The following is a 41,043-nucleotide window of genomic DNA, read 5'->3' on the forward strand; positions in this document are numbered from 1 at the left end:
CCTCTTCGAGCGCGGCCCGGCGGTCGGCGCCTCGCTGCGGGCGTGGGCGCACGTCCGCGTCTTCTCGCCGTGGCGCTACAACGTGGATGCCGCCGCCCGCACGCTGCTGGAGGCGACGGGCTGGACCGCGCCGGACGACGAGGCGCTGCCCACCGGGGGCGGGATCGTGCGCGACTACCTGGAGCCGCTGGCCGCGCATCCCGGCATCGCGCCGCACCTCCGCCTCGGTGCCGAGGTGCTGGGCATCACCCGGTCCGGCCTCGACAAGCTGACGACGTCCGGCCGCGCCGATGCCCCGCTCGTGGTGAGCTGGCGCGACCGCGACGGAACCGAGCACCGGACCGCGGCGCACGCGGTGATCGACGCTTCCGGCACCTGGTTCACCCCGAACCCGATGGGCGTCGACGGGCTGCCGGTCCCCGGCGAGCGAGCCGCGGCGGACCGCATCGCCTACGGCATCCCCGACGTGCTGGGCGCGGAGCGCGAGACCTACGCCGGCGTGGCGACGCTGGTGGTCGGCTCCGGGCACTCGGCGATGAACGCCGTGCTCGACCTGCTGACCCTGCGGGAACAGGCGCCGGGCACGCGCGTGCTGTGGGCCCTGCGCCGGAACCAGATGGCACGGCTTCTCGGCGGCGGCCTGAACGACCAGCTGCCGGCGCGCGGAGCCCTTGGCGTCGCCGCCACCCGCGCCATTGCGGAGGGGCGGCTGGAGCTCTTGAGCCCCTACGCCGCCGAGCGCGTGGAGCGCGCCGGGGACGGCCTGCGCATCACCGGCGCCCTTGACGGGCGACCGCACGAGATGCGGGTGCAGCGCGTCATCGTCGCCACGGGCTTGCGGCCGAACCTCTCCATCCTGCGCGAGCTGCGCGTCGAGTTGGACCCGCTGGTCGAGGCGCCGCCGAAGCTGGCGCCGCTGATCGACCCGAACCTGCATTCCTGCGGCACGGTGCCGCCGCACGGCGTGGAGGAGCTGTCGCATCCAGAGCCCGGCTTCTACATCGTCGGCGGCAAGAGCTACGGCCGCGCCCCGACCTTCCTGATGGCGACGGGATACGAGCAGGTCCGCTCGGTGGTGGCGGAGATCGCCGGCGACCACGTGGCGGCCCGCGACGTTCATCTCGTACTGCCGGAGACCGGCGTGTGCAGCTCGGACGCCCTGTTCGCCGAGGAGGAGGAAACCGCCGGTGGCTGCTGCGGCACGCCGGCGCCTGCTCCAGCCGCGCCAGCCACGCCGGCCAAGGCCACCGGCTGCTGCACGAGGGTGGCATGACCGACGCCGTGGCCGGCGCGCGTCCGCATCCGGCGCCGCGCGTCGGCCGGCGGCCGTTCATCGCGGCGCTCGGCGTCGGCCAGATCGTCTCCTGGGGCACGCTCTACTACAGCTTCCCGCTGATGGCCGGGCCCATGGCCCAGGAGTTCGGCTTGAGCAAGCCGGAAGTGTACGGTGCGGCCACCGTGGGACTCGCCGCGGCGAGCCTCGCGGCCTACCCGGTCGGCGCCGCCATCGACCGCGGGCACGGGCGGGCGGTGATGGCGGCGGGCTCCGGGCTGGCCTCCCTGCTGCTGCTGGTCTGGGCGCTGCTGCCGGCGAGCTGGGCGCTCTACCCGCTGTTCGTCGGCATCGGGCTGGCGCAGGCGATGACGCTGTACGAGCCGGCCTTCGCGGTCGTCGCCCGCCGCTACGGCGCGGGGGTGCGGGCGGGGATCACCACGCTGACGCTGTGGGGCGGCTTCGCCAGCACCGTCTTCGTGCCGGTCATCCAGCTGCTGCTCGACCAGGTCGGCTGGCGCCCCGCCCTGGCTGTGCTGGCACTTGCCAACCTAATGTTCGGGATGGTGCCGCACCTCGCCGTGATCGACCGCGGCACCGATGCGCCGGCCCCGTCCACCGGGCCGATGGCCGGCCGGACGGCGATCGGCTGGGCGCTGCGGCGTCCGGCGTTCTGGGGGCTGCTGGTGGCCTTCACCGTCTACTACGGCACCTTCTCGGCGCTGACCTTCCACCTCTACCCGCTGCTGATCGAGCGTGGCTTCGACGCGGTGACGGTAGTCGGCGCCATCGCCATCATCGGGCCATCCCAGGTGGCTGGGCGGGTCGCCGTCTGGCTCTTCGCGGCGCGGCGGTCGATCCGGGCGGTCGGCTCGATCACCGTGCTGGGCTTCCCGGCCGCGCTGCTGCTGTTCTGGGCGTTGCCGCCGGGGTTCGTGTCGTTGGCCGTGTTCGCCACCGTCTACGGCGCGGCCAACGGGATCATGACCATCGTGCGCGGGCTCGCCGTGCCGGAGATGCTGACCCGCGACGCCTACGGCGCCATCAACGGCGCGCTCGCGGTGCCGGCCACCGCTGCCAAGGCCGCCGCCCCGGTGCTGGCCGCCGCGCTGTGGGCGGCGACGGGCTCCTACGATGCGGTTCTGACCGCAGCGTTCGCCGGTTCGGTCGTGGTGGTGCTCGGGTTCTGGGCGGCGGCGTTGCACGGCCGTCCCGCCGGTGGCGTGCGCTGACCCTGTAACGCATCGCGCGTCCGCCTCGTCCAACGGGAAAGGGCCTCCGCGGCCCTCCCCATCAAGGAGAAGAGGATGAGGCCTCCAGACTTCGAGAGCGGCGCCGGCCCGGCGCTCCCGACCGCGACCGACTTGGCCGTTCATCGTGCCGGTCTGCACCGTTTCGTCCTGAGCGTCGTCGGCAACCCGGACCTCGCCGAGGACATCGTGCAGGAGACCCTGTTGCGGGCGATGACATCGCCGGCCGGATTTGCCGGCCGATCTCGGCCGATGACCTGGCTGTCGGCGATCGCCCTCAACGCCCTGCGCGACCACTACCGCCGGCGCTCCACCCGCACCGAGGTTGCGGCCGACGAGGCGGCGCTGGAGGAGGTGCCGTCCGATGACGACGTCGTGCTGGCGCTGATGCAGGACGAGATGGGCGCTTGCATCGCCGAGCACCTCACGGCGCTGCCCGACCGGCAGCGCGAGGTGCTGACCCTGCACGACATCGGCGGCGCCAGCCACGCCGAGGTCGCCGAGGCACTGGGGATCAGCGAGGGCAACGCCCGGGTGCTGCTGCACCGCGCCCGCGCCGCGTTGCGCGAGCGCTTGGCGTGCCACTGCCGGATCGACTTCGGCCGCGACGCGGTGCCCTGCACGCCGCGGTCCGGAGGCGAGCCATGAGCCCCGAACCGCTCAATGTGCCGGTGCCGGCCGCTTTGCTTCCCAAGGAACGGGAGACCGTGATGACCACGCCCAAGAGCCGGTACAGCCCGGCCGCCGTCCTCGTCGCCGCCTCGGTCATCCTGGCGCTCTCGCTGGGAGTCCGGCACGCCTTCGGGCTGTTCCTCCAGCCGGTCTCCATGGACGGCGGCTGGGGCCGCGAGGTGTTCGCCTTCGCCATCGCCCTGCAAAACCTCGTCTGGGGCGCCGCGCAACCCTTCGCCGGCATGGCCGCCGACCGGATCGGCGCTGGCAGGATGATCGTGGCCGGCACCGTCCTGTACGTGGCGGGCCTGCTGGTCATGGCGCAGCCGCAGGGTCCGCTCACCTTCATCCTCGGTGCTGGCGTCCTGGTGGGGCTCGGCCTCAGCGGCACGACCTACCCGCTGGTGCTCGGGGCGGTGTCGCGGGCGGTCCCGCCGGAGCGGCGCAGCCTTGCGCTCGGCATCGCCATGGCCGGGGCGGCGTTCGGCCAGTTCCTCATGCTGCCCGGCGCGCTGCTCGGCATCGACCTCCTTGGCTGGTCGGGGGCGCTGGTCGCCTTGTCGATCGTCACCGCCGCCATGGTCCCGTTCAGCGTGCCGCTGTTCGAGCGCCCGGCGGAGTCGGCGCGTGCCGTTCACGACACGACGGCGGGAACGGCGATTCGTGCGGCGCTGGCCCACCGCGGGTTCCAGTTGCTGGCGCTCGGCTTCTTCGTCTGCGGCTTCCAGGTGGTGTTCATCGCCACCCATTTGCCCGCCTTCCTGACCGACAAGGGGTTGCCGTTCGAGACCGGCTCGACCGTGCTCGCCCTCATTGGGCTGTTCAACATCGCCGGAGCCTATGTTGCCGGCCTGTGGGGCGGGCGCTACCGCAAGCCGACGCTGCTCGCCTGGCTCTATCTGGCCCGCGCCGTGATCATCGCGGCCTTCGCGTTCCTGCCGGTGAGCGTGTGGAGCGCCTACGCCTTCGGGGCCGTCATGGGGCTGTTCTGGCTGTCTACGGCGCCGCTGACCAACGGCACCATCTCCGATCTGTTCGGCGTGCGGAACATATCTATGCTCGGCGGCGTGGTCTTCTTCGCTCACCAGCTCGGTGCCTTTCTGGGCGGCTGGATCGGGGGTGTGCTGTACGACCGCCTCGGTTCCTATGACGGGGCGTGGCTGCTCGCCATCGGGCTCAGCCTCGTCGCCGCCATGCTCAACGTGCCGATCAAGCTCGATACGCCGGCCGCGGAGCCGGCGAAGGTGGCGACATGAGGGCGCTGCGCAGCGTTGTCCTGGCGGTGATCGGCCTCGTCTTGCTGGCAGCGATCTGGCCCCTGTACCGGGCTCCGGCCATGGGGATGATGCTGTCGGCCACAACCTTCTGCCAGTGAGGAGAGGGCGCGACATCCTTGCGCCCGACGGCGCGCGCCAGCGCCACCCCCGGCGTTGAACAGAACAGGCCGAGGTTGATTCCCGGCGTGGCGAAGCGGGCCGTCGTCGAGGCATAAGCCAAATCGCAGCTCGCCACCAGCTGGCAGCCGGCTGCGGCCGCCGCCCCGTGGACCTTGGCGATCACCGGCTGGGGCAGCCGCACGATGGCGGTCATCACCCGCGCGCACAGGGCGAACAGCGCCGCCACGGGGGCGCGTCCCTCCAGCGTGCACATCTCCCGCACGTCGTAACCGGCGCAGAAGGCCCGCCCATTGGCGGCCAGAACCACCACCTTGACCGCCCGGTCGACTGCGAGCGTGGCGAGCGTCCGTTCCAGCTCGGTCAGCAGCGCGACGGACAGGGTGTTGTGGGCTTCAGGCCGGTTGAGCGTCAGCGTGGCGACGCCGGCCTCGATTCGGGTGAGCAGGATCGGTTCGGCTTCGGGCACGTCGATCTCTCCGTGTCTGGTGCCGATCGGGCGAGCTGCGCAGCACGAACGGCGCCCGCACCCAGCGCGTGCCAGGGTGCGGGCGCCGGGGTGGCGCGGGTCGGGGTCCACCCGGTCGATGGGAAGGATTGGTCAGCAGCAGCCCGCCGGAGCCGCCGTGGGGGCGCAACCGGCCGCCACCGAGACCGCCACCAGTTCCTTCTCCCGCATCGTCAGGGACATCATCGTCTCCGCCCAGGGGAGGCGCGGCCGATCCGCGCCTCATGCCCTGACGGGCCGGGTGCCGGAACGTTACATCCCGCCGCACCCACGGCATGAATCGGCGCTTTCGCCCGAACCTGCCTCCGTCACCGGACGTTCCGATATTTCGATAATGCTCAAAATGCCCTTGGCGGACCGTTCCACCCATGATATTTCGACATTACTGGAAATAACAAAGCAACCCGGCGATCGCGAGGGAGCACCGTGGACAAGAAGGATGTCCTGTCGTCGTTGGCCGCACTGTCACAGGAGACCAGGCTGGACATCTTCCGCCTGCTCGTCCAGGCAGGCCCCGAAGGCCGCTCGGCGGGAGCCATCGCCGACGCGCTCGGCGTGGCGCCGGCAACCCTGTCCTTTCACCTGTCGAACCTGACCCATGCCGGCCTGATCGTGCAGCGGCGCGCGAGCCGCTCGCTGATCTACACCGCCGATTTCGACCGCATGAACGCTCTCCTCGGCTTCCTGGCGGAGAACTGCTGCGGTCGTCCCACCTCCGTCCCCACCTGTGAGCCGGTCTGCGCGCCGTCTTCGGCCGCGTCCTGTGGCAAGTGATCCCGGCCACCGCCAATCCTGGAGCAACAAATGACCGAGGAGCGCGTCTACAACGTGCTGTTCCTGTGCACGCACAACAGCGCCCGCAGCGTGCTGGCGGAGTGCATCCTGAACCGTGAGGGCAAGGGCCGCCTGCGCGGTTTCAGCGCCGGCAGCCAGCCCTCCGGCCGCATCAACCCCTTCGTCCGCGACCTGCTGGAGCGGCTGGGCTTTCCCACCACCGACCTGCGCTCCAAGACCTGGGACGCGTTCGCCACGGCTGAGGCGCCGCGCATGGATTTCGTCTTCACCGTCTGCGACAACGCGGCCGGCGAGGTCTGCCCGGTGTGGCCCGGCCAGCCGGTCACCGCGCACTGGGGCTTCCCCGACCCGTCCAGCGCCCAAGGGACCGACGCCGAGAAGGCGGCCTTCACCGCCGACGTGTTCCGCCAGATCGAGCGCCGCATCCAGGCCTTCGTCAGCCTGCCTTTCGCGTCCCTCGACCGGCTGGCGCTGAAGCGCCGGCTGGAGGACATGGCGCGATGACGGCCGCCGCCCACACCGCCCCGGCGGCCCGCCCGGCGATGGGCACCTTCGAGCGCTACCTGAGCGTTTGGGTGGCGCTGTGCATCGCCACCGGCATTGCGCTGGGGCACCTGATCCCCGGCGCCTTCGCGGCCGTGGCGGCGGCCGAGGCCGCCAAGGTCAACCTGCCGGTGGCGGTGCTGATCTGGTTGATGATCGTGCCGATGCTGCTGAAGATCGACTTCGGCGCCCTGCACGAGGTGAAGGAGCACTGGCGCGGCATCGCGGTGACGCTGTTCATCAACTGGGCGGTCAAGCCGTTCTCAATGGCGCTGCTGGGCTGGCTGTTCGTCGCCACGCTGTTCCGCGGCCTGCTGCCGGCCGACCAGATCGACGGCTACATCGCCGGCCTGATCCTGTTGGCCGCCGCCCCCTGCACGGCCATGGTGTTCGTCTGGTCGAATCTGTGCGGCGGCGAGCCGCACTACACGCTGAGCCAAGTTGCCTTGAACGACCTGATCATGGTGGTCGCCTTCGCACCGCTCGTCGGGCTGCTGCTGGGCGTGGCGTCGATCACCGTGCCCTGGGACACCTTGCTGCTGTCGGTGGTGCTCTACATTGTGGTTCCGGTCGTCGCGGCCCAGACATGGCGGCGCAGCCTTCTGGCCGCCGGCAGCGACAGGGCGCTGAAGCAGGTCCTGGACCGTCTTCATCCGGTGTCCCTGGTGGCGCTGCTGGCCACGCTGGTGCTGCTGTTCGGCTTCCAGGGGGAACAGGTGCTGGCCCAGCCGCTCGTCATCCTGCTGCTGGCGGTACCGATCCTGATCCAGGTCTATCTGAACGCCGGGCTGGCGTACTGGCTGGCGCGGCAGTTCGGTGTGGCGTGGTGCGTGGCGGCGCCCGGCGCGCTCATCGGGGCCTCCAACTTCTTCGAGCTGGCGGTCGCGGCGGCGATCAGCCTGTTCGGCCTCCAGTCCAGCGCGGCCTTGGCCACGGTGGTCGGCGTGCTGGTCGAGGTGCCGGTCATGCTGTCGGTGGTGAGGATCGTCACGGCGACCCGCGACTGGTACGAGGCCCGCTGAGCGCGCCCGGCGGACGGCGTTGCATCGTTCCGACCGGTGCTGGACGCGGGACGCGGGGCGGATCATCTCGATGCGCCCCGCGTCTTGATGCCGATCAGGACCGTCAGAGCAGTCCGGCCGCGTTCATGGCGCAGACGGTCAGGAGGGCGGCGACGCCCTGCAGGATCGGGCCGACGGCCAGGATCCGCACCGCCGCCGCGTCGTCCTGCCCGACGAAGGCGTCCTGCCGCACCAGCCAGAAGAGGCTGTCGTTCGGCGTGATCGTCACGAAGGCACCGGCGCACATCGCCAGGGCGGCGGCCTCGGGCGAGACCTGGAGGGATGGAAGCAGGGCTGCGATGATGCCGCTCGTGCCGGCGAAGGTCGCCATGGATGACCCCTTCACCACCTTGAAGCTGGCCGTGAAGACGAACAGCGCCGGCAGGACGAGCCCGGTGGAGACGAGCGCTTCGGCCCAGCGGGTCACCGGGACCGTCTGGACCAGCATCGAGCCGAGCGCGCTGGCCGCACCGATCGTCAGCAGCAGCGGAGCGGTGCGCCGCATGCCGCTTTCCAGGGCCTGGGTCCGCTCGTCGGCCGCCAGCGGCACCAGGGCGATGACGGCGGCGACCAGCAGCGCACCTTTGGGGGTCAGCAGGAAATCGACCAGCGGCGACAGTTCCATGTGGCCCCGGGCCATGAAGCCGGCCGCCAGCAGGACGATGATGGAGCCGAGGGGAGCGGCCACCCGGCCGGTCAGACGGCCCTTGGGGACCGGGGTTCCGTCCTTGGTCTTACGTTCGTAATGGCGGGCGTACAGCAGCCCGACGATCCAGGCGACGATGAAGACGGGGACGGCGACGACCGCCAGACGGTTGTTCAGGCCCCCCAAGGCCGTCGCCACGATCGCCGGCCCGGCCGGCACCAGCAGCTTGAAGCCGGCGTAGGCGCCGAACACGAGCGAGAGCTTGCGCCCGGCGGCCATGGGCGACAGTGCGGCGTAGGCGGTGTCGGGACAGACCATGCCGGCCCCGGCGAACGGGGCGAGGATGGTGGAGACCCGCCCCGATCCCGCCGCCGCGTCGGAACGGGACAGGGCCGCCGCAAGGGTGAAGGACGGGATGAGGATCAGGACGAACTCGCCGAGCGAGCCGCCGAAGCCGGCATCGACCGCGTGGATCAGTGCCGAACTGTCCATTCCGCTCGCGATGCCCAGCGCCAGGGTGGCCAGCACCATCACCAGGGGGAGCGGGATGAACAGCAGCAGGGAGACCAGCGACCGCCGGGCTGGTGCTTTCTGCTCCGCAACCGCGCATTCACTCATGGACGTGTCCTCGACGCGAACGTGTAATTCCCCTAAGATCCTGGGGGGAAAAAGGCTCCCCGCAAAACGACTAATGGCGGCGGTCTGCATGAGTCAGGATCATCCAAGGACCGGCCATCCGTCCCTTCTTGCAGTCCGCGCGTTCGAGGCGGCCGCGCGCCTGGGCAGCTTCACCCTGGCGGCCGAGGAACTGCGGTTGACCCAGAGCGCCGTCAGCCGCCATGTCCGCTCGGTCGAAGAGTGGTTCGCCGTGGAGTTGTTCGTCCGGCGCGGCCGGTATGTTGCGCTGACCGACGAGGGGCGGGAGTACTTCGGTGCCGTCTCCGACGGGCTGGAGCGCATCCGCCGTGCGAACGATTCCCTGCTCCGGCGTGGCCGCCGTGAGGAGCAGGTGACGCTCTCGCTGCTGCCCTCGGTCGCCGCGCTGTGGCTGGCGCCGCGCCTGCCGGACTTCACCGGCCGATACCCGGACGTCGATCTGCGCATCCAGGCCAGCATGACGCTGGCCGATCTCCGGCGGGACGGCATCGATCTCGCGTTGCGCTACGGGCTCGGCACGTGGCCGGGCCTTCGCGCCGAGCGTCTGGCGGAGGAGAGGCTGATTCCGGTGTGCGCCCCGGCCTACGCCGGCCGCCTGGGTCTTGGCGGCGATCCGGAGGGTTTGGCGGCGGCGGTCCTGCTGACAGACAACATTCCCGGCGGCTGGGCGAACTGGTTGCGCGCGGCCGGTCTTGATCCCGCCGCCATGAGGTTCGGCCCTTGCTTCGACGAAGGCACCAGCCTTTATCGCGCGGCGGCGGCCGGTGCCGGCGTGGCGCTCGGCCGCTCCCTGCTAATCGACCGCGACATCGCCGAAGGGCGGCTGGTCGTGGCGACACCGTTCAGCATCCCGGCGACATACAGCTACTGGCTCGTGCAGCCGGAGGAGCAGAAGCCCCGCCGGGCGGCCTCTCTGCTGGCCGGCTGGCTGCGGGAACAGATCGCCGAACTGGCCCGGCCCCTTGAGCCCGGACCGGTGGACGGCGTGGCCGTCAGCTGACCAGCGGGTATTCGATGGGCTTGAAGCGCCGGGCTTGGCGCTCAGTGCCGGGTAGGCCATGGCCTGCGTCGAGCCGGTCTCGCTGTGGACTTCGACCAGATCGCCGGCGGCGACACCCAGCCGCTTCATGTCGTCGGGGTTCAGTTCGATGGGCGCCACCGGCATGCGCTCCCGGACGAACGGAAGATGCACGTCGTAGAAGGCGTTCTGCCAGACCAAGTTGGCGCGGCCGTTGTTGATCAGGAAGGCGTGCGTGTCCTTCTGCCGCCTCCGGGCCTCGATCTGCAAGCCGCGCCACTCCGCCTTCAGGAACCGGGCGCGCCCGTCCTCCAGCTTGAATTTTCCGTCGGCGTAGAGCCGTTGCGTTCCCCGCAGCCGTCCATCCTTGTAGGTCTGCACCGGCTCCTGCGCGCCGTTGGTGCCCGACGCCCGCAGGCGCTCGTAGGTGACGAAGGCGCCGCCGTCGACATGGCGGGGATAGCCGTCCATGAAGGCGTCCTCTTCGGTGCGCCAGTTGAACTTTCCCTTGAAACGGCTGGCACAGGCGCGTCACTGGCTTCACGTGGATCGGTCACCATCAAAACTGCGTCAGAGCCAGCGTTGCACGCCGAAATGGATTCCTAAGGGCGTACAAGCTTGAGCCGAAGCCTACCAGCCTCCGCAGCAAGCCCAGGCTGGCCGGTCCTGCGGGCGAGATGTTCCGCCCGACGGAGTAACGCTGCCGCGCCGCTGCCGACAGGCCCCGCCAGAGAGGCACTTCGGCCGGCTCGGAAATAAAGGTCGGCCGCCTCGGCAAGCCGGCCGCCGCTCTCGGCAGCCCGCGCCGCCGACTCCAGAGCGCGTGCGACCCCCACTTCGTCGCCGTTGGCGCGGCGTAATTTCTCCTCGGCCGTAAAGGCGGCCAATGCCGTGCCCACGTCGCCGTCCAATGAGGCGAGCCGACCGGTGAGGGCGAGCCGGTCGGCCGCCAGCTCGGGCTCCTCTGAGGCAGGCAGCTTCTCGATCGCGTCCTGCAGCGCGGTCCTGTCACCTTGGTCTGCCGCGATCAGGCCGATCAGATAAGTGGCTCGGGCCGTGACGAGCACATCCTTGCTGGATTCGGTAATCTCCCGGGCAAGTTGCCGGGTCTTCTGTGCGTCGCCCAGACGGTAGTGGGCGGTTGCCTCGACCAGAGTGAGGGCAGTCGGAACAGAGCGCCCCCGTCGCAGGAGTTCCGAACGGCTCCGCGCGGCGACCGCCGCCGCGTCCGCCGCCTTGCCCCGGCGCAGTTCCGATAGCGCCAGTTCCTGCCCCGCCACCGCGATGGCGGCAACGTCGTCGAGCCTGTAGGCACGGTCCAGGGCACGGGTGTAGACGGTGGTCGCCTGGTCGTAGCGGCCCGCGAGGAAGGCATGGCGCGCGGTTTCCAACACCGATACGGTTTCGGCATCCTCGATGCCGCCGGTGTCTGGAGTGCCCTTCGGCCCGCCGCCACAACCGCCGAGGAACACCATGATCGCCATCGGAATTGCCGCTGTCACGGAGCCAACCCGCGGCAGCCTCACGGGCGGACCTCCAGCGGCGAGAGAGGCCGGCGTTGGACCTGGGAAGTGCCGCTGTTCCCGCCGATCAGCCAGTTGCCCTGCAAGGTCACCAGCAGCTTCTCCAGTTGGGTAACGGTTGCCTGGACTTGGGCGACGAGCATCGGCAATTCCGCCGTAGCCGAATTGGCCCGGCCGGCTAGGTCGCGGAGTTGCGGCGTCAGGCGGTTCAGATTGTTGAGCAGCCGATCGACCGAGACCAGCGCCGTGTCGGCGTGGCCGATGGCTGGAGGCAGCATCCGAATCGCCTCCGCGACCTCGCCGAGCAGTGTGTTGACCGAGATCAGCACCGCGTCGACGTGGTTCATGGACGCAGGCACCATCCGGGCCGCCGCCTCCAGTTCCCGGACCACCGTGTCGTCCGTGAGCAGGCGGCCGAGGGTCCCCTCTCCGCGCTCCAGCCGTTCGGTGATGGCGGCAAGGGCGGCGATCGTCCGGTCGGTCTTCTCGATGAGCGGGATGATCCTGGCGCTCAGGTCCTGCACCAGTTTCCCGACGTCGGCGGTGGCCGCGCGTTCGGTCTCGGCCGTCAGGACCGCGTACTTCCAGTTCAGCGGCTCACCCGAGCCCCGCGAGATGTCCAGAAAGGCCGCCCCGGCGATGCCGAACTGCTTGCGGATCAGGACGCGGGAGTCGCTGCGGATGAAGGGCTGCATGGCGCGTTCGATGCGGACGACGGCATGGAAGCTGGCGCTGGGATCGATGACGATCTCCTCCACCCGGCCGGCTCCGGTGCCCAGCACCTGCACGTCCGACCCGCGGACAAGGCCGGCCGGCCCGTCGGCCGGCAGAACGATATGGAGCGTCGCCGACGGATTGAGCATCCGTTGCAGCATGCCCGCCTGAAGCACCGCGGCAACGAACAGGGTTCCGGCCACCAGCATCAGCAGGCCGGCCCGCCGACTGGTCTGCCGGAAGCCGGCATGGGTGTTCAAATACGTGGCCGCCTGCCGGTCCGCCGTCATGGCCGGTCCCTCGCCGCTGCGATGACGCTGCCGCGCAGCCGGCAGCGCTGACTGGCTGGAATCGCTTTATCGTGCCACAGGTCGGGGTCAAGGGTAAACCAGACCGCCGCGGTGCCCCGGTCGCGCACCGTGCGGATCATATTGATCAAGGCGCCGGTCAGGTCCGCCGGCGGCCCTTCCAGAATGACCAGCGCCGGCGACCCCATGAAGGCCCGCACCAGATCCGCCCGCGCGAGATCACCGGGCGCGCAGTCCGATGGCAAGCCTGTCGGCACGCCGGGAAGCCCGAAAGCCACGGAAAGGCGGCTTGCCTCGTCCCGGATGTCGGCCTCGGGTCGCATCGTGTGATGGAGCTGTGCCAGCATGATGTTGTCGATCACGCTCAGGTAGGAGATCCAGGCGCCCGGTCGGAAGCCGTGTCCGATCCGGCCGCGCAACGCGTTGGCAAGATCGGGCGGAAGCCGGCGCCAGTCCCGGCCGAGCATGCGGACGGATCCGCGAACCGGATTGGTCAGGCCGCAGGCGGCATCGGCCATGACCCGTTCGTTCTGCTCGCCGCCGTGATCGATCAGGACGAGTTCGCCCGCATCCAACGTCAGGTCCACCGTAACGCCGCTGTCCAGCGTCGCCGCAGCGAACTCGATCACCGGCACATCGGCCATCATTGCACCACGAGGCTGACGACGCCGCTGATCAGGAAGATGAGGAGCAGCGCGCGGAAGAACCCGACGGCCAGCAGCGCCCCGTCGCCGCGACGGCTGCGGAGGTCCGGCCCGGTCATCGCGGTGACGCAGCAGACGGTCCCGATCGCGAAGCCCATGCTCAGGGAGTTCAGCGGCAGCACGGCGTAACCCTGCGCGCCGATCGTGCCGAGGAAGCCGAGCAGGATCGTGCCGGGTGGCTGATGGCTCACGTGAAAGGTCATGGCGGCCAGCAGCGCGACGACCGGAGCTATGGCGACGAACAGCATGGTCAGGCAGAACACGCTGACCGACAGCGCCGCAACCCGCGGAACGACGAACAGGACGAAGGGGTCGACGCCCTGCGCGTCCAGGGCCCGCATCCGCCCGTCCGCCCGCATCCGGCTCAGTTCGCTCAGGATGATCAGGCCGCTGTGGCCGATCGCCAGCACGCCGACCGTAAACGGTGCTATTTCGCGCACCAGGATCCTCAGGATGATCGCGCTGAGTTGGGTCGACTGGCCGAGCTGCTCCAGCCACCAGAGCACCTGGAACAGCAGCCCGAAACCGGTAAGGATGGCGGCGAGCGCGACCGAAGAGACACAGTCGGCCCCGGCAACCCCCATGAAACGGACGAACTCGCGCCGCGCCGGCCGGCGCCACGTACTCGGCCGGACCATGTGGCCGAGCACCGCGGCCCCCACCGCCGCCGTGTCGATGACCCACTCGAACCGCCACGGCCTGTCCGTCCTGCCCCCCGATTCATCGGCAGCGGGCGGTGTCCCGGTGACCGGGGCGGGGGTGTCGGTCACAGCCGCCCCCGCAGGAAGTAGGTTGTCATCTCGCCCAGCCGCTCCAGATAGAAAGCGCCGCGCACACGGAAGGCGAACCCGTTGCGCAGCAGCGCGTAGGTGGTCTCCGTCACCTGAATGGCGCCGCTGGGCGCTGCCGTCGCCATGGCGCCGGCGACGCGCACCGTCTCGCCCCACACGTTGAACACCACTTGGCCGAAACCGACGGCCGAGCCCATCACTGGCCCGGTGTCGAACCCCATGGCATAGCCCGGCGGGCGACCCAGCCGGGTGAACAGCCGGTCGCACTCGGCGTCCATCTCCAGCGCGAACGCCGCAAGCCGGGTCGCAGCGGCGGCGGGATTTCCGTCGAAACCCTCCGCGGCGACGATCTGGTCGGTCAGGATTTTCAGATAGCGGATGCCGAGCCGTTCCGCCGCCCTTTGGCAGGCGGCGACGATCTCCCCGATGCCGGCCGTCTGAGCCGTGTTGCCGGTCGCCAACGCGACGTCGTCGGCCATCCGCAGCACCAGCACGGTCACCTGTGGAAACCGCATGGCCGAAACCTGCTCCTCGCGCAGCCCGCGCCGCGCGATCTCCTGGAGTTGCAGGCGGTCGCGCTCGACGGAAATCGCAGCGCTCCGCAGGGTCGGTGGATCGAACGATGATCCGTGGGCTTCAACCTCCAGGATCACGGGGGCTTCGGCCGCGGGACTATGGGCCTCCGCAGCGACGAAACCGGGCGCCAGCAGCTTCCCCAGGAGACGGGCGAAGCCCTCGCTTACGCCGACATCGCCGGCCCCATCCTCAATCCAGAGACAGCCCAGGGTGCGGTCGCCGGCGCGGACCGGCACCGCCAGGAGGGAGCGTCGGCCCGTCGCGCGGAGATACGGGGCAAGCCCGGACGTGCGCGGGTCCGTTTCGGCATCGCCCGTCGCCACGATTTCGCCGGCCAGCAGCTCTTGGCGGAACAGCGGACAGTGGTCGAGCGGGATTGCCGCCGCCGAGACATGCCCGCGGTTGTCCCGGTCGAACCCGTCGGTGCAGATCAATCTCTCCCCATCGATGCGCCACAGACTGACGCCGTGGGCCATTGTGGCATCCGCGGCGATTTCCATGGCCCGCCGGAGCGCCGCCGCATCGCCCGGATCGGCAAGCGTTCCAAGCCGGCCCAGCGCGGTGAATCCGGCGCCTTGCCGCTCAAGCTCCCGCTGACGGCGGCGCACGGCGCGCACGTTACGGTCTGCGGAATAGGCCTGCCAGACAAGAAACCCGGCCATGGCCATGGCGAGCAGCACGACCGTCCCGGACAGCAGCAGCGCCTTGCGGTTGTTGGCGGCGACGAACTCGACGAAGTCGCTTTCATGCGCAATCAGCAACAGCCACCAGTCCCGCCTGAGCGTCGCGCGCAGTGGGTGGGCCGACACCATATGCCGGTTGCCGCCGATCTCTATCGCCCCGTGGATCTCGCCGGCAATGCGGACCCGGTCGAACACCTCGCGAAGCAGCGGGTCGCCCAGTTCCTCGATCCGCGCCGGGCGCAGCGCATCGCCGTCCGGCCGCGGCATGGCGCGGATGTCGGGCACCGCGACCAGGCGGCCGTCGCCGTCGACCAGCACCGCCTTGCCGGTCGCCCCGACCTTCAACGTGTCCAGGAATCCGCCAATGTCCATCAGGTCGAGGTCGGCGGCGGCGACCGCGCCGGAGCGGTTTGGCAGGACGCGGGAAACGGTGATGCCCGGCGACTGCCGGGTAAAGAACACGTAGATGTCGCTCCAGACGGTTCGGTTCCCTTCCACCGCGGCGCGATACCAGGGGCGGGACGCCGGATCGTAGCGATCGGCGGGATCCTCCTCGATTGCGCGCACCGTGCCGTCCGTGGTGCGGCGCGTCCAGGTGACGGTTCGTCCGGCCGGCCCGATCGTGATGCGTTTCGTGTCCAGCGTATCGGCGTCCGAGCGTTGCACCATCATGAAGCGGCCGTCCTCTGCCCCAACGTACAGGGTCGCGAGCTGTGGCCGGGCCCCCATCAGGGCAAGGGCGATCGTTTCCGATGCCGGGGCATCGGGGCCGCCACCGGCGTAGGCGAGGATCCTGACCGCGTCGGCGGCGGAGTCGAGATAGGCCGAGACTTGGCTGCCGGCGCGCTGGTCCAGTGCCTCGATCAGGTCCCGGGCGAGGACCAACGCGTCCCGCCGGTTCACGGAGTAGGAGTAGAGCGCGGTTCCGACGAGGGCCGCAGCCATCATCAGCACGCCGAGGATGGGGACGCCCAGGCGGAAGAACCGGCGGATGCGACGGCGCCGGGCCTCCGCCGGATCAGCGTCGACGTCAATGATTTCCCGCCGTGCCACGACGCGAGCCTCCAGGCATCGCTCCGCCGCGCAGGCCACCTCAGTATTCGTGCGCCGCGCTCCAGCGCTGGAGAGGCTTGCACAGCGTTGTTGCATGAATCCTGTCACAGGCAGTCTGCGCTCCCTGCCCCCGAAACTCAGGCGATCTTTCGGAGGGGGCGACAACTTTCGCGCCGGCTTGATCGTGCGGCTGTGGAGGAGGTCGAGCTTTCCTCGGTCGGACATCGTGGTCTCGGCCCTCCGGAGCACGGGGAGAAGCCCGATCTCGGAGAGGATGCTGATCCACACAAGGGCCAATTGGCGGCCCTACCAGTTCGATTGGTGATCTTACCAATAGGTTATATGCTGAAGTCACGTTGCCGGAGGGTAAGGTTCGCTGACAAACTCTATGTCGATGGAAGGTGATGATTACTGGATACCACCGAAGGGGACGTCTCATGCACAGCGCAACTGCATGGGTGCTTTTTCTGGCTGCAGCGTTCGCGGGAACGGCTGCTCACGCTGATGAAGCCGGTGCCGAAAAATTACTTAAAGGTATGTCTGACTATCTTAGTGCACAAAAGGCAATATCATTCGATTTTGACACCAATCTCGAAATCGTCAGCACGCAAGATCAAAAAATTGCGTTGGCAAGCTCCGGTACTATGTCGCTCAATCGCCCTGATAAGCTTCACGTGACGCGGACCGGTGGGTTTGCGAATATGGAAATGGTCTTTGACGGGAAGACGGTTACGTTGCTTGGCAAGAACACCAACCTGTACGCTCAAGTCGAGGCAACCGGCACGATCGACCAATTGGCCGACGTGTTGCGGGACAAGTACCACAGGCCCGTCCCAGGCGCCGATCTGCTGATGTCGGATCCGTATAAGGAACTGATGGCGGAGGTCAACGACGTGAAGGATCTGGGAAGCGGCGTGATCCGTGGCGTCGAATGCGATCATCTTGCTTTCAGGACGAACGACGTCGATTGGCAAATCTGGATCGCGCAAGGAGTGCGGCCTTATCCGTGCCGTTATGTCATCACGAGCAAGAAGGTTGCCGGGTGGCCGCAATACACTGTCGATATTTGGGCGTGGAAGGCTGGAGCAGAGGTCGCATCCGACAGTTTCAAACTGCAAATCCCCGCCGACGCCAAGAAATTGACGCCGGAAGAAATCCGCGAGCTTAGCGATATCCCCGCTCTTTTCTCGGGAAAAGGAGCAAACTGATCATGTTGAAGCGCATCGGCGTTGGTTTGCTGGCGATAGCCATGTACGGTATTTGTCTGGAATTCGGCGAGCGATTCGAGGTTCCGGGCGTGCGCAGCGCCGTCCCCACCGCCGAGGCTGTCGTCGGCCGCCCCCTGACGCCGGTGAGTTATGCCGGCGTCGCGCGAAGGACCTCGCGCCGCTGTGCAGCAGGCGTTTACGACTGCTAGGCCCAGATCTCACCGGGCGGATGCCGTCAGGTCCTCCTCGACAAAACGCAAAAGCGCCTCCGCCAGTGCCTCGCGCGGATACGCATTCTGCGTCACGAACAACGAGCCGATGGTGTCATGCGTTCGGGAGATCGGCACCGCAAGCGCCCAGTGGTCGGCGTTGACATAGCCCATGAGGGTGCTGCCGGGTACGACCTGGTCATAGAAGATCATCTGGCTGTCGTTGCGCGCATCGATGCGGGCAAGTTTGTCGTAACTCGATGTCAGGATCGACGAGATGCGGTCCGGCTGCGGGAAGGTGACGAGCGAGTAGTACCGCAACGCGCGAGGAAGCGGGTTCTGCGCCAGCCATTTCTTGCGCGTTGCGGACCGCAGGCTGTTTATTGCACCGCCGTCGCCTGAGGTGCAGGTCGCCCCGGGAAAGTGCCGCAGCAGGTCGGCCTGGTATTGCTCGGCATCGTCAGCGAGCGCCGACCCTCCGACGGCACCCGCGGCGCTGACCACCGCGGCCACACGGCTGTGAATCTCAGGGTAGGCGACCACCGCCTCCAGGATGTCCGGCGCACCTTTCGAGTAGCCGATCAGCACAAGACGCGATGCTCCGGCCTCCGCCGGCATCGCCATGATCGCATCGCGGATTTGCCGTGCGTTGTTGGCGGAACTCGACAGCGCGTCGACCTTGACCTGCAGCAGATCATACCCGAACTGGCGCACGTGCGTCGCGACAGTGCCGGGCGCCTGCAGCCACTGCTCGAAACACTCGTACCCAACGCCGGCGACCATCACGCCGACCAAGCGCCGTTTCGATGGGCCGAGCTCGACGCGCTTGCCGGTGCCGGCGGGTTCGCTGCCGACGCGGGTCAGGGCGTCCTCGCAGGGGCGGTAATCAGGAATGTCGCGTCCTCGCGCCTCCAGCACGGCGCAGTAGATCTCACGGAAACGCCCCCGCTTGTCCTCCACCCTGGCCTGGGAGGCCGGGACGAGAGCAAGTGGCGGCGTGTCCGTCGAGTAAGGAATCAGCGGCTTTGCCGTGCATGCCCCGAGGGTGAGGCAGCCCGCGACGGCCAACAACACATTGCTGCTGCTCAACGGCATGCGAGGAGCGCGGGGCCGTCGGGCAGCTGCAAGCGCTTCGATGATCCAGTCACTTGCGTGCATCGTCGTTCCCGTCGCGTGCGGCCGACCTGCGTCCGTCCAGATACGGCTCCCAATCGAGAAACTCTACCTCCGAAAGGCCGATCGGCCGCGTCGCAAAGAACATGACCGCGCGCAGACCATCGCTCTGATAGCGGGCGCCGCTGAACGCCGTTGGAGGCTGCGTCGGGGAGGCCGGACCGGCACCGGTGACGAAGCCGAGCTTGTCCAGACCGCCCGAATACATCATGTCCTGAATGAGGAGGTTTCTCGCCTCGTCCACATCCTCATGCAGAACGACGCTTGTTGCGTCCGGGGGCGCGAACCGCCCGCCGACCGGCCGTCCCACCTGCACGAGGTACACGGAGCGACCTTCGAAGCGGATGGGTGCGAGCCACGCACGCACCCAGGTCGCCGGCGCACCCGCTTGCGACTGCTTGCGTCCCACGATATCCGGCCGGCGGCCGAAGACCTGTTCGACCGCATCCACGGGTCTCATGTCGCGGCGATAGCTGCGGCGTGCCAACGCCGCCCCAATGTCGGAAGACTCGCCGACGAAGATGATGTTGAGGGGGGCGCCGTACGCCGTACCGCGCGGATCGGTGGCGCAGCATGGCAGCCGCTCCAACTCCGAACGCAGGGCGGCGAGAGTGTTGCGGTCCTTGATCGCCGAATCAGGATACCGGTACGCGCTGAATGCGAAGCGCTCATCCCCGGCGTCGTCCGGCACGCTCAGGAAGAGGGAGAAGGGGATCAGCGCCTTCCTCTGGAGCAGATCGATGTTCAGGAGTCTGACGCCGTGCTCCGGGTTGATGAAGAGCAAGCCAGCGTGCGTCACGTCCGGCAGGACAGGATTCTTGAACCCGAGTTTGTTTAAGTGCTCGTCGATGCGGGCGTTCGCATCCTCGGCGAGCGGCATGTGCACGGACCATGCGATTTCGAGCGGCGAGAAGTAATCGGGGTCGGTGCCCGGGCGCAGAAGCCACAGCGGATCCGCCGTCTGGTTCTGGACTTCGATCCACACCGGTTGCACGCGCTTCCTATCGACCTCGACGCCGAGCATGCGCCGGCTGTCGTCGGCGCTCAATACGGCGGCACTCACGCGCACGTCGCGCTTGGTGGCCTTCACGGCACGGTCCCGCAGTCCGGCATCGCTGACGTCGGCAGGGGCTTGCCACGCCGCACAACCGGCCGCCGCCAGTGAGAGACTCGCGACACATGCCACAGTGCTCAGCAGACGACGCATCGCATGCATGACTCCGTGCCTTGTTCGTGGGCGCGGCGGCAACGGGTTCATTGTTTGATCCGCCCGGTTACCTGCTCGGCCTCGTCGTCCGTACCCTGCCACGGGAAGAACGTGATGCGCGCCAAGGAGGTGTGCCGGCGGTCGAACACGAGGACGCCGCGAAGTCCATCGGTGTGGTACGGGTCGGTCGTCAGATTGCCGCGCGGAGCACTCCTTGGCGCGGCTCCCACTCCTTGCACAAACCCCAGTTTTGCGAGGTTCACGGAATACGCCATGTCCTGCATCAGCGCCCCGCGTGCTTCGTCGACGTCGGGATCGATCTTGTGCGTCGTGAATGTCGGGGAATGCATGGTCAGACGGCTGCCGATATCACGGCTGATCTGACCCACCCACACCTGTTTGCCATGGTAGCGCATCGGGCTGAGCCACAGCCGAAGATGGTTGCGCTGATGGATGTTGTCGCGCGCCCTCTGCAAAGCGAGGTCCTGAACCCGTCCAAACAAGTAGAGATCGCTCACCGGAGCGTTGGTGTAGCGCTCGCCGGACAGCGCGGATGTCACCACCTTCATGATCGATCCCGTCCACTTTTCCTCGGTCGCATGCCAGCCGCGACGTGCGAATGCGGGGAAGGCATCGTCGAGGCCGCCCACGACCACCAGGTTGAGCGGATCGCCGTTCTTCGAGCCCGCCTCGTTGGTCACGCAACACGGCAACGCCACCAGCGCGGCCCGGAACGCGGCGTCATCCGTGTAGTTTACAATTTTCTCGGCCGGGTAGATCTCGCGCCCGAACACTTGGGTCATGCGGTAATCGGCGCGGAAGCCGGGCACGGTTGTGAGGATCGAAAACGTTCTTGCGCGTCCGTTCGCGACCAAGTCGAGGTGAACGAACTTGAACCCCTCATCAAGGTTGGTCAGCACGAACCCCGACGTCGTTGCACCAGGGGGGACAGGGTTGTGGAAGGCAAGGTGCCAAAAGCGTCGGTCAAGCTCCAACGTCCGATCGGGCGGGTCGCCTGGGGTAAATGCTTCCGCCGCTTCGGAAGCTGGGAAGAAATTCGGATCAAGGCCCGGCGACAACAGGAAATAGGCGCGATCGTCCCGGTTCTCGACTTCGATCCAGACCGGTTGAATGGATTTCTTCGCGAGCGGCACACCGTATACCGTGACGCTCTCTTCAGCCGACAGCACGGCGGCCGATATGCGCACGCCGCCCTCGGTGCGCGTCACGGCCCGGCTCTTGTAGTCGATGTTCGTTGGCAGCGGGGTCGATGTGCAGCCGGCAAGCGCAGCGGCGACAACAGTCGCTGCCAGGACCAGCTTCACCATGCGGTTCATCCCGGAACCTGGTTACGCGAGTTATGACAGATCATCATAGACGGGCCAATTCATCATATGGTGCTTGGCACGCGGGAACTGGTGGCAGCGGGCAGCGCGATGTCTGATGGAAGCGGGCCTGAAACGGCGTGATGTCAACCGGCGTCGGATTGGGGCTCTGTCGCAGATTTGATGGTGCGACCTCATCCGGTGCCGATGACGCGGGCCTGAAGGATGTCGAGCTTGCCGCGGCCATACATCTGCCGCTTCACCAACTTCAGCTTGGTGATCTGCCCCTCGGTCTGACCGTTGGACCAGGGCAGGGTAATTGCGGCGATGACGGCATTTCGGTCCTTGGCGACCCCGTTGGCGAAGGACGCCACCAAGCTCGCCTTGGCCCGCTGCAGCCAGGGCTCGAACTCCTCGGCGCTCTTCTTCCGGATCATCGACTGGAACGCCGCCACGATCTCGCGCGCCTCGACCAGCAGCGGCACGCCGCCCTCGATCGCCGCGACCGTCACCGTCTCCGCTTTGCTCGGAGCATCCCGGCCGATGGTGAGCAAGCGCGCGATCGTCCGCGCCGCCGGCGTACGGCCGAGCGCCCCGGCCTGCGCCTGGTCTGAGCGCCGGCGACGCGTCGCCCATTCGCCCACGACACGCAGGCTGCCCCGGAACCCACTCCTCCTCAACTGGCGCCAGAGCTCCGCCGCGTTGTGCTGCCCGGCAGCCCACTGCGCATCCAACCAGGGGAGATGCAGGTCAAGCGAGCTCTCCCGGATCCGGAAGATGTCGGACCGCTGACCGCGCACGACCTTGCGGACGAGCTTGCGGCTGTGGCCGGTGCGGCGGACGATCTCCTTGATGGCGACGTCCTCCTTGGCCATGGCGAGAATGACGCCGTTGGTCTCCTCCCGGCGCCGATAGCCCTCGTACTGGATGCGCTCCGCCGCGGTGAGCAGGGCGGGATCGACGGTCGCCGCCCCGATGGCGGTGCGGATCTGGCGCATCGACTTGCGCACGGCATCCAGGAAGGCGTGGCTGGCGTTCTCCATGAGGTGCCAGCGGTCGGCGATCGGCACCATCAGGCGTCGTCCCAGGCGCGCCGCGGGGCGTCCACCGAGGGCGAGACCGAGATGATGGACGACATCGTCGAGCCGTGCTGTTCGCCGGGCCCATGGCTTCAGAACATCCGGATCGAAGCGCTCGGCGAAGATCCGGCGACGACAGGTTGGGACATCGCAATGGAAGCGCCGCGCTTGGAGGTGCAGGCGGACGTTACGCCCCGAGAGCGGCAGGTCGAGGAGGAGGCGCTGGTACCGGCTGTGCACCCGAAACGAGTGTCCGCCGCACAACGGGCAGGGGCTGAACGCGGCGGCGGAACGCATCGTGATGTCCACCTGTCACCGGTCGCCGTAGATCTGTTGCGGGCCCTGCCGCGCTGGGAAGGATCGGAGTTCGTGTTCACCGCCACCGGTCGGACGCCAATATCTGCCTTCAGCGACGCGAAGGAGACGCTGGACGCCGGGATCGTTGCTCATCTTCAGAAAGAGGCAAAGGGCAAAGGGGACGATCCGGAAACCGTTAAGCCCCTCCCTGACTGGCGTTTCCACGACCTGCGCCGCACGGCGGCCACCATGATGGCCGAATTGGGCGTTCCACTCCACGTCGTGGACAAAATCCTCAATCACAGTCAGGGCACCATCAAAGGCGTCGCCGCCATATACAACCGTCATCAATATCTTGAAGAACGGAAGCAGGCGTTGGCTGCATGGGCGGACCGGCTGATCCAGTTGCCTGCCGAAAGGGAGCCATTGAAAGCTGAAAGAGAGCTTTAGCCGGTCGTCTTAAGAGAACGGCAGAGATAGGCACTGGTCATCCACATCGGATCGCAGTGGACGCGAAGACGGGATTGGTTTCAGAGGGGCTTATCCGATAAATTGCCAGAATGTTCGAACTCGATTCCCGGCACATCCAAGCACTGACCGACGACGACCTGAGAACCCTGGTGGGAAGGTTGTGCGAGCGGGAACTGAGCCACGCCGACCTGCCGATATCCGCGGTTACTTATGGCGGAGATCCGCGTGCACCGGATGGCGGCGTCGACGTTCGGGTCGCTCTTCCGAAGTCGGCCATGGCGCCCGACTGGGTGCCGCGGCTCTGCACGGTCTTTCAGGTCAAGCAGGAAAAGGCCGGCCGCCGCGCCGCAGGTATCGCCGCCGAGATGAGCCCCGGGGGTATTCCGCGCCCGATTTTCACCGCCTTGGCGGCGGAGGCGGGGGCCTACATCCTGGTCAGCGGCAAGGAAAACCTGTCTGATACCGCACTGGAAGCGCGCCGCAAGGCCATGCGACAGGCCATCGGAAACATCGCGGAAGCCGGCAGGGTCGTGTTGGATTTCTACGACGGCCACCGGATCGCCCGCTGGACGAGCCAGCACCCCGGCCTCGTCCTCTGGGTCCGCGATAGAATCGGTGAGCCGCTCAACGGCTGGCGACCATTCGGCGACTGGTCGGCCGCTCCGCAGCCGGTGGACAGCGAGTACCTGCTGGATGATGGGGGCCGGCTGTTCGATAGCTCCGCCCTCGGCCGGGAAGGCATCCCCATTGCCGAAGGGTTGGAGCGCATGCGGGCGGCGCTGTCGCAACCGGGCGCCGCGGTGCGTCTCGTCGGACTCTCGGGCATGGGCAAGACGCGGCTGGTGCAAGCGCTCTTCGACGACCGCGTTGGAAACGCCGCACTCGATCCGGCGCTGGTGGTGTACGCCGATGTCGGAACCGAGTTGGATCCATCACCCCAGCGCCTGCTGACGAGGCTCGCCCGCGATGGACGACGGGCGGTGATGATCGTCGACAATTGCCCTCCCACACTGCACATCGCGCTCACCCACGAACTCGATGCCGCCAGTGGTGCGCTCAGCCTGATCACCGTGGAATATGACGTCGGCGACGACGAGCACGAGAACACCACCGTGTTTCGCCTCGAACCGGCATCCGACTCGATCATCGAACGTCTCGTCGCCCGCTCCCACCGCCATATCGCGGAATTGGATCGCCGTCGCATCGTCGATCTGTCGGAAGGCAACGCTCGGCTTGCCCTCGCACTGGCTGAGACAGTCCGGCGGGGTGACAGCGTGGCCCGCCTGTCCAGGAGCGATCTGTTCAACCGCTTGTTCCACCAGCGCCACGACAAGGATCAGGCTGTGCTGCGCGCGGCGGAAGCCTGTGCGCTCGTCTATTCCTTCGACGGCGAGACCATGGAGGGGGACGGCGCCGAACTGCCGGTGCTGGCGGAATTGGCCGGACAGACCACAGCGGAACTGCACCGCCATGTGGCCGAACTCATGCGCCGCCAACTGGTTCAGAAGCGCGACCGCTGGCGGGCGGTGCTGCCGCAGGCGCTCGCCATCCACCTGGCGCGGACAGCACTGGAAAACCTCCCGGTCGCTATGGTTCGCAAGGCCATGGAACAGGAAGCCTCCGCCCGTTTGGGGAGGTCGTTCTCCCGCCGCATCGGCTTCCTGCACGACAGCGATGCAGCCCAGACCCTCGTCGCCGCGTGGCTGAAGCCGGATGGGCGCCTGGGAGATGTCGCGCAACTGCCACGGAACGAGTGGGCAATATTCGAGAACGTGGCACCGGTGCAGCCAGACCTTGCGCTGGGCGCTATCCAGACGGCAGCGGACCGCAAAGGCGACGCGGCATTTTTTGCTGCCGACCGGTATCACCGCAGCGAGTTGGTGGGCCTGCTGCACACCCTGGCATACGGCTCCGCCAGATTCGATCAGGCGGCGTGGTTAATGATCCGCGCTCTCGCAACGGAAGCACCGGACAACAACCACTATTCCGGCCGAGAGCACGTCGAGGCCCTGTTTTCACTGGTGCTCTCGGGTACGCACGCCAGCCAAGCCCAAAGACTGGCGATGATCGACCGCCTGCTGACACACCCGGAGCCGCGTTTCAACGAGATCGGTGTGACGGCATTGGGAGCCATGCTGAACGCCGGCCATTTCAGTTCCTCGCACCGATTCAATTTCGGCGCCCATGCGCGCGACTACGGTTGGCAACCCAAGTCGCTCGAAGAGCAGGCGGCATGGTATCGGACAGCGCTTGCTCGGGCCGTAACCCTCGATGAGTCCAGAGCGCCGTATTCCGAAAGGATCCGCGCCTTGTTGGCCGGACACCTGCGCCTGTTATGGAGCGTACCGCTCCTGACGGACGATCTGGCGGCCGCGATCCGAACCATCGCCGGAAAGGAATTCTGGTCGGAGGGTTGGAAGGCGATGTGCGCCACCATCGCCTTCGATCGCGAACATATGCCGGCCGACTCCTTGACCACGCTCCGCGGGCTCGAACAGCACCTGCGACCGGCAGACCTGATGCAGATGACCCACGCCTATGTGCTGTCGGAAGGGAAAGGCATCGACGATCTCCTCGATACGGAAACCATGGAGGATCTGGATGACCTTGACGGGGCTTCTGCACGTCTCAACAAGAAGATCCAAGCCCTCGGCCACGCCCTGGCAATCGAAGATGGAACGCTGGACCGGCTGCTGCCGGACTTGATTGCCGCGAACGGTGGCCGAGTGCACGCGCTCGGCGCCAGCCTCGGCGAAGCGGCTTCCAGCCTCAACGCCCTCTGGCGACGTCTTGCGAACGCGTTCGCGACCACCGACGACGAACACCGGGATACCACCATCCTGCGCGGATTTCTCTGGGCCGCCTCGAAGCGCGATGGCGCCTGGGTCGAAGGCGTGCTGGACCAGGCGGTTTCCGATCCGCTTTTCGGCCCGTGGTTTCCATGGTTGCAGACGGCCGTACCCATCGGAGATGCAGGAGTGGATCGTCTCCACCGATCGCTTGCCGTGTCGCTGGCCCCGGCAAGTGCCTATTGGCCGCTTCAGTACGGCCACTCCGAGGAGTTGTCGGACGAGACTATGGCGCCGTTGGTGGAAGTGATCGGAGATCAGCCGGGCGGGCTCGCTGTGGCCATGAACATCCTATCCTATCGGGTCTACAGAGTTCGAAGTGAAGGTAAAAGCGCATTTACCCCCGCCCTGGCATCGGTCGGCCGTTCTCTGGTCCTGTCGCAGGATTTTGCGAAACACAGCGCCAACGCAGATTACAAGCTTTCCAAGATCGTCAAATACTGTTTTGCGGGGAAAGATGCGGCAGACGCCGCGTACCGGCTGGGCAAGGCCATCATCACAACCACCGAGAATCACCACTGCTCCTTGCTGCACGCCTTCGAACAGACCCTTCTCACCCTTGCGGAACGACAACCGACCGCCTTCCTCGACGCGTTTGTCGGGGAAACACCCGAGGACGAAGATTTTTGGATATGGCGTCGCACGAGCCTTCGCAAACGCAACCCCCTGCTTGCAGTGGAGCGTGAGGTGCTGTTCGAGTGGGCGGATCACGCACCCGGCGACCGTTATCCCAGGACCGCGTGCCTCCTTGGACTGTTTCCTCGCGGGACGGCCAAGGAGTTGCCCGAAGGCGATTATCCCCTGTTTTTGGCTTTGCTCGACCGTGCTCCGGATCGAGCGGCCGTGCTTGCGGCATTCGAAGCATCGCTCCTGCCCGTTTCATCGTCGGGCAGCCTCGCCGACGTCATCGAAGTCCGCCGTCAGCGGCTGGCCCTGCTTCTGGCCCACGCCGACCCCACCGTCCGCGATTGGGCAACCAAAACCGACCGAAAGCTTGCCGAATTGGCGAGCCAAGAGCGTGAATGGGAGCGGACATCCGACCGACGCGCCCAATCCTTCGAGTAGCGTGGAGCCGGGGTTCGAAAAGATGGCGCGGCATGCGGCATGCTCCGTGTTGATCGGACATGTCGTCGGCACATCCGATAGCTTCGCCGTCTGCATGCCCAAAAGCCAGCCGCGACAACCAGGGAGCCACCGAACACCAAAAGAACGCCGGACGAACGCTTGCGGCAGATCAAAGCTCCGGCGCCGGCGCGCGCATAGGGTCGCCGGCGGACGGCCGATGCGGCTCGTTCCGGAACCGGCGAGGATATGAGCATGATGGGTGCGCTGACCGCTTCGGCGCGATGGATCCCGGCGACGATCCTCGCCTCGTGCCTGTTCGCCGCTCCCGTTGCGGCGGCAACGAATCGGCTTCTGGCAGCCGACGAAGCCCTGCCGCATCTGACGATGATCGACACGGACAGCAACCGCATCGAGGGCATGATGCCCGTCGACGGCCCGGTCAGCCTGATGGTGCAATCCTCCAAGACCGGGCTCGTGGCGCTGTCCTACCGCGACCGCCCGGCCGTGGGCATCCGCCGGATCGGCTCCGGCGAAGACATCGACACGGTCCGCCTCGACGCACCGGCGACGCGCCTCCTCCTGTCACCGGACGAGACGACGCTGGCCATCATCTGCGAGAATGGACAGATTCTGTTCGGGCGTCTGGCGGAGCCCGGCACGACGCACGCCGTCACCGGCCTGAGCAAGGTGTCCGACGTTGCCTTCGGCCATTCCGGCGAGATTGCGCTCATCGCGGTGGACGGGCGTGCGGGGCTCGTCGCCTTCGATCTTCGGCGCTTCCGTCAGACCGGCGTCATCCGAGACCAAGGCGACTCCTTGTCGGGCCGGAAGCGCCTGGCACTGTCCGCCGACCACCGCCGCGCGCTGGAGATGCAAGGCGACGGCCGCCGCCTCGTTTCCTACGATCTGGTCCACGGACGGGTCGAAGCGCGCATCGATCTGGGGGAGCCGGCGCGGGGGTTGTACCTGCTGGGCGACTACGCCGCCTTGCCGCTCGACGGCGGCAAGGTCGTGGCGCTCCGCCCCATCGACGCCCTGAAGGAAGAGGTTCGCCTCGCCGTCCCGGCCGCCGTGTCCGGGTTCGTCCCGGTGTTCGGCGGCAGCATGGGCGCCTTCGTCTCGGAGAGCGGCCGACGGGTCTTCGTGGTCGACACGATGACGCCGCGGGTGATCGCGGACGTCGCCCTTCCCGCCCGACCGGCCGGGGTCTCCACCGGCCGGGGGTCGCTGGCCGTGTACGTGGCGCTGCCGGACGCCGGCAAGGTCGCGGTGATCGGCGTCGTTCCACACGAGGTCACGATGATCGAGACCGGAAGCCGACGCCCGGCGGCCCTCGCGGGGGCCGGCGACGGGCAGTGCCGCTGACGGCCCCGATCCCCGGAAGGGTCCGGAGGAGGCCGCCCGGGCACGGCCTCCTCCGGAGGGATGGTCAGGGCTTGGCGACGTGCCAGACGTTGTTGACGCCGTCGCCGGTGGTGTCGCCGGGCTTGGCGTCCTTGGCCCAGGTGTAGAGGGGCTTCCCGCTGTAGGCCCACTGCTTGACCCCGTCGTCGCGGGTGATCACGGTGTACTTGCCCATGGGTTTGGCATCGGCCGCGGCGGCCAGCGGCGGCCAGTTCGCGGCGCATGGGCCGTTGCACGTCGACTTGCCGCCCGCATCCTTGTCGAATGTGTAGAGCGTCATGCCCTTCTGATCCGTGAGGATCTGGCCGCCCATGGCTTGGGCGGTCTTGGCGGGCTCCCCGGCCGCCTGCGCCGGAGCGCAGACGCCGAGCCACCCGACGGTGATGAGCGTGGCGGCATAGACTGTGCGCATCATGACCTGCCCTCCTCTCTAAGGCACCGCTAACCGGTGCCGTGTGATCCAAGGACGCCCCTCGTGGCGGGCTATTCCCCGCCCTGCGCGGCTCAATGGCAGTAGGCGCTGCCCACGGCGGACACCACCGTCGAAGCGCCGCCGACCACGTCCTCGATGACGCGGCTGACGCTCGCGTGCAGCACGTCGATGACCGCGACCCGCCCGGTATCGCTCAGCGCCACATAGAACTTGAGGCCGTCCGGCGATGGCGCGCCGGCCTCCGGCACGCCGGGCACCGGAAGCGGCGCCAGACGCCGGCGGTCGCGCAGATCGACGGTCTGCACGGTGCGCGCCGCCCGGCTCAGCCCGATGGAGACGCTCTGGAACAGCCCCAGGCCGAGACCGCTGACGTGGCCTGACATCGGGATGCGCGCGCTCTCCTTGAGCGTCCAGGTCGAGATGAGCGACACCGCCTGCCCGCCGGCCACCGGGATCATCACGAACTGGCTGTCGGCGCTCGGCAGCAGGCGTCCCACGGGCGGCGGCAGTTGCACGCGCGTGGCCTTGGCCGTCTCCTTCAGCGCAAAGATCGTCAGGACGCCGCGTTCGCCATGCACGGCGAATGCGTATTCGCCCCCGGGATCGGTGGCGACCTGGACGATCAGGCCGTCGCGCTCGTCCGCCGCGAAGTCGGCCGCGATCCGTCCCGCCGCCGTATCGACAAGGGCGACCCGCGTGCCACGTGCGACCAGGAGGCGTCCGTCCGGGGCAAAGGCCATGGATCGAAGGCCGGTAAGGTCGGGGACCCGCAACGTCGGCCCACCGGCGGACCGGATGAGTTCGACCGCGCCCGCGTCGGGATCGGCGACGGCGAAGAGCGTCCCCGTCCGGTCGACCTGCAGCAGGACGGGCGCGATGCCGGTGTCCAGCTCCCGCTTCACGGAGCCGCTCGCCGCGTCGACAACGTACAGCCGGCGCGCACCGACATCGCTGGCCACCAGTTCGGTTCCCTTGTTCAATGCCGCGATCTGCTTCGGCAGTCCCGGCAAACGGGTTCGCGAAACGACGGAATCGGTGGCGCTGTCGATGATGGCGACGGTCGGATCGAGCGCCGATGCCACGAAGATGAACCGCGCCGGATCCGGCGAGGCCGCCAGCGGCGTCGATGCAACACCGATCGGACCCAGGATCGCGCAGACGACGAGCAGCACGCCGCGCAGCATTGGCCCCTCCACCGTTCCGGCGGTATCAGGGTACGAACTTCGCGTTCCTTCGGGAAACGCTCTGAAGGGGTGGCGCCGGCCGCATCCGCCGCAGGCACACCCGGAAGACAGCCGGCCGGCGCCCCCGAAGGAGCGCCGGCCGACCGGCTTCAGAACTTCACGGTCATGCCGGCGATGAAGGAGCGGCCGGCCCCCGGCAGCGCGCCGACCCGGCCCCGGCTGCCGCCGGCCCTGTAGTCGGCGTAATCGACACCGCCCAGCGGCTGGTAGTACTGCTGGTCGAACAGGTTCTCGACGCCGACGTCGAACCGGATGTTGTTCCACTCGTACCCCGTCCGCAGATTGACGAGGGCATAGCTCGGCGTTTCCGGCTCGTTACGCACCGACTCGACCCGCTCCTTGCGGGCGGTCGCCTGAAGCTCGAGGGCGCTGTACCACCCGCCCAGCCGGTGCTCGACCGTCAGCAGGGCGTTGACCGGCATCATGTGATACAGCCCGTCGCCGGTGTCGAGGTTGCGGCCATGCACCCAGCCGAGCACGCCCGACAGCCGGAACGCGCCGAGGCGCTCGTCCTCGTAGACCGTGGCCGCCGCGGACACGTTGGCGCCGAAGAGGACCGCGTCGTGGTTGGCGAAGCGCAGCTTGACGAAACCGTTGCTCAGCGTGCCGATCCGGTCGACGTCGATGAAATTCTGCACATAGGTGTAGTAAGGCGTGACCTTGACCTCCCACGCCTTGCGGGCGGGGTCGTGCAGGGCCGCGGTGACGCTGACGGTGTTGGCCACCTCGGGCTTGAGGTCGGGGTTGCCGACGTAGCCGTTGGCGTCGCCGAACCAGCCGTTCATGCTGCTCGACATGCTGCCGGTGCCCCAGGCGTAGCGCTCGTACAGGTTGGGCGAGCGGGTCTTGCGGGCGTAGCCGGCCTCGATCTCGGTGGTGTCCGACGCGGTGTAGCGGACCAGCGCCGTCGCGTCGAAATTGACGTCGGTGCGGGCGCGGTCGCGGGCGTTGAAGGCACGGGCGTCAGCCGCGTCCGGGTTGGCCATCGTCATCATGCCCATGCGGATGGGGTTCTGCCAGGAATACGGTTGCACCGTCCCGGTATCCATCCATACGACGTCGTTACGCACGCCGAGAAGGGTCGTCCACGCCGGCGACCAGTTGGCCTCCCACTCGACGAAGGTTCCCAGGCGGTTGCGGTCGCCGCCGTTGACGTTCCAGAAGGTCTGCGGCCCCATCATCATGCTGCCGGGCACCGGGTCCCACCAGTCGTCCAGGTGGTAGTGCCGGAACTCGTTGCCCACGCGCACGGTGTCGCGCGCCGACAGCGGCAGCGTCGCCTTGACCGAGTAGCCGGCTTCCGTCGACAAGGTGTCCATCGGCATGCCGCCGGTGGCGGTGCCGCCCTTGTCGGACAGGAAGTTCATGGTGTGCTCAGTCCGCCGCCAGTTGGCCCGGGCGTCCAGCGTTCCCCAGTCGAAGGCCCCCTCGTAGCGGCCGTTGACGAAGAGGCTGCGGTTGTAGGTCAGGTCCATGCGCTGGTTGGGGAAGCCCTGATAGGGCATATACTGCAGACCGCCCTGCAGCGTGACCAGCTGCCCGTCCCGCCGCGCGCCGAAGGTCAGGACGTTGTCCTGCACGTTGTACAGCGTCGAGCGGATGGTCCGGCCATTGCTGTCCTTGTAGTTTTCGGCGCGGCTCCAAGCCCCGTTGTAGCCGAGGCTGAAGGCGTCGTTGGCGACGGACGCCGCGGCGGCCCCGGTGACGCTGTGGCCGTTGGAGCGGTAGAACGCCGACAGGCTGCCTTCGGTATGCACCCCCTCGCCTGGTGCTGCGAACACCGGAGGCGCCCTTTCGACGGTGATGGTGCCGGCTATGCTGTCGCCGCCGGCGCTGACCGGCGTGATGCCGGCCAGCACGTCCACCTTGGACACCTGCGTGGGAGGGATGGTGGACAGCGGCGGGTTCATGTGGTTGGGGCAGGCGGCGGTGACCGGAACGCCGTCGATCAGCACATTGACGCGGTCGTCGGCCAGCCCGTTCAGCGCCGGCAGGCTCGACACGCCGCCGTTGCCGTAGAGGCTCACGCCGGGCAAGCCACGCAGCAGGGCTGCGGCGTCGCTGGTGGCGGGCCGGCGGACGGCCAGCCCCGCCTCGCCCAGGCCGGAGCCGGACAGCGGGGTGGACATGTCGCCCGGAGAGGCGATCACGGAAAGCGTCGGCAGGGGGTAAACGGTCTGGGCCGAAACGCCGGCGGGCGACAGGCCGGCCAGGGCAGCACTCGACAGCAGGGCCGCGCGCAGGGCGCCGGCCGCGGAAAGACGCGACGTCATGAAGATCCTCGATCTGAGTCCAGCCATGCGCACGCGCCGCGTTCCGAACGCGCGGACGGCGTGCGGGGCCGGGGATAGGTCGGATGGCAAGGCGGGAAGGCGCGCACGTTTCTCGCGCTGCGATCCCGCTTCCCTGGACTTTAGACCGGTGGCGCGCGCGCCTGGAGGGTGGACAGGAACCAGCCCGCCACCACCTCCGCGCCGGGCAATCCCTCGGGACCATGCCGTGCGATGGTCTGCCGCAACACCGGCTGGACCGGCGGCGGCAGGTACAACCCGCCGATCAGCGGGCACAAGGGGCAATGTTCCATGCCGGGATGCTTCACCGGCGCATCCGTGCCCGTCGGCGCGCCGTCCACGTCGAGGTGGACCAGCCCTTCGGCGGTGCAGACGGTCATCCAGTCGATCGCGGCGACCTGCGCCGGCATGGCCAACGTCCAGGCGAACACCTGGACCATCAGCGCGATCACGCCGGCCATCAGGCCGATGCGGCGCACCGTCCGGCCAAGCCCCTTCCAGGACAACCGCAGGTGCGGGAGAACGGCATCGACAGACGAGCCGATCCGCTTGAAGAACTCCGTTCGCCGAACAATCGGCGTATGACGTTCCGCCGCCTGCATACCCGCGGATATCGCACGAATACCATAGGCTGTAAAGCGAGGTTCGGTGACGTGCTTTTCACTGTCCGAATGCAGCCGAATCGCCCGGCGGGGTCTTCGGGCCGCGACCTTCCCGCCATGCGGATCGCCCGCCTCCGCCGGCGCCGCAAGACGGCGATCCGGCTTTTGCCACCGACGAACGGGTGCTACGCTGACGGCCATGGGAACGGCTCCATGCCATCATCAACGGCACCATGGAGGAGACGTTCGGCTCACCGGCGGCGCAGGACATCGTTGTGACAGGCGGGTGCGGCAAGTGGACGAGGCCGCCCAGGGCAGGCGGCCACGCCAGCCCTGAGCGGCCCCTACGGCTGCTCGCATGCTGGCTTGCGGTCCTTGCCATCCTCGTACAAACGGCGCTGCCGGACCTTGCGATGGCGATGCGCGGCCGGGCCGTGGGTATGAGTCCTGCCGTTGCCGCGGCGGCAACCGACGGCAAGGGTCCGGCGGCGCACGCACATCACCATCACGCCCACGAGCATGGCGAGGCACCGGTGGCGGATCCGGCGCCGGCGTCGAAGGGACCGGTACCCCACGACCACGGCGCGGCCTGCCCCTTCTGCATGGCGCTGGCCGCGCATGCGCTCACGCCGCCGCCGGGGTTCAGCCACCAGTCTTCTGCATCGGGCGTCCTGTCCGACCCCGAACCGCCGGGCATGGACCGAATCTCCTGGCGTTTTGAGCACACCCCTCTCAACCCGCGGGCACCCCCGGCCAGCGACCGGACCTGACCGTCCGGCGGGGCATCCCACGCCCGCGCCGAACGGACCAGCACCGCCGGCCCGTTCGCACCCGGAGGCTTCGAAGCCGGGTGCCTGGTTCGGCGCCACCTGATCCGCCCCCAGGCATTGGCGGTGTCTGCCCGCATCCGGGAGACGCCCGGATCGGCTACGCCACGCGCGTTATGAGGACGATACTCGTGAAACGGCTTTCACTCCCAGCCAGGGTCATCCTGATCCTCGCCGGACTGCTCCTTGCCCTGGCCATCCCCGCGAAGGCGGCCACCGACGACGTGCGCATCCCCGGCGGCGATCCGGGTGTCGAACTCCAGCTGCTGCACAAAGCCCCAGCCGGCAAGACCCGGTTCGCCGACGGCGAGGTGGTGCTGATGCTCCACCCTTATGGCGTGCCGACCGCCAAAGCCTTCGACGTCGCCGGCTATTCCTGGATGGACGATCTGGCGGCCCGCGGCTTCGACGTCTGGGCCATGGACATCCGCGGCTTCGGCCGATCGACCCGTCCCGAGGGGAGACAGCCCGTCGTTTACGCCAACGAAGCCGCGCGTGACGCGCACGCCGCCACCCGGTGGCCGGCACCATCGTCTTCGGCATCGGCGTCGCGCCGACACCGGAGGCGCCGGAGACGCACGCCGAGACTCCGGTTTCCATCGCCCTGGCGGCCCTGCTGGTCCGCGCCCTGCATTTCGCCGCCCTGCTGGCCGGGGTCGGCGGCGGTCTCTTCCTCGTTCTGGTGCCCGGCCGATGGTCGCCGCTGAACGACCGGCTGAAGCCCGGCCTGTGCGTTCTCCTGCTGACGGCCGGAGTGTCCGCGGTGCTCCCGGTCGGGGTGAACGGCGCGGTGCTGGCCGGCGGCCCGCGCACGGCCCTGGCGTCCTCCGCGATCTGGACGACGGGCGTGACCAGCACCGCCGGGCTCAGCGCGGGTATCGCGCTGGGCGCCCTGCTGGCCAGCGCGACCGGCCTGGCTTTGGCCCCGCGCCATGCCGCCGGACAGGGGCTGCTCGTGTTCGGTGCGCTGCTGGGGGCTGCCTCGCTGGCGGTCACCGGCCACGCAGCGACCGCACCGCCGCGCTGGCTGAGCGCTCCGCTGGTCGGGCTGCACGGCCTGATGGCGGCGTACTGGCTGGGCGCGCTGTGGCCCCTGGCCGTCGCCCTGCGCACCGAGCCGCCCGGCGAGGCGGCGCGGCTGACCCGGCGCTTCTCGACGCTGGCCGTCGGCGCCGTGGGAGTCCTGGTTGCCGCGGGCGCCGGCCTGTCGATCCTGCAGATCGGCACGCCGGACGCGCTGCTCACCACCGAGTACGGGCAGAACTGGCTGCGCAAGATGCTCGTCGTTACGGGACTCCTGGCGCTGGCCGCCTACAACCGGCTCCGGTTGACACCGGCTCTCGACAGCGGCGGAGCCGCCGCGGCCGGTGCCTTGCGCCGCAGCATCCGGGCGGAGATGATATTCGCCGCCGCCGTGCTCCTGCTGACGTCCCTCTTCGCGTTCACGCCACCGCCACGGGCCCTGATGGCGGGCGACACCATGGTGCGCGCCGACACCGGCGCGGACGCCGGCCAGGCCACGGTGGTCATCAAGGACGGGCGTTCCGCGCTGGTCGAGGTGGTGCCGGCCAGGCCGGGGCTCAACCGGGTGAGGATCCGGGTGTCGCAACCCGACGGCCGCCCACTGCCGCTGTCCGAAGCCGGGCTCGAATGGGAACTGCCCGCTGGCGGTGCGGCACCGGCTCGCCGGGTCCTCTCCGTGACGGGGTCGGGCATGGCCGACGCGGAGGGTATCGAGATGCCGGTCGCCGGGCGCTGGACCTTGCGTCTGGAGGTGGGGCTCGGCGATCTCAGGAAAACCGTGTTCCAGACCGAAGTTCCCGTCGGAACCAAGGATGACAGGAAGGAGAGCAAGCCGTGACGACGAAACCCGTCCGGATCCGTTGGGCCGGTCTGGCCCTGGCCGTTGCGGCCGTGGCCGGCCTCGCCTGGGTGCAGGTCGAACATGCCGGCGGCGGCGTGGAGGCGGCAGCATTGAGCAACGTCGGCGGTCCCTGGACCCTCACCGACCAGAACGGGTGGCCGGTGACGGAGAGCAGCTTCCCCGGCAAGGTGCAGGTGCTGTTCTTCGGCTACCGGTACTGCCCGGACGTCTGCCCGACCGAGTTGCAGACCATCGCCCAGGCCCTCGACCTCCTGGGCGGTGATGCCGGCGGCGTGCAGCCGCTGTTCGTCAGCGTCGATCCGCAACGCGACACGCCCGCGACGCTGGCCGAATACACCGCCCTGTTCGACAGCCGTATCCTCGGCCTCACCGGCACGCCCGAACAGATCAAGGCCGTTGCCAAGGCCTACCGCGTCTACTTCGCCAAGGTCGACACCAAGGCCGGTGCCGACAACTACCTCATGGACCATTCCGCCTTCGTCTACCTGACGGATCGCAGCGGAGCCGTCACCGGGGTCATGCCCCCGGGGACCACGGCGGATGCGCTCGCCGACCGCATCCGCGCCCTGCTGAAAACCTGATTCCCAACCACAGGAGGATTCCACGATGATGCGTACGATGACCCTGGCCGCGGTGCTGGCCGTTGCGGCAGGCACCGCTCTGGCGCACGGCTACAAGGCCGGAGCGGTCGAGATCGAGCACCCCTGGGCGCGCGCCACCGCCGGAACGGCGCAGAACGGCGCGGCGTACATGGTTCTGACCGGTCACGGAAAGGATGCCGACCGTCTGGTGTCCGTCTCCACGCCGGTGGCCGACAAGGCGGAACTGCACCTCCATATGATGGACAACGGCGTGATGAAGATGCGCCCGGTCGATGCCATCGAGGTGATGCCGGGCTCGCCGACGACGCTGGCTCCGGGCGGGCTGCACATCATGCTGCTCGGGCTCAAGCAGCCGCTCGTCAAGGGCAAGGCCTTCCCGCTGACACTGACCTTCGAGAAGGGTGGCCCGGTCACCGTGGAGGTCGACGTGCAGGGTGCCGGCGCGGCGGCCCCAGCCCACGAAGGCGCGGGGAAGAGTTCCAGCAAGTAGCGAGCATCAGGCCGGGGCGGGCATCTGAGTTGACGGGCTACAAGACGGGCTATGCAGAACGTACTATGATGCCCGCCCCCGTCATGGTCGGAAGCAGAGAGGGTGGTCGTGCGTGTCCTTCTGACGCTGCTTCTCATCGGGTGCGGGCTCTTCGGCAGCGCGCAAGCCGACGATGGCGTCCGCTTCGCCTTGACGGACCAGACCGGCACGGCCGTGAGCGAGGCGGACTTCCATGGCCGCCCGCTGCTGCTCACCTTCGGCTACACCTTCTGCCCGGACGTGTGTCCGACGGGCTTGCAGACCATGGCGGCAGCAGTCGACCGGCTGGGAGCCGAGGGCGAGCGCGTGCGGCTTGCCTTCGTCACCGTCGATCCCCGCCGCGATACGCCCGGGCATCTGGCCGGATACGTGGCGCTGTTCCATCCGCGCCTCCAGAGGCTCACCGGCAATGAAGACGCCATCGCCGCCTTCGCCAAGCAGCTTCGGGTCAAGTATGCGAAGGTGCCGGTGCGCGTCGACGATCCGGACGCCTACACCATGGATCATACCGAGTCGTTCTTCCTGGTCGGGTCGGACGGGTGGCTGGGCGTCGTCGCCCCGGTGCCCTGGTGCGCAGCCGCTGGCGCGACGAGGTCGAAATCATTGATGCCGTCGATTTCCGTCCGCAGGTCCGCGCCTGGATGCTGCACCGCGTGCCGGCCAACCGGCTGGCGCAGCCGATCGCCCTGTTCCGCGACACCTTGCGCGACACGCTGGCCGAAGGGCCGGTGACGCCCGTGACATCGGCCGAGGCGGTGCTGACCTGAGCAGGCTTGGCAAAACAAGCCCTGCCACACTTGCCCCACCCTGAACCGATCGGTGGCCCGAGGGGAAGCCGCGCCGGATCCACCTCGGGCACATGTCCTTCCTCCCGTTGGCCCGCGGGCTGTGGTGATGGCGGCGGTGCCGAGGATGCCCACTGTTTTCTTTCTGTTTTCGGCTCGCACCACGGTGCCCCCAGAAAAAATTAAAAACACGACTTGCCATACCTCGCTTAGTCGCGCCGGGACAATTAAGGAGTTATTTTCATCTCTGATCGGTTTTCCATTTGAATTTTTGATGCAACACCCAATTTAAGAGATCTGTACTTTACGCGGAGCGCCGAAGCGCACATGGCTCAAAAAAAGACGGTACCCAGCGGGCAACCCGCCCGCTGGAGCCGCGTCGCGTTTCTCGTGGGCGAGTTGGCGGCGGCGGCCGGAATCGCCCGGTCCGCGAACCCGCACCCGACCGGCAGCCCCCTTGCGCGGAACTGGCTGGCCGGATGGCGCACGCACCACACGGCGACAACACGCCCCGCAAACAACGAAGGCCCGATGACGATGGATCTGCTCGACAAGCTCCCCGGAATGACCGACGACGACCTTGGCAACCTGATCTCCAACGCCGAGCGTCTGGCGCAGACCGGCACGCCCAAGCAGCAGCATGCCGCTCAGACCATGCTGCCCGCCATTCACGCTGAAGCCGTCAGGCGGCGGGACTCGCGGCCGGCCAAGCGCGGAACGCAAGGCCGACGGAAGGCGACGGTTTCCGCGCAAGGCGTCTGATGCATCCGCATGGCCGGAGGCCATCCATGGACACCCCGAAATACCACATCGGCCAGATCGTCTATTTCGCGGCGCCGGCCGTGAAGCGCGGCGCGCCGAGCGGCGCCCACCGCGTCGAACGGCTCCTGCCGCCGGAGAACGACCAGCACCAATACCGGCTCAAGGCGGTGGATACCGGGCGCGAACGCGTCGCCCGCGAGGACCAGATCAGCGGACGGATGACCGTCGAGGCGCTGGCGCAACGTCTCTACGAGGCGGGCAACACCACGAACGTCCCGTGGGCGCGGCGCGATCGGACCGTCCGCGATCCCTGGCTGCGGGAAGCACTCGCCCACCTGTCCAGGGAGTCCGACGACATCTGATCCGCCCGGTTGGATGCGGGCGGCAGGAGCCTGTACCGATGCGCCGGGAATGTCCGTCCGCCCTACTGCCGATGACGGACACCGCACCCCATGTCAGGTCGAGGCGTCCGGACAATTCGGTCGCCAGGACTTGGGACCGCCGCGCTCCCCGGTGCCCGCTTCCACGACAAGACGAAACGAGCCGTGATCCCCGGTCCTTTGCCGGAAGGACGCGTGGCCTTTGTCGGACTTTCGGAGCCAATCGGGAGCAAGCCCATGACCGCCACCTTCGTCAGCGTCGCCGGAACGGTGCCCCAGGGTGCCGACGTGTTGCGCGAACACCTGCGCTGGACCGATGCGGAACGCCGCTGGCGGGTCCTCCCCGCGGCAAGTTGCATAACGACGCAACCTTCCCCGATATCGCCGCCCGCACGGGCCGCGCTGCGCGACGGTGCGCGACTTCACAGTTTCACCAACGTGTGCGCTGGGTTCACCGGCGCGGCAACGAGGAACCAGGTATGATCGGCCAGCACCTGCCGCGGCGATACCACACGGCCTTCGGCGGCACCTCCGGAACGATGCGGCCGGTCGGGTTGCCGGGCGGCGACAAGGATGGCTCCCTCAGGACCGAACTCGCCTTCTTTGTGGTCGAGAGGAGCGGCGGCTGGCTGGTCCGCGCCGACGGATTCGTCTACGGCCCATACGCGTCCTTCATCCTGGCGCTCCATGGAGCCGTGCACGAGGCCCAGGCGGCCGGGGATTGCGGCTTTGCAAGCCTGGTGCTGGTCCAGTCCTCCGGCGGCCAGCCCTACGAGGCGGCGTGGACGTACGGGCGGGATCCGTACCCCTTCGCCGACGCCCCCTGACCGCCTCAGGATCGGCACCGGATCCGCGTCCAACCTGCCGGCCGGCGAAACGGGCCGCACGGCAGCGCGAGGCGCAGATCCTGCGCTGCCTGCTGCACGGCAATTCCAACAAGGTGATCGCCAATCACCTCGGGATCACCGAGGCGACGGTGAGGGTCCACCTCAAGAGCCTGCTGCGCAAGATCGACGCGTCGAACCGCACGCAGGCCGCCATCTGGGGCCTCGACAACGGCTTTGCTGAAGAGGCGGCCAGCATTGCGCCGATGGTTTGACCGGCGCGCGGTCAGTAGAACAGCCCGTCGTCCAGATCCTTCCTGAATTGCCCACTCCATGAGGAAGGGAGTGCCGAGCGGTAGGTGCGGAAGATCCGGGTCGGTGCGTAGGTCACCGTGATGACATGGGTCTGGACCGTGCCGCCGCCGACGACCTGGGCCTCGACGACGTCCTCCATGATGAAGTCGTCCGGACGAAGCGTCACATGGGCAACGCACCTCTCGAAGGTCTCTCTCTCGACGTCCTTCCGCATGACCGCGCCTCCGGCTCAGACCACGGGCCCATGGAACAGCGCGAAGAGCACCACCGCCAGCACCACCGCGACCGGTATCACCAACGGCGGCACGAAATATTCCATCACCGCGCTCCGGGAGACTGGAGTGCTGGACGGCGCGGTTGTCTCCATGGCCATTGTCGTGCTCCGTGCGTTTGACCGGCCGGATCGGGAGTGCCTTGGCCGTCTGCAAGGAAAATGGTGCTGCGAATGGTTTCGTGATGCGGCAATTCCGGCATATGGGCTTATTCCCCACAGAAAAGCGCAAGACACCATTCAGATCATTCTCGCGGTGTTCTGGGCGGTCTACCGAGTGCAACGTGCGCCGGGACCGATGACCGGTTCTCGATATCCGGCTGCCCCGGAACGTTCTCCGATGAAGAGAGCAACCGCATCTTCATGGTGCGGCACCGGAAATCCAAGTGGATCGTCTGGAGCGACAGCCTCCTACGCGCCCTGTGGCGACGCGTTCATCGCCGCCGTGTCCAAGAAGGCCCAGGCCGTGGGATGTACGGGCATTCCGAGCACCGCAAGCATCGAGAACGGGTGCCTCACGCTGAAGCTCGGATGGCGCTACGGCATCGACCCGCCGCTGCAATGCCGATGATCGACCGGCACAGCGCCGACTCCCCCTTGACCAGTTCCGGGAAGCGCCCACATACCATCCACATGGATGGTTATGGGATGGCACAGAGATGGCCGGCAGCGCACGCGATCTGAAGCCGAAGGCCGGCGACAGCGAGAAGATCACGATCAACCTCGGCTACGTCGACCTCGGCCACATCGATCTTCTGGTGCAGGAAGGGTTCTACGCGAACCGCACCGACTTCATCCGCACCGCCATCCGCAACCAGATCGACCGCCACGGCGACG

General features: G+C 68.0%; 40 protein-coding genes and 4 pseudogenes. 25 read left to right on the forward strand and 19 right to left on the reverse strand.

Translation table 11 applies throughout. The annotated features are described in order from the left end of the window. The 4 genes from TSO221_RS09915 to TSO221_RS09930 form a co-directional block, all read left to right on the forward strand. Positions 1 to 1,273 (forward strand): flavoprotein (locus tag TSO221_RS09915; protein ID WP_199229430.1); only part of this gene is annotated, 1,273 nt, incomplete at its 5' end. Then, a complete protein-coding gene (locus tag TSO221_RS09920) occupies positions 1,270 to 2,505 on the forward strand; it encodes an MFS transporter (protein WP_109118336.1) in 1,236 nt (411 codons plus the stop codon). The genes TSO221_RS09915 and TSO221_RS09920, both read left to right, overlap by 4 nt. A 75-nt stretch (positions 2,506 to 2,580) precedes the next feature. Beyond that, positions 2,581 to 3,171, forward strand: a complete 591-nt coding sequence (locus TSO221_RS09925; protein ID WP_109118337.1) for an RNA polymerase sigma factor — start codon at positions 2,581 to 2,583, stop codon at positions 3,169 to 3,171. Further along, the gene (locus tag TSO221_RS09930) at positions 3,168 to 4,451 is read left to right on the forward strand and encodes an MFS transporter (RefSeq protein WP_109118338.1); all 1,284 of its coding nucleotides are present in this window, start codon (positions 3,168 to 3,170) and stop codon (positions 4,449 to 4,451) included. Before TSO221_RS09925 ends, TSO221_RS09930 begins: the two co-directional genes overlap by 4 nt. Here the strand turns inward: TSO221_RS09930 and TSO221_RS09935 are convergent. Beyond that, complete coding sequence (locus TSO221_RS09935) at positions 4,405 to 5,058, reverse strand: enoyl-CoA hydratase-related protein (RefSeq protein ID WP_109118339.1); 654 nt, start codon at positions 5,056 to 5,058, stop codon at positions 4,405 to 4,407. The two genes, TSO221_RS09930 and TSO221_RS09935, sit on opposite strands and share 47 nt — an antisense overlap. Before the next feature lie 465 nt (positions 5,059 to 5,523). Between TSO221_RS09935 and TSO221_RS09940 the strand changes: the two genes are divergently transcribed. From TSO221_RS09940 to arsB, 3 genes are read left to right on the forward strand one after another with little or no spacing between them, the layout of a single operon-like run. Further along, complete coding sequence (locus TSO221_RS09940) at positions 5,524 to 5,871, forward strand: winged helix-turn-helix domain-containing protein (protein ID WP_109118340.1); 348 nt, start codon at positions 5,524 to 5,526, stop codon at positions 5,869 to 5,871. A 30-nt stretch (positions 5,872 to 5,901) separates the two neighbouring features. After that, positions 5,902 to 6,396, forward strand: a complete 495-nt coding sequence (locus TSO221_RS09945) for an arsenate reductase ArsC (protein WP_109118341.1) — start codon at positions 5,902 to 5,904, stop codon at positions 6,394 to 6,396. Next, a complete protein-coding gene (gene arsB, locus TSO221_RS09950; RefSeq protein ID WP_247877988.1) occupies positions 6,393 to 7,457 on the forward strand; it encodes an ACR3 family arsenite efflux transporter in 1,065 nt (354 codons plus the stop codon). Before TSO221_RS09945 ends, arsB begins: the two co-directional genes overlap by 4 nt. Positions 7,458 to 7,560: 103 nt before the next feature. Here the strand turns inward: arsB and TSO221_RS09955 are convergent, their stop codons facing one another. Beyond that, positions 7,561 to 8,760 (reverse strand): hypothetical protein, encoded by a 1,200-nt coding sequence (locus TSO221_RS09955; protein ID WP_158284041.1) that lies wholly within the window; start codon positions 8,758 to 8,760, stop codon positions 7,561 to 7,563. Positions 8,761 to 8,848: 88 nt separating this feature from the next. Here TSO221_RS09955 and TSO221_RS09960 point away from each other — a divergent pair, with 88 nt between their 5' ends. After that, on the forward strand, positions 8,849 to 9,799 hold the full coding sequence (locus tag TSO221_RS09960; protein ID WP_158284042.1) for a LysR substrate-binding domain-containing protein: 951 nt from the start codon (positions 8,849 to 8,851) through the stop codon (positions 9,797 to 9,799). Positions 9,800 to 9,841: 42 nt separating this feature from the next. On the opposite strand, the pseudogene TSO221_RS09965 reads toward TSO221_RS09960, so the two are convergent. The 6 genes and pseudogenes from TSO221_RS09965 to TSO221_RS09990 form a co-directional block, all read right to left on the reverse strand. Further along, positions 9,842 to 10,288, reverse strand: a pseudogene (locus TSO221_RS09965) (molybdopterin dinucleotide binding domain-containing protein); the annotation flags it as partial. 131 nt (positions 10,289 to 10,419) lie between these two features. Then, positions 10,420 to 11,301: a hypothetical protein gene (locus TSO221_RS09970; protein ID WP_247877989.1), complete on the reverse strand. Its 882-nt coding sequence runs from the start codon at positions 11,299 to 11,301 to the stop codon at positions 10,420 to 10,422. 38 nt (positions 11,302 to 11,339) lie between these two features. Continuing rightward, positions 11,340 to 12,344, reverse strand: a complete 1,005-nt coding sequence (locus tag TSO221_RS09975) for an MlaD family protein (RefSeq protein WP_109118345.1) — start codon at positions 12,342 to 12,344, stop codon at positions 11,340 to 11,342. Continuing rightward, positions 12,341 to 13,006, reverse strand: a complete 666-nt coding sequence (locus TSO221_RS09980; protein WP_109118370.1) for an organic solvent ABC transporter ATP-binding protein — start codon at positions 13,004 to 13,006, stop codon at positions 12,341 to 12,343. Before TSO221_RS09980 ends, TSO221_RS09975 begins: the two co-directional genes overlap by 4 nt. Beyond that, a complete protein-coding gene (locus tag TSO221_RS09985) occupies positions 13,006 to 13,836 on the reverse strand; it encodes an ABC transporter permease (RefSeq protein WP_109118346.1) in 831 nt (276 codons plus the stop codon). Before TSO221_RS09985 ends, TSO221_RS09980 begins: the two co-directional genes overlap by 1 nt. Next, on the reverse strand, positions 13,833 to 16,169 hold the full coding sequence (locus TSO221_RS09990; RefSeq protein ID WP_109118347.1) for an adenylate/guanylate cyclase domain-containing protein: 2,337 nt from the start codon (positions 16,167 to 16,169) through the stop codon (positions 13,833 to 13,835). The genes TSO221_RS09985 and TSO221_RS09990 overlap by 4 nt, the downstream gene beginning before the upstream one ends. A gap of 437 nt (positions 16,170 to 16,606) precedes the next feature. On the opposite strand from TSO221_RS09990, the gene TSO221_RS09995 reads away from it, so the two are divergent. Both TSO221_RS09995 and TSO221_RS10000 read left to right on the forward strand, forming a co-directional pair. Continuing rightward, positions 16,607 to 17,377 carry a DUF2092 domain-containing protein gene (locus TSO221_RS09995; protein ID WP_199229431.1) on the forward strand — a complete coding sequence of 257 codons (771 nt, stop codon included), beginning with the start codon at positions 16,607 to 16,609 and terminating at the stop codon, positions 17,375 to 17,377. Between the two features lie 2 nt (positions 17,378 to 17,379). Then, positions 17,380 to 17,586 carry a hypothetical protein gene (locus tag TSO221_RS10000; RefSeq protein ID WP_199229432.1) on the forward strand — a complete coding sequence of 69 codons (207 nt, stop codon included), beginning with the start codon at positions 17,380 to 17,382 and terminating at the stop codon, positions 17,584 to 17,586. Positions 17,587 to 17,595: 9 nt separating this feature from the next. On the opposite strand, the gene TSO221_RS10005 is transcribed toward TSO221_RS10000, so the two are convergent. From TSO221_RS10005 to TSO221_RS36355, 4 genes and pseudogenes are all read right to left on the reverse strand, one after another. Beyond that, the gene (locus tag TSO221_RS10005) at positions 17,596 to 18,681 is read right to left on the reverse strand and encodes a hypothetical protein (protein ID WP_109118350.1); all 1,086 of its coding nucleotides are present in this window, start codon (positions 18,679 to 18,681) and stop codon (positions 17,596 to 17,598) included. A 49-nt stretch (positions 18,682 to 18,730) separates the two neighbouring features. Then, positions 18,731 to 19,966, reverse strand: coding sequence for an LssY C-terminal domain-containing protein (locus tag TSO221_RS10010; protein ID WP_199229433.1), 1,236 nt, complete (start codon positions 19,964 to 19,966; stop codon positions 18,731 to 18,733). A 47-nt stretch (positions 19,967 to 20,013) separates the two neighbouring features. Continuing rightward, positions 20,014 to 21,294: an LssY C-terminal domain-containing protein gene (locus TSO221_RS10015; protein ID WP_199229434.1), complete on the reverse strand. Its 1,281-nt coding sequence runs from the start codon at positions 21,292 to 21,294 to the stop codon at positions 20,014 to 20,016. A 191-nt stretch (positions 21,295 to 21,485) separates the two neighbouring features. Further along, a pseudogene (locus TSO221_RS36355) lies at positions 21,486 to 22,682 on the reverse strand (transposase family protein); the annotation flags it as partial. Between TSO221_RS36355 and TSO221_RS36360 the strand changes: the two are divergent. The 3 genes from TSO221_RS36360 to TSO221_RS10035 all read left to right on the forward strand — a co-directional run bounded on the left by TSO221_RS36360 (position 22,620) and on the right by TSO221_RS10035 (position 28,417). Beyond that, entirely contained in the window at positions 22,620 to 23,117 is a 498-nt protein-coding gene (locus TSO221_RS36360) for a tyrosine-type recombinase/integrase (RefSeq protein ID WP_247877996.1), read from the forward strand. The pseudogene TSO221_RS36355 and the gene TSO221_RS36360 overlap by 63 nt on opposite strands. A 110-nt stretch (positions 23,118 to 23,227) precedes the next feature. After that, positions 23,228 to 27,052, forward strand: coding sequence for a hypothetical protein (locus TSO221_RS10030; protein WP_109118353.1), 3,825 nt, complete (start codon positions 23,228 to 23,230; stop codon positions 27,050 to 27,052). 252 nt (positions 27,053 to 27,304) lie between these two features. After that, positions 27,305 to 28,417, forward strand: coding sequence for a hypothetical protein (locus TSO221_RS10035; protein ID WP_146208750.1), 1,113 nt, complete (start codon positions 27,305 to 27,307; stop codon positions 28,415 to 28,417). Between the two features lie 64 nt (positions 28,418 to 28,481). On the opposite strand, the gene TSO221_RS10040 is transcribed toward TSO221_RS10035, so the two are convergent. The 4 genes from TSO221_RS10040 to TSO221_RS10055 form a co-directional block, all read right to left on the reverse strand. Further along, positions 28,482 to 28,868, reverse strand: a complete 387-nt coding sequence (locus TSO221_RS10040) for a hypothetical protein (RefSeq protein WP_247877990.1) — start codon at positions 28,866 to 28,868, stop codon at positions 28,482 to 28,484. 92 nt (positions 28,869 to 28,960) lie between these two features. Then, on the reverse strand, positions 28,961 to 30,073 hold the full coding sequence (locus tag TSO221_RS10045) for a hypothetical protein (protein WP_109118356.1): 1,113 nt from the start codon (positions 30,071 to 30,073) through the stop codon (positions 28,961 to 28,963). Between the two features lie 149 nt (positions 30,074 to 30,222). Next, positions 30,223 to 32,406, reverse strand: a complete 2,184-nt coding sequence (locus TSO221_RS10050; RefSeq protein WP_247877991.1) for a TonB-dependent receptor — start codon at positions 32,404 to 32,406, stop codon at positions 30,223 to 30,225. Positions 32,407 to 32,546: 140 nt separating this feature from the next. Further along, entirely contained in the window at positions 32,547 to 33,227 is a 681-nt protein-coding gene (locus TSO221_RS10055; RefSeq protein ID WP_247877992.1) for a DUF2946 domain-containing protein, read from the reverse strand. A 212-nt stretch (positions 33,228 to 33,439) separates the two neighbouring features. On the opposite strand from TSO221_RS10055, the gene TSO221_RS10060 reads away from it, so the two are divergent. Continuing rightward, positions 33,440 to 33,796: a hypothetical protein gene (locus tag TSO221_RS10060; RefSeq protein ID WP_247877993.1), complete on the forward strand. Its 357-nt coding sequence runs from the start codon at positions 33,440 to 33,442 to the stop codon at positions 33,794 to 33,796. Positions 33,797 to 33,996: 200 nt separating this feature from the next. On the opposite strand, the gene TSO221_RS34920 is transcribed toward TSO221_RS10060, so the two are convergent. Next, positions 33,997 to 34,359 carry a hypothetical protein gene (locus tag TSO221_RS34920; RefSeq protein WP_146208751.1) on the reverse strand — a complete coding sequence of 121 codons (363 nt, stop codon included), beginning with the start codon at positions 34,357 to 34,359 and terminating at the stop codon, positions 33,997 to 33,999. A gap of 11 nt (positions 34,360 to 34,370) precedes the next feature. On the opposite strand from TSO221_RS34920, the gene TSO221_RS10070 reads away from it, so the two are divergent. Genes TSO221_RS10070 through TSO221_RS10080 form a run of 3 tightly spaced genes read left to right on the forward strand, consistent with a single transcriptional unit; the run spans position 34,371 to position 36,830 of the window. Beyond that, complete coding sequence (locus TSO221_RS10070) at positions 34,371 to 35,714, forward strand: copper resistance D family protein (protein ID WP_109118361.1); 1,344 nt, start codon at positions 34,371 to 34,373, stop codon at positions 35,712 to 35,714. Continuing rightward, positions 35,711 to 36,319 carry an SCO family protein gene (locus TSO221_RS10075; RefSeq protein WP_109118362.1) on the forward strand — a complete coding sequence of 203 codons (609 nt, stop codon included), beginning with the start codon at positions 35,711 to 35,713 and terminating at the stop codon, positions 36,317 to 36,319. Before TSO221_RS10070 ends, TSO221_RS10075 begins: the two co-directional genes overlap by 4 nt. Before the next feature lie 25 nt (positions 36,320 to 36,344). Beyond that, positions 36,345 to 36,830: a copper chaperone PCu(A)C gene (locus TSO221_RS10080; protein ID WP_109118363.1), complete on the forward strand. Its 486-nt coding sequence runs from the start codon at positions 36,345 to 36,347 to the stop codon at positions 36,828 to 36,830. An 81-nt stretch (positions 36,831 to 36,911) separates the two neighbouring features. Here TSO221_RS10080 and TSO221_RS36365 read toward each other — a convergent pair whose 3' ends face one another. Then, complete coding sequence (locus TSO221_RS36365; protein WP_247877994.1) at positions 36,912 to 37,376, reverse strand: hypothetical protein; 465 nt, start codon at positions 37,374 to 37,376, stop codon at positions 36,912 to 36,914. Positions 37,377 to 37,408: 32 nt separating this feature from the next. Here TSO221_RS36365 and TSO221_RS36370 point away from each other — a divergent pair, with 32 nt between their 5' ends. From TSO221_RS36370 to TSO221_RS10110, 6 genes and pseudogenes are all read left to right on the forward strand, one after another. Then, positions 37,409 to 37,636 carry a hypothetical protein gene (locus TSO221_RS36370; RefSeq protein WP_247877995.1) on the forward strand — a complete coding sequence of 76 codons (228 nt, stop codon included), beginning with the start codon at positions 37,409 to 37,411 and terminating at the stop codon, positions 37,634 to 37,636. Positions 37,637 to 37,981: 345 nt separating this feature from the next. Beyond that, the gene (locus TSO221_RS34925) at positions 37,982 to 38,416 is read left to right on the forward strand and encodes a hypothetical protein (RefSeq protein WP_146208752.1); all 435 of its coding nucleotides are present in this window, start codon (positions 37,982 to 37,984) and stop codon (positions 38,414 to 38,416) included. A 26-nt stretch (positions 38,417 to 38,442) separates the two neighbouring features. Then, complete coding sequence (locus tag TSO221_RS35925) at positions 38,443 to 38,778, forward strand: hypothetical protein (protein ID WP_199229437.1); 336 nt, start codon at positions 38,443 to 38,445, stop codon at positions 38,776 to 38,778. A 255-nt stretch (positions 38,779 to 39,033) separates the two neighbouring features. Beyond that, on the forward strand, positions 39,034 to 39,279 hold the full coding sequence (locus TSO221_RS10100) for a hypothetical protein (RefSeq protein ID WP_109118366.1): 246 nt from the start codon (positions 39,034 to 39,036) through the stop codon (positions 39,277 to 39,279). Then, on the forward strand, positions 39,276 to 39,623 hold the full coding sequence (locus TSO221_RS10105) for a hypothetical protein (protein ID WP_109118367.1): 348 nt from the start codon (positions 39,276 to 39,278) through the stop codon (positions 39,621 to 39,623). Before TSO221_RS10100 ends, TSO221_RS10105 begins: the two co-directional genes overlap by 4 nt. A gap of 62 nt (positions 39,624 to 39,685) precedes the next feature. Beyond that, positions 39,686 to 39,895: pseudogene (locus TSO221_RS10110) on the forward strand (LuxR C-terminal-related transcriptional regulator); the annotation flags it as partial. Between the two features lie 11 nt (positions 39,896 to 39,906). Here TSO221_RS10110 and TSO221_RS10115 read toward each other — a convergent pair. Then, positions 39,907 to 40,149 carry a hypothetical protein gene (locus TSO221_RS10115; RefSeq protein WP_109118368.1) on the reverse strand — a complete coding sequence of 81 codons (243 nt, stop codon included), beginning with the start codon at positions 40,147 to 40,149 and terminating at the stop codon, positions 39,907 to 39,909. A 127-nt stretch (positions 40,150 to 40,276) separates the two neighbouring features. Here TSO221_RS10115 and TSO221_RS34930 point away from each other — a divergent pair, with 127 nt between their 5' ends. Then, a complete protein-coding gene (locus TSO221_RS34930; protein ID WP_146208753.1) occupies positions 40,277 to 40,777 on the forward strand; it encodes a hypothetical protein in 501 nt (166 codons plus the stop codon). 88 nt (positions 40,778 to 40,865) lie between these two features. After that, positions 40,866 to 41,043: pseudogene (locus tag TSO221_RS10120) on the forward strand (CopG family transcriptional regulator); the annotation flags it as partial.

The organism is Azospirillum sp. TSO22-1 (genome assembly GCF_003116015.1).
Taxonomy (GTDB): Bacteria; Pseudomonadota; Alphaproteobacteria; order Azospirillales; family Azospirillaceae; genus Azospirillum.

Coding starts and splice junctions, on each gene's coding strand:
- TSO221_RS09920 (WP_109118336.1), top strand. CDS start 1,270: ATGACCGACGCCGTGGCCGGCGCGCGTCCGCATCCGGCGCCGCGCGTC.
- TSO221_RS09925 (WP_109118337.1), top strand. CDS start 2,581: ATGAGGCCTCCAGACTTCGAGAGCGGCGCCGGCCCGGCGCTCCCGACC.
- TSO221_RS09930 (WP_109118338.1), top strand. CDS start 3,168: ATGAGCCCCGAACCGCTCAATGTGCCGGTGCCGGCCGCTTTGCTTCCC.
- TSO221_RS09945 (WP_109118341.1), top strand. CDS start 5,902: ATGACCGAGGAGCGCGTCTACAACGTGCTGTTCCTGTGCACGCACAAC.
- arsB (WP_247877988.1), top strand. CDS start 6,393: ATGACGGCCGCCGCCCACACCGCCCCGGCGGCCCGCCCGGCGATGGGC.
- TSO221_RS09955 (WP_158284041.1), bottom strand. CDS start 8,760: ATGAGTGAATGCGCGGTTGCGGAGCAGAAAGCACCAGCCCGGCGGTCG.
- TSO221_RS09960 (WP_158284042.1), top strand. CDS start 8,849: ATGAGTCAGGATCATCCAAGGACCGGCCATCCGTCCCTTCTTGCAGTC.
- TSO221_RS09970 (WP_247877989.1), bottom strand. CDS start 11,301: ATGGCGATCATGGTGTTCCTCGGCGGTTGTGGCGGCGGGCCGAAGGGC.
- TSO221_RS09975 (WP_109118345.1), bottom strand. CDS start 12,344: ATGACGGCGGACCGGCAGGCGGCCACGTATTTGAACACCCATGCCGGC.
- TSO221_RS09980 (WP_109118370.1), bottom strand. CDS start 13,006: ATGGCCGATGTGCCGGTGATCGAGTTCGCTGCGGCGACGCTGGACAGC.
- TSO221_RS09995 (WP_199229431.1), top strand. CDS start 16,607: ATGCACAGCGCAACTGCATGGGTGCTTTTTCTGGCTGCAGCGTTCGCG.
- TSO221_RS10000 (WP_199229432.1), top strand. CDS start 17,380: ATGTTGAAGCGCATCGGCGTTGGTTTGCTGGCGATAGCCATGTACGGT.
- TSO221_RS10005 (WP_109118350.1), bottom strand. CDS start 18,681: ATGCCGTTGAGCAGCAGCAATGTGTTGTTGGCCGTCGCGGGCTGCCTC.
- TSO221_RS10010 (WP_199229433.1), bottom strand. CDS start 19,966: ATGCGTCGTCTGCTGAGCACTGTGGCATGTGTCGCGAGTCTCTCACTG.
- TSO221_RS10015 (WP_199229434.1), bottom strand. CDS start 21,294: ATGGTGAAGCTGGTCCTGGCAGCGACTGTTGTCGCCGCTGCGCTTGCC.
- TSO221_RS10030 (WP_109118353.1), top strand. CDS start 23,228: ATGTTCGAACTCGATTCCCGGCACATCCAAGCACTGACCGACGACGAC.
- TSO221_RS10035 (WP_146208750.1), top strand. CDS start 27,305: ATGATGGGTGCGCTGACCGCTTCGGCGCGATGGATCCCGGCGACGATC.
- TSO221_RS10040 (WP_247877990.1), bottom strand. CDS start 28,868: ATGCGCACAGTCTATGCCGCCACGCTCATCACCGTCGGGTGGCTCGGC.
- TSO221_RS10045 (WP_109118356.1), bottom strand. CDS start 30,073: ATGCTGCGCGGCGTGCTGCTCGTCGTCTGCGCGATCCTGGGTCCGATC.
- TSO221_RS10050 (WP_247877991.1), bottom strand. CDS start 32,406: ATGACGTCGCGTCTTTCCGCGGCCGGCGCCCTGCGCGCGGCCCTGCTG.
- TSO221_RS10055 (WP_247877992.1), bottom strand. CDS start 33,227: ATGGCCGTCAGCGTAGCACCCGTTCGTCGGTGGCAAAAGCCGGATCGC.
- TSO221_RS10060 (WP_247877993.1), top strand. CDS start 33,440: ATGGCGATGCGCGGCCGGGCCGTGGGTATGAGTCCTGCCGTTGCCGCG.
- TSO221_RS10080 (WP_109118363.1), top strand. CDS start 36,345: ATGATGCGTACGATGACCCTGGCCGCGGTGCTGGCCGTTGCGGCAGGC.
- TSO221_RS36365 (WP_247877994.1), bottom strand. CDS start 37,376: ATGATCCATGGTGTAGGCGTCCGGATCGTCGACGCGCACCGGCACCTT.
- TSO221_RS34925 (WP_146208752.1), top strand. CDS start 37,982: ATGGCTCAAAAAAAGACGGTACCCAGCGGGCAACCCGCCCGCTGGAGC.
- TSO221_RS35925 (WP_199229437.1), top strand. CDS start 38,443: ATGGACACCCCGAAATACCACATCGGCCAGATCGTCTATTTCGCGGCG.
- TSO221_RS10100 (WP_109118366.1), top strand. CDS start 39,034: ATGACCGCCACCTTCGTCAGCGTCGCCGGAACGGTGCCCCAGGGTGCC.
- TSO221_RS10105 (WP_109118367.1), top strand. CDS start 39,276: ATGATCGGCCAGCACCTGCCGCGGCGATACCACACGGCCTTCGGCGGC.
- TSO221_RS10115 (WP_109118368.1), bottom strand. CDS start 40,149: ATGCGGAAGGACGTCGAGAGAGAGACCTTCGAGAGGTGCGTTGCCCAT.